The 54,825-nt window shown below is 68.1% G+C and carries 54 protein-coding genes and 1 tRNA gene (1 of these 55 only partly in view); 27 read left to right on the top strand and 28 right to left on the bottom strand.

What is annotated here, in order from left to right:
- On the top strand, positions 1-599 hold the 3' portion of the coding sequence (locus tag ACN5KJ_RS14175; RefSeq protein ID WP_418594707.1) for an ABC transporter permease. It extends 211 nt beyond the left edge of the window; 599 of the gene's 810 nt are visible here — the last part of the coding sequence; its start codon lies off the left edge, out of view; the stop codon is at positions 597-599.
- A 276-nt stretch (positions 600-875) separates the two neighbouring features.
- Positions 876-2,636 (top strand): SulP family inorganic anion transporter, encoded by a 1,761-nt coding sequence (locus ACN5KJ_RS14170; RefSeq protein WP_418594706.1) that lies wholly within the window; start codon positions 876-878, stop codon positions 2,634-2,636.
- On the opposite strand, the gene ACN5KJ_RS14165 is transcribed toward ACN5KJ_RS14170, so the two are convergent.
- Positions 2,633-3,400 carry a metallophosphoesterase gene (locus tag ACN5KJ_RS14165; RefSeq protein ID WP_418594705.1) on the bottom strand — a complete coding sequence of 256 codons (768 nt, stop codon included), beginning with the start codon at positions 3,398-3,400 and terminating at the stop codon, positions 2,633-2,635. The genes ACN5KJ_RS14170 and ACN5KJ_RS14165 overlap by 4 nt on opposite strands.
- Positions 3,401-3,519: 119 nt before the next feature.
- Between ACN5KJ_RS14165 and ACN5KJ_RS14160 the strand changes: the two genes are divergently transcribed.
- Positions 3,520-3,975: a GFA family protein gene (locus ACN5KJ_RS14160; protein ID WP_418594704.1), complete on the top strand. Its 456-nt coding sequence runs from the start codon at positions 3,520-3,522 to the stop codon at positions 3,973-3,975.
- Positions 3,976-4,197: 222 nt separating this feature from the next.
- On the opposite strand, the gene serA is transcribed toward ACN5KJ_RS14160, so the two are convergent.
- From serA to paaI, 5 genes are all read right to left on the bottom strand, one after another.
- On the bottom strand, positions 4,198-5,793 hold the full coding sequence (serA, locus tag ACN5KJ_RS14155; protein WP_418594703.1) for a phosphoglycerate dehydrogenase: 1,596 nt from the start codon (positions 5,791-5,793) through the stop codon (positions 4,198-4,200).
- A 94-nt stretch (positions 5,794-5,887) separates the two neighbouring features.
- A complete protein-coding gene (locus ACN5KJ_RS14150; RefSeq protein ID WP_418594702.1) occupies positions 5,888-7,033 on the bottom strand; it encodes a phosphoserine transaminase in 1,146 nt (381 codons plus the stop codon).
- Positions 7,034-7,354: 321 nt separating this feature from the next.
- Complete coding sequence (gene paaK / locus ACN5KJ_RS14145; protein WP_418594701.1) at positions 7,355-8,659, bottom strand: phenylacetate--CoA ligase PaaK; 1,305 nt, start codon at positions 8,657-8,659, stop codon at positions 7,355-7,357.
- Positions 8,660-8,689: 30 nt separating this feature from the next.
- On the bottom strand, positions 8,690-9,874 hold the full coding sequence (pcaF, locus tag ACN5KJ_RS14140; protein ID WP_418594700.1) for a 3-oxoadipyl-CoA thiolase: 1,185 nt from the start codon (positions 9,872-9,874) through the stop codon (positions 8,690-8,692).
- Positions 9,867-10,310 (bottom strand): hydroxyphenylacetyl-CoA thioesterase PaaI, encoded by a 444-nt coding sequence (gene paaI, locus ACN5KJ_RS14135; protein WP_418594699.1) that lies wholly within the window; start codon positions 10,308-10,310, stop codon positions 9,867-9,869. The genes pcaF and paaI overlap by 8 nt, the downstream gene beginning before the upstream one ends.
- Positions 10,311-10,423: 113 nt before the next feature.
- On the opposite strand from paaI, the gene ACN5KJ_RS14130 reads away from it, so the two are divergent.
- Positions 10,424-11,200 (top strand): PaaX family transcriptional regulator C-terminal domain-containing protein, encoded by a 777-nt coding sequence (locus ACN5KJ_RS14130; RefSeq protein ID WP_418594698.1) that lies wholly within the window; start codon positions 10,424-10,426, stop codon positions 11,198-11,200.
- A gap of 39 nt (positions 11,201-11,239) precedes the next feature.
- Complete coding sequence (locus tag ACN5KJ_RS14125; protein WP_347166042.1) at positions 11,240-11,584, top strand: DUF2794 domain-containing protein; 345 nt, start codon at positions 11,240-11,242, stop codon at positions 11,582-11,584.
- Between the two features lie 126 nt (positions 11,585-11,710).
- Here ACN5KJ_RS14125 and speB read toward each other — a convergent pair whose 3' ends face one another.
- The 4 genes from speB to ACN5KJ_RS14105 all read right to left on the bottom strand — a co-directional run bounded on the left by speB (position 11,711) and on the right by ACN5KJ_RS14105 (position 15,635).
- A complete protein-coding gene (gene speB, locus ACN5KJ_RS14120) occupies positions 11,711-12,667 on the bottom strand; it encodes an agmatinase (RefSeq protein WP_418594697.1) in 957 nt (318 codons plus the stop codon).
- A gap of 335 nt (positions 12,668-13,002) precedes the next feature.
- On the bottom strand, positions 13,003-13,863 hold the full coding sequence (locus ACN5KJ_RS14115; protein WP_418594696.1) for an NlpC/P60 family protein: 861 nt from the start codon (positions 13,861-13,863) through the stop codon (positions 13,003-13,005).
- A complete protein-coding gene (locus ACN5KJ_RS14110; RefSeq protein WP_418594695.1) occupies positions 13,860-15,239 on the bottom strand; it encodes a leucyl aminopeptidase family protein in 1,380 nt (459 codons plus the stop codon). The genes ACN5KJ_RS14115 and ACN5KJ_RS14110 overlap by 4 nt, the downstream gene beginning before the upstream one ends.
- A gap of 57 nt (positions 15,240-15,296) precedes the next feature.
- Positions 15,297-15,635, bottom strand: a complete 339-nt coding sequence (locus ACN5KJ_RS14105) for a hypothetical protein (protein WP_418594694.1) — start codon at positions 15,633-15,635, stop codon at positions 15,297-15,299.
- 186 nt (positions 15,636-15,821) lie between these two features.
- Here ACN5KJ_RS14105 and ACN5KJ_RS14100 point away from each other — a divergent pair, with 186 nt between their 5' ends.
- A complete protein-coding gene (locus tag ACN5KJ_RS14100; protein ID WP_347166046.1) occupies positions 15,822-16,463 on the top strand; it encodes a carbonic anhydrase in 642 nt (213 codons plus the stop codon).
- A gap of 75 nt (positions 16,464-16,538) precedes the next feature.
- Here the strand turns inward: ACN5KJ_RS14100 and ACN5KJ_RS14095 are convergent, their stop codons facing one another.
- On the bottom strand, positions 16,539-16,880 hold the full coding sequence (locus ACN5KJ_RS14095; RefSeq protein ID WP_347166047.1) for a hypothetical protein: 342 nt from the start codon (positions 16,878-16,880) through the stop codon (positions 16,539-16,541).
- Between the two features lie 621 nt (positions 16,881-17,501).
- A complete protein-coding gene (locus ACN5KJ_RS14090) occupies positions 17,502-18,524 on the bottom strand; it encodes an aspartate-semialdehyde dehydrogenase (protein ID WP_347166048.1) in 1,023 nt (340 codons plus the stop codon).
- Positions 18,525-18,901: 377 nt separating this feature from the next.
- Between ACN5KJ_RS14090 and ACN5KJ_RS14085 the strand changes: the two genes are divergently transcribed.
- Complete coding sequence (locus ACN5KJ_RS14085; RefSeq protein WP_418594693.1) at positions 18,902-20,797, top strand: polysaccharide biosynthesis protein; 1,896 nt, start codon at positions 18,902-18,904, stop codon at positions 20,795-20,797.
- A gap of 173 nt (positions 20,798-20,970) precedes the next feature.
- On the opposite strand, the gene ACN5KJ_RS14080 is transcribed toward ACN5KJ_RS14085, so the two are convergent.
- Positions 20,971-21,813, bottom strand: coding sequence for a TIGR00730 family Rossman fold protein (locus ACN5KJ_RS14080; RefSeq protein ID WP_418594692.1), 843 nt, complete (start codon positions 21,811-21,813; stop codon positions 20,971-20,973).
- Between the two features lie 71 nt (positions 21,814-21,884).
- Here ACN5KJ_RS14080 and ACN5KJ_RS14075 point away from each other — a divergent pair, with 71 nt between their 5' ends.
- From ACN5KJ_RS14075 to ACN5KJ_RS14055, 5 genes are all read left to right on the top strand, one after another.
- Positions 21,885-22,802, top strand: a complete 918-nt coding sequence (locus ACN5KJ_RS14075; RefSeq protein WP_418594691.1) for a threonine/serine dehydratase — start codon at positions 21,885-21,887, stop codon at positions 22,800-22,802.
- Between the two features lie 277 nt (positions 22,803-23,079).
- Entirely contained in the window at positions 23,080-23,907 is an 828-nt protein-coding gene (gene dapD, locus ACN5KJ_RS14070) for a 2,3,4,5-tetrahydropyridine-2,6-dicarboxylate N-succinyltransferase (protein WP_418594690.1), read from the top strand.
- Between the two features lie 246 nt (positions 23,908-24,153).
- On the top strand, positions 24,154-24,396 hold the full coding sequence (locus ACN5KJ_RS14065) for a GlsB/YeaQ/YmgE family stress response membrane protein (protein ID WP_347166053.1): 243 nt from the start codon (positions 24,154-24,156) through the stop codon (positions 24,394-24,396).
- Positions 24,397-24,429: 33 nt separating this feature from the next.
- Complete coding sequence (locus ACN5KJ_RS14060; protein WP_418594689.1) at positions 24,430-25,467, top strand: sodium:calcium antiporter; 1,038 nt, start codon at positions 24,430-24,432, stop codon at positions 25,465-25,467.
- 272 nt (positions 25,468-25,739) lie between these two features.
- Positions 25,740-26,063 carry a hypothetical protein gene (locus tag ACN5KJ_RS14055; RefSeq protein WP_206566416.1) on the top strand — a complete coding sequence of 108 codons (324 nt, stop codon included), beginning with the start codon at positions 25,740-25,742 and terminating at the stop codon, positions 26,061-26,063.
- Positions 26,064-26,103: 40 nt separating this feature from the next.
- Here ACN5KJ_RS14055 and ACN5KJ_RS14050 read toward each other — a convergent pair whose 3' ends face one another.
- A complete protein-coding gene (locus ACN5KJ_RS14050) occupies positions 26,104-27,177 on the bottom strand; it encodes a Hint domain-containing protein (RefSeq protein WP_418594688.1) in 1,074 nt (357 codons plus the stop codon).
- 235 nt (positions 27,178-27,412) lie between these two features.
- On the opposite strand from ACN5KJ_RS14050, the gene dapE reads away from it, so the two are divergent.
- The 5 genes from dapE to ACN5KJ_RS14025 all read left to right on the top strand — a co-directional run bounded on the left by dapE (position 27,413) and on the right by ACN5KJ_RS14025 (position 32,705).
- Positions 27,413-28,552 (top strand): succinyl-diaminopimelate desuccinylase, encoded by a 1,140-nt coding sequence (gene dapE / locus ACN5KJ_RS14045; protein ID WP_418594687.1) that lies wholly within the window; start codon positions 27,413-27,415, stop codon positions 28,550-28,552.
- On the top strand, positions 28,549-28,980 hold the full coding sequence (locus ACN5KJ_RS14040) for a GNAT family N-acetyltransferase (RefSeq protein ID WP_418594686.1): 432 nt from the start codon (positions 28,549-28,551) through the stop codon (positions 28,978-28,980). The genes dapE and ACN5KJ_RS14040 overlap by 4 nt, the downstream gene beginning before the upstream one ends.
- The gene (locus ACN5KJ_RS14035) at positions 28,965-29,549 is read left to right on the top strand and encodes a TIGR04282 family arsenosugar biosynthesis glycosyltransferase (RefSeq protein WP_418594685.1); all 585 of its coding nucleotides are present in this window, start codon (positions 28,965-28,967) and stop codon (positions 29,547-29,549) included. The genes ACN5KJ_RS14040 and ACN5KJ_RS14035 overlap by 16 nt, the downstream gene beginning before the upstream one ends.
- 56 nt (positions 29,550-29,605) lie before the next feature.
- A complete protein-coding gene (gene rnr / locus ACN5KJ_RS14030; RefSeq protein WP_418594684.1) occupies positions 29,606-31,918 on the top strand; it encodes a ribonuclease R in 2,313 nt (770 codons plus the stop codon).
- Positions 31,919-32,000: 82 nt separating this feature from the next.
- Positions 32,001-32,705: a helix-turn-helix transcriptional regulator gene (locus tag ACN5KJ_RS14025; RefSeq protein ID WP_418594683.1), complete on the top strand. Its 705-nt coding sequence runs from the start codon at positions 32,001-32,003 to the stop codon at positions 32,703-32,705.
- 13 nt (positions 32,706-32,718) lie between these two features.
- On the opposite strand, the gene ACN5KJ_RS14020 is transcribed toward ACN5KJ_RS14025, so the two are convergent.
- The 5 genes from ACN5KJ_RS14020 to gpmI form a co-directional block, all read right to left on the bottom strand.
- Complete coding sequence (locus ACN5KJ_RS14020) at positions 32,719-33,210, bottom strand: hypothetical protein (RefSeq protein ID WP_418594682.1); 492 nt, start codon at positions 33,208-33,210, stop codon at positions 32,719-32,721.
- Entirely contained in the window at positions 33,207-33,701 is a 495-nt protein-coding gene (locus ACN5KJ_RS14015) for an RNA pyrophosphohydrolase (protein ID WP_418594681.1), read from the bottom strand. The genes ACN5KJ_RS14020 and ACN5KJ_RS14015 overlap by 4 nt, the downstream gene beginning before the upstream one ends.
- A gap of 112 nt (positions 33,702-33,813) precedes the next feature.
- A complete protein-coding gene (locus ACN5KJ_RS14010; RefSeq protein ID WP_347166061.1) occupies positions 33,814-35,160 on the bottom strand; it encodes a S41 family peptidase in 1,347 nt (448 codons plus the stop codon).
- Positions 35,161-35,167: 7 nt separating this feature from the next.
- Entirely contained in the window at positions 35,168-36,286 is a 1,119-nt protein-coding gene (locus ACN5KJ_RS14005; RefSeq protein WP_347166062.1) for a murein hydrolase activator EnvC family protein, read from the bottom strand.
- Positions 36,283-37,788 carry a 2,3-bisphosphoglycerate-independent phosphoglycerate mutase gene (gene gpmI, locus ACN5KJ_RS14000; protein WP_418594680.1) on the bottom strand — a complete coding sequence of 502 codons (1,506 nt, stop codon included), beginning with the start codon at positions 37,786-37,788 and terminating at the stop codon, positions 36,283-36,285. Before gpmI ends, ACN5KJ_RS14005 begins: the two co-directional genes overlap by 4 nt.
- A 174-nt stretch (positions 37,789-37,962) precedes the next feature.
- Here gpmI and ACN5KJ_RS13995 point away from each other — a divergent pair, with 174 nt between their 5' ends.
- Entirely contained in the window at positions 37,963-38,685 is a 723-nt protein-coding gene (locus ACN5KJ_RS13995; RefSeq protein ID WP_418594679.1) for a MipA/OmpV family protein, read from the top strand.
- Positions 38,686-38,872: 187 nt separating this feature from the next.
- Here ACN5KJ_RS13995 and ACN5KJ_RS13990 read toward each other — a convergent pair whose 3' ends face one another.
- Positions 38,873-39,670, bottom strand: coding sequence for a methyltransferase domain-containing protein (locus ACN5KJ_RS13990; protein WP_418594678.1), 798 nt, complete (start codon positions 39,668-39,670; stop codon positions 38,873-38,875).
- A gap of 165 nt (positions 39,671-39,835) precedes the next feature.
- Complete coding sequence (gene carB, locus ACN5KJ_RS13985) at positions 39,836-43,183, bottom strand: carbamoyl-phosphate synthase large subunit (protein ID WP_418594677.1); 3,348 nt, start codon at positions 43,181-43,183, stop codon at positions 39,836-39,838.
- 447 nt (positions 43,184-43,630) lie between these two features.
- On the opposite strand from carB, the gene aspS reads away from it, so the two are divergent.
- The 3 genes from aspS to ACN5KJ_RS13970 are packed head-to-tail and all read left to right on the top strand — an operon-like array spanning position 43,631 to position 46,322.
- Entirely contained in the window at positions 43,631-45,412 is a 1,782-nt protein-coding gene (gene aspS, locus ACN5KJ_RS13980) for an aspartate--tRNA ligase (protein WP_418594676.1), read from the top strand.
- 4 nt (positions 45,413-45,416) lie between these two features.
- Positions 45,417-45,818 (top strand): acyl-CoA thioesterase, encoded by a 402-nt coding sequence (locus ACN5KJ_RS13975; protein WP_023848319.1) that lies wholly within the window; start codon positions 45,417-45,419, stop codon positions 45,816-45,818.
- On the top strand, positions 45,819-46,322 hold the full coding sequence (locus ACN5KJ_RS13970; protein ID WP_418594675.1) for a DUF1993 family protein: 504 nt from the start codon (positions 45,819-45,821) through the stop codon (positions 46,320-46,322).
- Between the two features lie 88 nt (positions 46,323-46,410).
- Here ACN5KJ_RS13970 and ACN5KJ_RS13965 read toward each other — a convergent pair whose 3' ends face one another.
- The 3 genes from ACN5KJ_RS13965 to ACN5KJ_RS13955 all read right to left on the bottom strand — a co-directional run bounded on the left by ACN5KJ_RS13965 (position 46,411) and on the right by ACN5KJ_RS13955 (position 48,282).
- The gene (locus tag ACN5KJ_RS13965; RefSeq protein WP_418594674.1) at positions 46,411-46,671 is read right to left on the bottom strand and encodes a hypothetical protein; all 261 of its coding nucleotides are present in this window, start codon (positions 46,669-46,671) and stop codon (positions 46,411-46,413) included.
- A 222-nt stretch (positions 46,672-46,893) separates the two neighbouring features.
- A complete protein-coding gene (locus tag ACN5KJ_RS13960; RefSeq protein WP_347166069.1) occupies positions 46,894-47,370 on the bottom strand; it encodes a hemerythrin domain-containing protein in 477 nt (158 codons plus the stop codon).
- Positions 47,371-47,565: 195 nt separating this feature from the next.
- On the bottom strand, positions 47,566-48,282 hold the full coding sequence (locus ACN5KJ_RS13955; RefSeq protein WP_418594673.1) for a response regulator: 717 nt from the start codon (positions 48,280-48,282) through the stop codon (positions 47,566-47,568).
- Between the two features lie 145 nt (positions 48,283-48,427).
- Between ACN5KJ_RS13955 and mce the strand changes: the two genes are divergently transcribed.
- Positions 48,428-48,832 (top strand): methylmalonyl-CoA epimerase, encoded by a 405-nt coding sequence (gene mce / locus ACN5KJ_RS13950; protein WP_206566396.1) that lies wholly within the window; start codon positions 48,428-48,430, stop codon positions 48,830-48,832.
- Entirely contained in the window at positions 48,832-49,116 is a 285-nt protein-coding gene (locus ACN5KJ_RS13945) for a DUF1467 family protein (RefSeq protein ID WP_347166070.1), read from the top strand. Before mce ends, ACN5KJ_RS13945 begins: the two co-directional genes overlap by 1 nt.
- 88 nt (positions 49,117-49,204) lie before the next feature.
- Here the strand turns inward: ACN5KJ_RS13945 and ACN5KJ_RS13940 are convergent, their stop codons facing one another.
- Together ACN5KJ_RS13940 and ACN5KJ_RS13935 are read right to left on the bottom strand one after the other, a co-directional pair.
- The gene (locus tag ACN5KJ_RS13940) at positions 49,205-49,903 is read right to left on the bottom strand and encodes an EI24 domain-containing protein (RefSeq protein WP_418594672.1); all 699 of its coding nucleotides are present in this window, start codon (positions 49,901-49,903) and stop codon (positions 49,205-49,207) included.
- Positions 49,900-50,478, bottom strand: coding sequence for a nitroreductase family protein (locus ACN5KJ_RS13935; protein ID WP_418594671.1), 579 nt, complete (start codon positions 50,476-50,478; stop codon positions 49,900-49,902). The genes ACN5KJ_RS13940 and ACN5KJ_RS13935 overlap by 4 nt, the downstream gene beginning before the upstream one ends.
- Before the next feature lie 97 nt (positions 50,479-50,575).
- Between ACN5KJ_RS13935 and ACN5KJ_RS13930 the strand changes: the two genes are divergently transcribed.
- Positions 50,576-50,839, top strand: a complete 264-nt coding sequence (locus tag ACN5KJ_RS13930; protein WP_418594670.1) for a DUF167 domain-containing protein — start codon at positions 50,576-50,578, stop codon at positions 50,837-50,839.
- A gap of 34 nt (positions 50,840-50,873) precedes the next feature.
- Here ACN5KJ_RS13930 and ACN5KJ_RS13925 read toward each other — a convergent pair whose 3' ends face one another.
- Positions 50,874-51,104, bottom strand: a complete 231-nt coding sequence (locus ACN5KJ_RS13925; protein WP_206566391.1) for a hypothetical protein — start codon at positions 51,102-51,104, stop codon at positions 50,874-50,876.
- 293 nt (positions 51,105-51,397) lie between these two features.
- On the opposite strand from ACN5KJ_RS13925, the gene ACN5KJ_RS13920 reads away from it, so the two are divergent.
- Both ACN5KJ_RS13920 and ACN5KJ_RS13915 read left to right on the top strand, forming a co-directional pair.
- Positions 51,398-52,120, top strand: coding sequence for a M48 family metallopeptidase (locus tag ACN5KJ_RS13920; RefSeq protein ID WP_418594669.1), 723 nt, complete (start codon positions 51,398-51,400; stop codon positions 52,118-52,120).
- A 78-nt stretch (positions 52,121-52,198) separates the two neighbouring features.
- Positions 52,199-52,462, top strand: a complete 264-nt coding sequence (locus ACN5KJ_RS13915) for a DUF6455 family protein (RefSeq protein WP_418594668.1) — start codon at positions 52,199-52,201, stop codon at positions 52,460-52,462.
- Between the two features lie 121 nt (positions 52,463-52,583).
- On the opposite strand, the gene ACN5KJ_RS13910 is transcribed toward ACN5KJ_RS13915, so the two are convergent.
- On the bottom strand, positions 52,584-53,567 hold the full coding sequence (locus tag ACN5KJ_RS13910) for a complex I NDUFA9 subunit family protein (protein ID WP_418594667.1): 984 nt from the start codon (positions 53,565-53,567) through the stop codon (positions 52,584-52,586).
- A gap of 146 nt (positions 53,568-53,713) precedes the next feature.
- Here ACN5KJ_RS13910 and ACN5KJ_RS13905 point away from each other — a divergent pair.
- A tRNA-Leu gene (locus tag ACN5KJ_RS13905) sits at positions 53,714-53,800 on the top strand.
- Positions 53,801-54,825: the final 1,025 nt, after the last annotated feature.

Below are 54,825 nucleotides of genomic sequence, written 5' to 3'. Positions count from 1 at the left end.
TCACCACCTTCATCGCGCCGGGCATCCTGATGATGACCGTGATCCAGAACGCCTTTGCCAATACCTCGAGCTCGCTGGTGATCTCGAAGGTGCAGGGCAATATCGTCGACACGCTGATGCCGCCGCTTTCCGCCGGAGAACTGGTGCTGGGCTATCTGGCGGGCGGCATCGCGCGCGGAGCCATCGTGGCGCTTTGCCTTGCGCTGGCCCTGTGGCTGGCGCTGGGGATCGTGCCGGCGCATCCCCTTGCGGCGCTGGCCTTCGTGCTCTTGGGCGCGGCCTTCCTGTCGGCGCTGGGTCTGCTGGCGGGGATCTATGCCAACAAGTTCGACCAGATGGCGGCGATCACCAACTTCATCGTCACGCCGCTGGCCTTCCTGTCGGGCACCTTCTACTCGGTCGAATCGCTGCCGCCGGGCCTCTACCAGGTGACCCATCTGAACCCGGTCTTCTACCTGATCGACGGCGCGCGCTGGGGCATGATCGGCGTCTCGGACAGCCATCCGGCCCTGGGATTCGCCGTGGCCCTTTCCGCAACGCTGGCGGTCTGCCTGCTGGCCTGGGCGATGTTCCGCAGGGGCTACCGGCTGAAGGCCTGACCGGGCGAGATCCGGGCCGCAGGCGGGCACCGCGACGCTTTGGCGCGCGGCGCCCGCCTGCCCCCCGGCGCCGGATCGATTTCCCCGTGTTGCAGCCCCACGCCCCGCTCTGTCGCCCCCTGCCGAGCCAAGGCCAGCACCCGGGCCCCGGTGAATGGCCCCGCCCGGAACGCAGGAATGCGGAAACGCCGCACCGCGGGGGTTTCAAATTCATTTTGGTGAATATATAGGGTAGGACAAAGGCCGCACGGCGGCCCCCTTACAGGATCTTCCGGAATGTCCCCTGCCCGTCCCGCCACCCGTCGGCTGACCCGATACCTTCCGATTCTCGGCTGGGCGCGCCACTACGACCGCAGCACCGCCGCCTCGGACCTCGTGGCCGCCGTGATCGTCACGATCATGCTGATACCCCAATCGCTGGCCTATGCGCTGCTGGCCGGGCTGCCCGCGCAGATGGGCCTTTATGCCTCGATCCTGCCGCTGGTGGCCTACGCGATCTTCGGCACCTCGCGCACGCTGGCCGTCGGGCCCGTGGCGGTGATCTCGCTGATGACCGCCGCGGCGGTGGCCAACCTTGGCCTGACGGACCCGGCGGCGATCGCCCTGGCAGCCGGAACGCTGGCCTTTCTCTCGGGCCTGATGCTGACCGCGCTCGGCCTTCTGCGGCTGGGCTTTCTGGCGAATTTCCTGTCCCACCCGGTGATCGCGGGCTTCATCACCGCCTCGGGTGTGCTGATCGCCGCCTCGCAGCTGAAACACATCCTTGGGGTCGAGGCAGAGGGCCATACGCTGATCGGCCTGATCGGGTCCTTGCTGGCCCAGATCGGCCAGACCAATATCCTGACGCTGGTGATCGGCAGCCTTGCCACCGCCTTCCTGTTCTGGGTCCGCAAGGGACTGAAGCCGCGCCTGCTGGCGGCGGGCCTGCCGCCGCGCCTTGCCGACATCGGCGCCAAGGCCGGGCCGGTGGCCGCCGTCTTCGTGACGACGCTGCTGACATGGGCGCTGGACCTGTCGGGCTGGGGCGGCGTGAAGGTCGTGGGCGCGGTGCCCATGGGCCTGCCGCCGCTGACCCTGCCCTCTTTCGATCCGACGCTCTGGAGCCAGCTGTTCCTGTCGGCGCTGCTGATCTCGATCATCGGCTTCGTCGAATCCGTTTCCGTGGCGCAGACGCTGGCCGCGAAACGGCGCCAGCGCATCTCGCCGGACCAGGAGCTGATCGGGCTGGGCACCTCGAACCTGGCCGCATCGCTGTCGGGGGGCTTTCCGGTGACGGGCGGTTTTTCGCGCTCTGTGGTAAACTTCGATGCCGGGGCCGAGACGCCCGCGGCGGGCGCCTATACCGCCGTCGGCATCCTCGTCGCGACGCTGGTGCTGACGCCGCTGCTGTATTTCCTGCCCAAGGCGACGCTGGCCGCGACGATCATCGTCGCCGTCCTCAGCCTTGTCGATTTCTCGATCCTCGGGCGCGCGTGGCGCTACTCTCGGGTGGACTTCGCCGCGGTCTTCGCCACCATCGCGCTGACGCTGGGCTTCGGGGTCGAGGCCGGGGTCTCTGCCGGGGTGCTGATCTCGATCCTGCTGCATCTCTACAAGACCTCGCGGCCGCATGTGGCCGAGGTCGGGCTGGTGCCCGGCACCCAGCATTTCCGCAATATCCTGCGCCACCGGGTGCTGACCCGCGCCGATATCGTGACGCTGCGCGTGGACGAAAGCCTGTACTTCGCCAACGCCCGCTTTCTCGAGGACTACGTGCTGGACCGCATCGCCCGCGACCCGGCGCCGAAACACGTCGTGCTGATGTTCGCGGCGGTGAACGAGGTCGACATGAGCGCGCTGGAAACGCTGGAAGAGCTGAACCGGCGGCTGGCCGAAGCCGGCATCACCCTGCACCTGTCAGAGGTCAAGGGGCCGGTCATGGACCGCCTCAAGCGCTCGCATTTCCTGGATGACCTGTCGGGGCAGGTCTTTCTGGCGCAATACGATGCATGGGCCGCGCTGACGGCGGCAGAGGCCGGGCAGGCGCAGGCGGGCTAAAGCCGCGCGCGCCCCCGGGCGGTCAGGGCAAAGATGCCGTCGCCGTCGAAGACCACCGGCACCAGCTCGCGCCCGTAACCCGCGCCGGTATCGAGGTTGAGCCGGTTGAGGTGCAATTCCGGCCAGTCCACCGGCGTATGCCCGTGCACGATCAGGGCGCCGTGATCGCGGGTGTCGCGGTGGAACTCATGCCGGATCCACAAGAGGTCGTCCTCTTGCTGGTAGCCCATCGGCAGGCCCGGGCGGATGCCCGCATGCACGAAGATCTGCGGCCCCCGGTCCAGCCAGAGCGGCAGGTCGCGAAGGAAGGCCCTGTGGCTTTCGGGCACCGCCGCGCGCGCCGCAGCGATGAGATCGGGCAGGATGTCGCCCGGCACGCCCTCGACGCCGAAGCGGGCGGCGGTCGCGTCGTCGATGCCGAAGGCCCCCGCGAGGTCGAAATAGGATTGCAGCGTCGCCGCCCCGCCGAGGTTCGGATGCAGGTAGAGCTTGCCCGACTTGATCTGCGCGTCGGACAGGATGCCCTCGGTCAGGAAGCGTTCGAACATGCGGTCGTGGTTGCCCTTGACGAAGGACCAGTCGCGGCCCCCGGCCAGACCGGCCAGGAAGGTCTCGATCACCGCGCGGCTGTCGGCGCCCCGGTCGACGAAATCCCCCAGGAAGACCACCGGCGCATCCGCGCCCCCGTCCCGGGCGATCCGGTCGAGCGCCTGTTCCAGCTGGCCAAGCTGTCCGTGAATGTCGCCGATGGCGTAAAGCGGCATGGGGGCGTCCTTTCCTGGGGCGCACTCAACCGGCAACGGCAGCGGGATACAAGGCGAAAGGCTGGCCTGCGCCGATGGGGCCGCTATGCTGCGCCCGAAGCCGACTGAGGAGACCCTTGATGCCGAAACCCGACCTGCCGATGGAAGGAAGCTGCCGTTGTGGCGCGACCCGCATCCGCATCACCGCGCCGCCCCTGATGACCGCCGCCTGCCACTGCCGGGGCTGCCAGAAGATGGCGGCGAGCGCCTTTTCCCTGACCGCCATGGTCCCGACCGAGGGCTTCGAGGTCATCGCCGGAGAACCCGTGCGGGGCGGCGCGGCAGGCGACCAGCTGAGCCACATGTGCTGCCCGGACTGCATGACCTGGATGTTCACGCGGATCACCGGGTTGGACATGTTCCTGAACGTCCGGCCCACGATGCTGGACGACCCCTCGTGGTTCACCCCCTTCATAGAGACGATGACGGCGGAGAAGCTGCCCTGGGCACAAACACCTGCGCGGCACAGCTTCGAGGGGTTTCCCCCGATGGAGGCCCTGGAGACGCTCATGGCAGAATTTGCCGCCGAAGCCTGAAAGGGCCTGGCAAGAGCGCCGGTCGCGGATTGCGACGGGGGTGGACAAGGCGGCGGCAGAGGGGGCTCTGCCCCCGTCCCTGCGGGCCACCCCCGAGGGTATTTACGGGACCAAAGAAGCCGGGTGGGAGTCCTGCCCTTCTCTGGTCTTCCAAATACCTTCCCCGGTTGCGGGCTGCGCAGGTCCCGCGGAGGGGCGCCCGGCGGGCGCCCCTTGCATGGGTCAGCGGACGTCGAATTCCAGCGTCTTGACCTGCTGGAACAGGCCCGTGGCCTTGAGCGCCTCGACGGCATCGGCGGGCGCCGGTTCGTCGATGTAGAGCAGCGCGATGGCCTCGGCCTTGGCGCTGCGGCGGCCAAGGGTGAAGTTCGCGATGTTCACGCCATGGGTCCCCATGGTCTGCCCGAGGGCGCCGATGATGCCGGGGACGTCCTCGTTGGTGGTGTAGATCATGTGGCGGCCGACCTCGGCGTCGATGTTGATGCCCTTGATCTGGATGAAGCGCGGCTTGCCGTCGCTGAAGACGGTGCCCGCGATCGACCGCTCGCGCTTTTCGGTGGTCACGGTGACCTTGATGTAGCCTTCGAAGATGCCCGACTGCGCCTGGTTGGTGGTGGCGATCTGGATGCCGCGTTCCTTGGCGATCAGCGGCGCCGAGACCATGTTCACGTCCGGGTTGACCGAGGTCATGATGCCCGCGATCAGCGAACAGTTCAGCGCTTCGAGGTTCATCTCGGCGGCGTAGCCGTCATAGAGGATGTTGATCGCCTTGATCGGTTCATCGGTCATCTGGCCGATGAAGTTGCCGAGGTGCCCGGCAAGGTCGATCCACGGCCCCATGACCTTCGCCTCTTCGGCGGTGACCGAGGGCATGTTCAGCGCGTTCTGCACGGCACCGGTCAGCAGGTAGTCGGCCATCTGCTCGGCCACCTGCAGGGCGACGTTCTCCTGCGCCTCGGTGGTCGAGGCGCCGAGGTGCGGCGTGCAGACCACGTTGGGCAGGTTGAAGAGCACGTTTTCCTTCGCCGGCTCCTCGGCGAAGACGTCGAAGGCGGCGCCGGCGACATGGCCCGATTTCAGCAGCTCGGCCAGCGCCTCTTCGTCCACCAGTCCGCCACGGGCGCAGTTGATGATGCGCACGCCCTTCTTCGTCTTGGCGAGGTTCTCCTTCGACAGGATGTTGCGGGTCTGATCGGTCAGCGGCACGTGCAGGGTGATGAAATCGGCGCGCTTGAGCAGCGTGTCGAGGTCGACCTTCTCGACCTGCATCCGCTCGGCCTTCTCGTCCGAGAGGAAGGGATCGTAGGCCACGACCTTCATCTTGAGGCCCCGGGCCCGGTCGCAGACGATGCCGCCGATATTGCCCGCGCCGATCACGCCCAGCGTCTTGCCGGTCAGTTCGACGCCCATGAACTTGGATTTCTCCCACTTGCCCGCATGGGTCGAGGCAGAGGCCTCGGGGATCTGGCGGGCGACGGCGAACATCATCGCGATGGCGTGTTCGGCGGTGGTGATCATGTTGCCGAAGGGCGTGTTCATGACGATCACGCCTTTCTTCGAGGCCGCTTCCTTGTCGACGTTGTCGGTGCCGATACCGGCGCGGCCCACGACCTTCAGCTTGTCCGCATGTTCCAGCAGCGAGGGTGTGACCTTGGTGGCCGAGCGGATGGCGAGGCCGTCGTACTGGCCGATGATCTCGGCCAGCTTGTCCTTGTCCTTGCCCAGTTCGGGCATGAAGTCGACGTCGATGCCGCGATCGCGGAAGATCTGCACGGCGGCGTCGGAGAGCTTGTCGGAGATGAGTACCTTGGGAGCCATGGGTCGGGTCCTTTACGGAAGATATGGGGGGAGAGGCCGGATCCTTTCAAAGGATCCGGCACGATTTCTTTGCAAGAAATCGAGGTCGCGCGGGTTACGCCTGTTCCTCGATGCAGGCCTCGAAGGCCCAGGTCAGCCAGGGCGTCAGGGCCTCGACATCCGAGGATTCGACCGTGGCGCCGCACCAGATGCGCAGACCCGCCGGGGCGTCGCGGTAGGCGCCCACGTCCAGCGCCACGTTGTGGTCCGCAAGCTTCTTCGCGACCGCCTTGGCGAAAGCCGCGCCGTCCTGGATGCGCTCGTCGGTGAACTTCAGGCAGACCGAGGTGTTCGAGCGCGTCGCCGGGTCGGTGGCGAGGTTGGCGATCCAGTCGTTGCGGTCGCAGAAGTCCCAGAGCACGCGGGCATTGGTGTCGGCCCGGTTCATCAGCTTCGGCAGGCCGCCGATCTCGCGGGCCCAGTCCAGCGCGACGAGGTAATCCTCTACCGCCAGCATCGACGGCGTGTTGATGGTCTCGCCGACGAAGATGCCCTCGATCAGCTTGCCGCCCTTGGTCATGCGGAAGATCTTCGGCAGCGGCCATGCAGGCGTGTAGCTTTCCAGCCGCGCGACGGCGCGGGGGCTGAGGACGATCATGCCATGTGCGGCCTCGCCGCCCATGACCTTCTGCCAGGAGAAGGTGGTCACATCCAGCTTGTCCCAGGGCAGGTCCTGCGCGAAGGCGGCGCTGGTGGCGTCGCAGATGGTCAGGCCCTGACGCGCTGCCGGGATGGCCTCGCCGTTCGGCAGGCGCACGCCCGAGGTGGTGCCGTTCCATGTGAAGACGACGTCGGTGTCGAAGTCGATCTCGGCGAAGTCGACGATCTCGCCGTAGTCGGCGGTCTTGACCTCTGCGTCGATCTTCAGCTGCTTGACCACATCGGTGACCCAGCCCGCGCCGAAGCTTTCCCAGGCCACCATGGTGGCCTTGCGTTCGCCCAGCAGCGACCACATGGCCATTTCCACGGCGCCGGTGTCGGATGCGGGCACGATGCCGATGCGGTAGTCGGCGGGGATGCCCAGGATCTCGCGCGTGCCCTCGATGGCGGCCTTGAGCTTGTCCTTGCCCACGGCGGCACGGTGCGACCGGCCCAGCGCGGCGTCAGACAGCTTGTCGAGCGAGAATGTGGGGATCTTGGCACAGGGGCCGGAGGAAAAACGCGGGTTTGCCGGCCGGTGAGCCGGGTGTTTCGTCGTCATATCTGCTAACCTTCCAGATAGATGCCTCTCGTTGGGGAGAGGTGTCCCAAGAGCGCAAATACGGCAGGGCGCGCGCTCCGGCAAGTCGGATTCGCGGGTGGATCGGTCGGAAACGGCGTTTTGTCGGGACGCCCTGGCGCAGATCGGAAACCTGCATGCCCCGCTGGGGTGGCGCGGCGCGGAACGGGAGCCCCGCCGACCGGGCGCCCCGGGGCTGGCCGGGTTCGGGGTATTTGGACCAAGAAGAAGACAGGGGCGCGCGTGCGGTCGCGGGACGGTGGGCGGGGCGATGTCCGAAGGACGAGCGGCGGCCCGCCGGGCTCAGGTCTTCGGGCGGTTGTCGAGGATGCGCACCGCCTTGCCCTGGCTGCGCTGGACGCCGCCCGGGTCGGCGACAGAGACGCGCACCGTCACGCCGACCACCTGCTTGATCCGCGCGGACAGGTCCCGCGCGGCGGCTTCTCGGGCGGCGGCGGTTTCGGGCAGGCATTCGCAGAGCACCGTCATCTCGTCCCTGTGGCCCACGCGGTTCAGTTCCAGCTGGAAATGCGGCGCCAGGGCCGCGACCGTCATCAGTTGTTCCTCGATCTGGGTCGGGAAGACATTCACCCCGCGCAGGATGATCATATCGTCGGACCGGCCCGTGACCTTTTCCATCCGGCGCATCGACCGCGCCGTGCCGGGCAAGAGCCGCGTCAGGTCGCGGGTGCGGTAGCGGACGATCGGGAAGGCCTCTTTCGTCAGTGAGGTAAAAACCAGCTCGCCCAGTTCGCCATCCGGCAGCACCGCGCCCGTTTCCGGGTCGATGACCTCGGGGTAGAAGTGGTCCTCCCAGATGTGCAGCCCGTCCTTGGTCTCGACGCATTCATTGGCGACGCCCGGCCCCATGACCTCGGACAGGCCGTAGATGTCCACGGCGTGCATGTCGAAGGCCTCTTCGATCTCGCGCCGCATGGCATTGGTCCAGGGCTCGGCGCCGAAGATGCCCACCTGCAGCGGCGACCTGCGCGGGTCCAGCCCCTGCGCCGCGTATTCGTCGATGATCGACAGCGCGTAGGAGGGCGTGACGGTGATGCCCTTGGCGCCGAAGTCCTCGATCAGCCGCACCTGCCGCTGGGTCATCCCGCCGGAGATCGGCACCGTCGACAGCCCCAGCCTGTCGGCGCCCAGGTGGATGCCCAGCCCGCCGGTGAACAGCCCGTAGCCATAGGCGTTGTGCAGGATGTCGCCGGGGCGCAACCCGCTTGCCCGCAAGGACCGCGCCACCACGGTGGCCCAGGTGTCGAGGTCGCGTTCGGTATAGCCGACCACGGTCGGCTGCCCGGTGGTGCCCGAGGAGGCATGGATGCGTTTCACCTGTTCGCGCGGCACGGCGAACATGCCGAAGGGGTAGTTGGCGCGCAGGTCCGACTTCACCGTGAAGGGAAACTTCGCAAGGTCTTCGAGGCTGCGCAGGTCGTCCGGATGCACGCCCGCCGCGTCGAAGCTGGCCCTGTAGTGCGGCACGTTCTCGTAGGCGTGGCGCAGCGACCATGTCATGCGGTCCAGTTGCAGGGCCGAGATCTGGTCGCGCGAGGCGATCTCGATGGGGTCGAGGCTGTCGCGCTCCGGTGTCAGATCCTTCATGGCGTCCTCCCTGTCCTCCCCAAAACGCGCTCAGAGGCGTTCCATGACCAGCGCGATCCCCTGCCCCACGCCGATACACATGGTGCAAAGCGCGTAACGCCCGCCCCCGGCCAGCGAATGCGCCGCCGTCAGGGCGAGGCGGGCGCCGGACATGCCCAGCGGGTGACCCAGAGCGATGGCGCCGCCATTGGGGTTCACGTGACCCGCATCGTCCGGCAGGCCGAGGTGGCGCGTCACGGCAAGGGCCTGCGCGGCGAAGGCCTCGTTCAGCTCGATCACGTCCATCTCGGCGATGCCCAGCCCAAGACGGGCCAGCAGCTTGTCCGTCGCGGGCGCGGGACCGAAGCCCATGATGCGCGGCGCCACCCCCGCCGTCGCGGCCCCGATCAGCCGCGCCATGGGGGTCAGCCCGTGCTTTTCCGCGGCTTGCGGAGAGGCGACGATCAGCGCGCAGGCCCCGTCGTTGACCCCCGAGGCATTGCCCGCCGTCACGCTGCCGCCCTCGCGGAAGGGTGTCGACAGGCTGGCGAGCCTGTCGAGGGTCGTGGCGCGCGGGTGTTCGTCGGTGTCGACCACCCGCGCATCCCCCCTGCGCTGCGGGATCGTGACCGGGGTGATTTCCCGCGCCATACGCCCCGAGGCGATGGCGGCGGCGGCGCGTTCCTGCGAGCGCAGCGCAAAGGCATCCTGATCGGCGCGGGAAATGCCGAAGTCGGCGGCGAGGTTCTCGGCGGTCTCGGGCATCGAATCGACGCCGAACTGCGCCTTCATCTGCCGGTTGACGAAGCGCCAGCCGATGGTGGTGTCGAAGACCTCGTTGGCGCGGGTGAAGGCCTGCGTCGCCTTGGGCATGACGAAGGGCGCGCGCGACATGGATTCGACGCCGCCCGCCACGATCACCTCGGCCTCGCCGCATTTCACCTGCCGCATGGCCATGGCCAGCGCGTCGAGGCCGGAGCCGCAAAGCCGGTTCACCGTGACGCCCGGCACCTCTTCGCCCAGCCCGGCCAGCAGCGCCGACATGCGGGCGACGTTGCGGTTGTCCTCGCCCGCCTGGTTGGCGCAGCCCATGATGACCTCGTCGACCTTCAGGCCTGCGGGAACCACGGCGCGCATCACGCCCGCCAGCAGGTCATCGGGGCGGACGCCGGAAAGCGCGCCGCCGTAGCGCCCGATGGGGGTGCGGGTGCCCGCACAAAGCCATGCCTCACGCATCGCCGGTCTCCTCTTCGTCGAAATGCCGGCCAGTCACCTGCCGCGAGAGGCCCCGCATCAGGGCCACGGTGCGCCCGTCCTCGCCGGTCACGCGCACGTCGTAGATGCCCGAACGCCCCTGCCGCGCCTGCTCTTCGCAGGTGGCGGTCAGGCGCTCGCCGTCCCGGCCCGGGGACAGGAAGGTGATCTGGTTCTCCTGCGCCACCGTCAGGGCGTTGTAGCTGTTGCAGGCAAAGGCGAAGGCGCTGTCGGCGAGGGTGAAGATGAAGCCGCCGTGACAGATGCCATGCCCGTTCAGGTGGTGGGGCCGGACCGTCATCGTCAGCGTGGCGCGACCGGGCGCGATGGCCTCGATCACCATGCCCATGCCCTGGCTTGCGGCGTCCTGCGCCCACATCGCCCGGGCCGAGCGGCTTGCGCGCTCTTCCGGTGTCATGCCCTATCCTCCCTGCCCGTGACGATGCCTAAAACCGACCGGTCGGTCAAGGAATAACAGAGGGCAGGCTTGCGCCGCAGCGGAAAGCGCGTCTAATCAGGGGTATGGACCGCTTGTCGCCCCTGATCGAAAGCCTGAACGCGGATGGTCGCCCGCGGGTCTGGTCCATCGTGATCACGATTTTCGGGGACTGCGTGCAGCATCGCGGCGGGCATGTGGCAACGCAGCGGCTGAGCCGCCTGCTGGGGCGCATCGGCATCGAGACCGGCGCCCTGCGGACCGCGCTCTCGCGGCTGTCCTCGGACGGCTGGGTGCAGAGCACGCGCAGCGGGCGCACCAGCAGCTACAGCCTGACCCCGCGCGGGCTGGAAGACTTCGGCCCCGCCACCGCGCGAATCTATGCCGCGCCCGGGGGCCGGGCCAGGGAATGGGTCTTCGACACCCGCGAGCCGCCGCGCGGGCTGCGCCTGGCCGGCGGATGGCTGCGGCCGGGGCCGGTGGCCAACACTGCGCAGGGGTTTCGGCTGACCGGCCGGCTGGCGCCCGAAAGCGCGCGCGAGATCTGGCAGGCACTGGAGCCGGGGCACCGCGCGGCGCTGGAACGCCTGGGCAAGGACCTGACGGCGCTGCAGGGGTTTGCAGGCCCTCCGCTGGACTGCGCGGCGGCCCGTGTCCTGCTGATCCACCGGTGGCGGCGGCTGATCCTGCTCTGGCCCGAGGTGCCGCCCGGCGTGCTGCCCGAGGATATCCCGGCGGGCGATCTGCACAGCGCCGTCGCCGCTGCCTATGCCCGCCTGACCCCCGATGCCGAGGCCTGGCTGGACAGCGGCGACGCCGATATGCCCGCCCTGCCCGCCCCGGCCCCCGGGTCTCGCACCCGGTTCGCCTGACCCCTTGATTTGCCTCTGAAAGAGCGCAACTCTGGTGGCATGAACAGCCTGACGCCCTTCCCCGGTCGCGGCGCGCCCCCAGACGAGGTGGTCGCCTTTCAGCGCAACGAGCTCAACGTGATCCTGTCGCTGTACGGGCGCATGGTGGCCGCCGGAGAGTGGCGCGACTACGGCATCTCCTCGCTGCGCGAGGTTGCGGTCTTCTCGGTCTTCCGGCGGACCGCCGAGACGCCGCTTTACCGGATCGAGAAACGGCCCAAGCTGCGCGGGCGGCAGGGGCAATATGCGGTTTTCGGCATGGACGGGCAGGCGCTGAAGCGCGGGTCCGACCTGCGCACGGTCCTGCGGGTGCTGGAGCGCAAGCTGATCCGCGCGGTGGAGTAGACGGAAACTTTCAAAGTTTCCGGATCGGAATTTTTGGAAAATTCCGGGCGCGGGCCGCGGGCGGGCGCCTTTGCGTCTTTGGTCCCGGGGCTGGCCCGCCGGGCAGGCGGTGCGCGGGAGAGGCGCTTATTGCGCCAGCATCGCGCAGAGCAGTTCGAACATCACCGACACGCCGAGGAAGGCAGTGCCGCCGCTGGCGTCGAAGGGCGGCGAGACCTCGACCAGGTCCGCGCCGACGATATCCAGCCCCGCCAGTTCGCGGCAGACCTGCAGCGCCTGAAAGCTGTTCGGTCCGCCGACCTCGGGTGTGCCGGTGCCGGGCGCGAAGGCCGGGTCGACGAAGTCGATGTCGTAGCTGACATAGCAGGGCCGGGTGCCCACGACCTCTCGGGCCTCCTGCATGACCTCGGGGATGCCGCGCTGGAAAAGCTCTTCGATGGTCACGATCCGGATGCCGTTGGCCCTGGCGAAGTCGCGGTCCTCGGTGTCGTACATGGTGCCGCGGATGCCGATCTGGATCACCCGCTTCGGATCCAGAAGGCGTTCCTCGACCGCACGGCGGAAGGGGGTGCCATGGGTGTAGAGCGTGCCGCCGAAGTAGGATTTGAAGAGGTCCGTATGGCTGTCGAAGTGGATCATGCCAAGCGGGCCCGGTTTGGCCAGCGCGCGCAGGACCGGGAGCGAGGTCAGGTGGTCGCCACCCGCCGTCAGCGGACGGATACCCTTGGCCACCAGCCCGTCGTAGAAGGCGGTGATGCGGGTCATCGTGTCGGCGATATCCGCCGGGTTCGGGCCGACATCGCCGAGGTCGGCACAATGCGCCGCCTCGAAGGGGCGCATTCCGGTGGTCGCGTGCTGGGCGCGGATCATGGTCGAGGCATCGCGCAGCTGCCGCGGCCCATGGCGCGGACCGGGGCGGTTCGTCGTCCCGCTGTCCCAGGGCACGCCGACGAGGCCGATCTCGACCTCCGCGAAGCGCGGGTGATCCGGCGTGACCTGCGGCAGGCGCATAAAGGTCGGCACCCCGGCGAAGCGCGGCAGGTCGAAGCCCGAAACCGGGTGGAAGAAGGGATCGGAGGGCATGGCGGCTCCTTGCTGGCTCTGGGCGGAGCGTGGCAGGTCGCGGGCGGCGGCTCAAGGGCGCGGTTGAAGCTCGACGTCCGGGTCGTCGCGCGGCGGGCGGCGTCGGAGGGGGCTCTGCCCCCGCCCCTGCGGGGCGCCCCCGCGGTATTTGCGGGACCAGAGAAGCGGGGGGAGGATGGAGAGACAGGCGCGGCCTGGCCGGGGCGATGGACCGGAGGCGGCCTGCGGCCCGTGCCACGCAGACGGCGTGACGGGCGGTCGGCCCGCCTGCGGAGGGCTGCGGTCTCTGCGGGGGGCAGGCAGGCATCTGTGGCAGGTGACCTAGCCCTTGCCGCTCAGGTCAGGCGGGCGTGGCGGGTGACGGGGCCGTCGCCCTGTTCGGCGATGCGCCGGAGGGCTTCCGCGATTGGCTCGGAGGCCACGGCCATGTGGAAGGCATTGGCGTGCAGGAGGGTGTCGCGGTCCGCGACCCAGGCGACATGGCCTTTCCAGAACATCAGGTCACCGCGTTGCGGCGGCGTGCCGGGAGGCAGGGTGTCGCCCAGCCCCTTCTCCTGCAGGTCGCTGTCGCCGGGGCACGGGATGCCGCAGGCCAGGAGCGCGGCCTGAACCAGCCCCGAGCAGTCGATGCCGAAGGCCGAGTTGCCGCCCCAGAGGTAGGGTGTGTGGATCAGGCGTTCCGCGACCCGGACCGGCTCCGTCTCGGGGCTGTCCAGCGGCGCCAGATGGCCGGAGGGCACGAAGAGATCTTGCGGAGCCGCGCCGCGCGACCACGCGATCCGGGACCAGCCCTCCGCCGTCTCCAGAACCGGCAGCCGCATGCCGAGCGACAGCGGCGTGACGCTGCCGAATGCCTTGAGACCGGGCGTCGACTTGCCGTAGCTGCGGGCGACCTTGACGCGGTGCGTGGGTGCCTCGGGCGGCGCACCGGTCAGGTCGGCGGCGGCGATCCAGCCGCAGTAGCCGTCCTTCTCGGCGTAGCCGAAGACCATCTGGTCGCGTGCCTCCAGCGTCAGAAAGGTCTCGCCCCTCAGAAGCTGGCGCTCGCGCGGGCCATCGGGCGCGGCGCGCAGGTCGGAGAGGGGTGCCACCACGCGATGCGCTTCCGGCTCTGCGAAGCGCTCCGCCGCGACGGTGCCTTTCAGGTGCAGCGCCGCGACGCGCCCGTTGAACGGCGTCAGGCGGCGGTCCGTCACAGGCCCAGCACCTCTGGCAGCGCCGCGAGGATGGCGCGCGGGCCCTGCATCAGGCCGCCCTTGGCGCGGCCCGGGGCCGCCGTGGGTTGCCAGGAATAGATGTCGAAATGGGCGTAGCGCGCCGCCTGCCCGGTGAAGCGCCGCAGGAAGAGCGCGGCGGTGATCGAGCCGCCGAAGCCGCCAGAGGGCGCGTTGTCGAGGTCCGCGATGCCGGGTTCGATCATCGCCTCGTAGGGTTCGTGGAAGGGCATGCGCCAGACCGGGTCCGCCTGCGGCCCCGAGGCGGCAGTCAGCGCGGCGTTGAAGTCTTCGGCGTCGGTGTAGAAGGGCGCGAGGTCCGGGCCGACGGCGACACGCGCCGCGCCGGTCAGCGTGGCCATCGAGATCATCAGCTCGGGCGCCTCTTCGTCGCCCAGGGCCAGCGCATCGGCCAGCACCAGCCGCCCCTCGGCATCGGTGTTGTTGATTTCCACCGTCAGCCCCTTGCGCGAGGTCAGGATGTCGCCGGGGCGGAAGCTGTTGCCCGCGACGCTGTTTTCCACCGCCGGGATCAGCAGGCGCAGGCGCACCTTCAGCCCCAGCGCCATGATCGCCCGGGCGAGACCGATGGTATTGGCGGCGCCGCCCATGTCCTTCTTCATCAGCCCCATGGACGACCCCGGCTTCAGGTTCAGCCCGCCGGTGTCGAAGCACACGCCCTTGCCGACCAGCGTCAGGCGCGGGCCTTCGTCGCCCCAGCGCAGGTCGATCAGGCGCGGCGCCTGCGCAGCGGCGCGGCCCACCGCGTGGATCATCGGGAAACCGCTTTCCAACGCCGCGCCCGTGGTCACCTCGATGGCGGCGTCGAACTCGGACGCGAGGGCGCGCACCGCCTGTTCCAGCGCTTCGGGGCCCATGTCAGCGGCGGGGGTGTTGACCAGATCGCGGGTCAGGCATTCGCTGGCCGCCAGCACTTCGAGCCGGGCGGCATCCACGCCCTCGGGGGCGACGAGCTGCTGTTCCTGCGGCGCATTCGCGCGGTAGCGGTCGAAGCGGTAGGACGAGAGCAGCCAGCCCAGCGCCTCTGTCGGCGCGGCAGCGTCAGGCAGGCCCGCAAGCCGGTAGGACCCCGGCGCCAGAGACGGAATGGCCCCGGCCAGAGCGAAGCGCAGCCGCGCGCGGGCCGAGGCGGTGCCGTAGCCCGCAACCGCGCCCGCGGGCCTGCCACCCGCGCCCGGCAGCATCAGCGCCTGCCCCAGGGCGCCCTTGAAGCCGCTTGCCTCGACCCAGGCGCGGGTCTGCGCCTCCTGCCCGTCGAGCCAGCCGGACAGGGCGTCGGCCTCGATCACATGCAGGGTCAGGGTTGCGGCATCGGGTTCGGCGAAACGGGGGGGCATGGCGGCTCCTGTCTGGTTGGCGCGCAGCCTATCCCCGCCGCCGACAGCCGCAAGGGGTCACAGAGAAAAGGCGCTGATGTCCCAGAGTTCGGTCAATGAGCGTTCGCCGGTGCGGGCCAGCCGCGCCAGGGTCGCCGCCTCTGCCACGCGGTCTCCGTATTCGATGCAGGCCATGACGTCATGCGCGACCCGGCTGAGCGTGGACAGGCCGATCTGGTCGGCGATGGCGGCCAGCGCCTTCAGGCCCTTGTGCATATCCCTGCGCGGGCCGGCGTCGGCCTGCTGTTCAATGATGCAGAGCCGCAGGGCCAGTTCCTCCATCGCGCGGCAGACCACGTCCTCGGCGGCATTCGGGCCAAGATCGCAGCACAGCGTTTCGATCTGCGCAGTATTCATGGCCGGTCTTTCGACCGGCGCGATGAAGGTTACCTCTGTCACAACGCACCCCATTCATGGCCCCCACGGCAGGCGCACCTTGCAGGGGCGGCCTTGTCAAAAGGTTAGCCGCCAAGATGGTTTTCGCTCGAATTTCCCGCGAATCCTGCGTAATTCAAGGCGAACATGACATGACTGGAGCAAGCCATGGAGTTCGTCCGCCCCCTGCCCACCTTCCTCGTCCAGCGTTTTCAGGGCTGGAAAGCAACGGCCTACGCCGAGAACAGCGCCTGGTATCGGCGCCTCGCGACCGAAGGGCAGCGGCCCCGCGCCATGATCATCGCCTGTTGCGATTCGCGGGTTCACGTCACGTCGATCTTCGGCGCCGATCAGGGCGAATTCTTCATCCACCGCAATATCGCGAACCTCGTGCCGCCCTATGAGCCCGACGGCAACCAGCACGGCACCTCAGCGGCGGTGGAATACGCGGTCACCGCGCTGAAGGTCGCGCATATCGTGGTGGTCGGCCATTCGCGCTGCGGCGGTGTGCAGGGCTGTCTGGACATGTGCGAAGGCCGCGCCCCCGAGCTGGAGGACCAGACCTCTTTCGTCGGGCGCTGGATGGATATCCTGCGGCCCGGCTACGAGGCGATCAAGGACGCCGAGAACAAGCCCGAAGCCTTCGAGAAGGAAGCCATCCGCACCTCGCTACGCAACCTGATGACCTTCCCCTTCGTCGAAAAGGCCGTGGCCGCGCGGCAGCTGTCGCTGCACGGTGTCTGGAACGAGATCGCCGAGGGCGGGCTGGAACATCTGGACCCCGCCACCGACGAATTCGCCGCGATCTGACGGGATTGGCCTTCGCGCCCCGGGCCGACGGCGCGGGGCGCGGGTCGGCGCGGGCACTTCTGTCGCGCGCCCGGGTCAGGCCTGCCAGAGCCTGCCCGAGTGTCCGTCGCGATGCGCACGCACGCAGGGCCGCCCAATGCGCCCTGCAATCCGCGCCATGGGCACACCGATGTCGCTGCCGGTGCACAGCGCCTCACCGAGATCGTTCAGGATCACCAGATGGCCCTCGCGGAAGCACAGGTCATAGCCCTTTTCGCCAAGCGCCTCGGCAAGGCTTGCCCAATCGGGCGCGGTTTCGAGGATGGGGGCAAGGAAAAGCCGCAACAGCGCGTTGGTTTCACAATCCAGCGGGGCCGGTAGGCCACCCAAAGACTGAAGGACGGTCCGGTCGAGCCTGAATTCGGTCTGATGGCGCATGATAGGCTCCTTGCCTGCTTTCCTGCTGCCCCTGAATCGAGGGTCGCAACAGATTGCGGCAAAAATTGGACAGGCCATGGCCCGGACGGCGACAGTCGCCCCGCATTTTCACGATTGTGGCAAGGATGCCTTAACCATCCGCGCGAAGGTCGGAGCACCTGAGCGAAACGCTGTCCACGTCATCTGGCGCCGGGTCGCATCGACCGCCGCCATGCCGGGCAAAGCGGCAAGGCCGTTTCTGGCTGTTGGACTTGGTTCCGGGGGCCGATCCGCACAACACGTCAGTGCGGTTCGGGCAAGGGCTGCGCGCGGTTCGACCGCGCCGGGCGCAGGCGCCCGGAGCCGCGGCATGCCGGATTGTGTGAGAGAGTAGGAGAGAGATCCGGCACGCCGTGGCGCTGCGTCATCGCGACCGGGGCGCTGCAAACCGCGCTCTGGCCTGACACGATTCCTAGCAGGGCTTGCGGGCAATTGCGACAAGTTTCGGGCATAGTTGGGGCACCCCAAGGCACAGGGCGCCCTATCCGAAAGAGGTATCCGCCCACCGCCTCCCGGCCCCGAAACGCAAACCGGCCGGTTCGGGGATCCGAACCGGCCGGTCGCAACAGGCTGGAAGAGCCGTCAGCCCTTTTTCAGGCAGCGCTGGCCCAGAACCTCGGCGATCTGCACCGCGTTCAGCGCGGCGCCCTTGCGCAGGTTGTCCGACACGCACCAGAGGTTCAGGCCGTTGTCGATCGTCGCGTCCTGCCGGATCCGGCTGATGAAGGTCGCGAAATCGCCCACGCATTCCTTGGGCGTGACGTAGCCGCCGTCCTCGCGCTTGTCGATCACCATGAGGCCCGGCGCCTCGCGCAGGATGTCGCGCGCCTCGTCCTCGTCGAGGAACTCCTCGAACTCGATGTTGATCGCCTCGGAGTGGCCAACGAAGACCGGCACGCGCACGCAGGTCGCGGTCAGCTTGATCGAAGGGTCGATGATCTTCTTCGTCTCCGCGACCATCTTCCACTCTTCCTTGGTCGAGCCGTCCTCCATGAAGACGTCGATGTGCGGGATCACGTTGAAGGCGATGTCCTTCGGGTAGACCTTGCGCTGGTAGTCGTCGGTCGGGTTGTAATGCGCCTTGGTCTGGTCCCAGAGCTCGTCGATGGCTTCTTTGCCCGAGCCCGAGACCGACTGGTAGGTCGACACCACGACGCGCTTGATCTTGGCGCGGTCATGCAGCGGCTTCAGCGCCACCACCATCTGCGCGGTCGAGCAGTTGGGGTTCGCGATGATGTTCTTCTTGGTGTAGCCGTCGACGGCCTCGGCGTTCACTTCCGGCACCACCAGCGGCACGTCCGGGTCGTAGCGGTAGAGCGACGAGTTGTCGATCACCACGCAGCCGGCCTTTGCCGCCTTGGGCGCGAATTCCTTCGTCGGACCGGAGCCCACGGCAAAGAGCGCGATATCCCAGCCGGTGAAGTCGAAAGTGGCAAGGTCCTGGGTCTTCAGAGTCTTGTCGCCAAAGCTGACCTCTGTCCCCAGCGACCGGCGGGATGCCAGCACGGCGATCTCGTCGACGGGAAACCCCCGCTCGGCAAGGATGTTCAGCATTTCGCGGCCCACGTTGCCCGTGGCGCCCGCAACGACAATACGGTAGCCCATACGGCCCTCCTATCGGTTTCGGTGCCCGCGGACAGGGGTCCGCGCGGCTGGCGCGGTGCATACCGCAGCCACGGTACGGGTGAAAGGGCGATTCGCTGCCCGTTGCGTGCAGGAAATTGGCCTGCGCGGGAAACTCTGGCCTCTCCTGAGGCAAATTCCGAGTCCACCGGCGGCTTTTGCGCCGATTCTCGCAAGCGCAGAAATTCCAGACTTGCCGGATTTGTGTACGATACACTAGAAGTCGAAGGAGTTTGGCAGTTTTTTGGCGCCAACAAACCTGCAGCGGACGGTCAAGATCCGCAAAGCCGGTCGCGGCACGCATCCGGGTCCAAGAACGAATACAGATCTGGTGGAACGGGCAGAGGGACTCAATACGGATGCTTTATAACGTCGTGATTGGTATGAGCCGGGCTCAGAAACAAGCGGTTTTCGTGCTTGTCGACGCGATCGTTATCCCCCTGTGCCTGTTCGCCGCGCTTGTCCTTGCGGCCGATGCCACCGCCAATCTCGAAACGCTTCGGGCCGTGCTTCCGCTTGCCGCGATCCTGAGCATTGCCGGGACCGTCTTCGGGTGGCGGATCGGCCTGACCCGCTGCCGGCTGAACGACTACGAGCTGCGCGGCGTGATCCGCACGGCGACCTATGCCGCCACGCTCGGCCTGCTGGGCGCCTCCATCGATCAGCTTACGCTGGGGCTGTTGCCTGCCAGTGTCTTCGTGATCTTCTCGCTTCTGCTGCTGGTTGTCTCGGCCAGCTGGCGGGTGCTTCTGCGTCAGGCAACCGTACAGATCTACCGCAGCCGGCGGGACGTGTCGCGTGTCCTGATCTACGGCGCCGGCCAGACCGGCCAGCAGCTTGTCGCGGCGCTGCGCACCGACGACGCCGTGCAGCCCGTCGCCTTCATCGACGACAACCCGACCCTGCAAAGCCTGATGATCGCCAACCTGCGGGTCTATTCGCCCTCGGCCATCAAGTCCCTGGTCGACAAGAAGGACATCGACCGCGTGGTGCTCGCGATGCCCTCGCTCAGCGCCCCCAAGATCGCCCGCATCGCCCACCGCCTGCGCCACATCGGCTGCGAGGTCCACGCCGTGCCCTCCTTCGCGGCGCTGGTGGGCGAAGCCGAACTGCGTCAGAAGGTGACCCCGGTCTCGCTGCACGATCTTCTGGGCCGCAACCGGCTGGAAAAGGAATTGCCCGGTGTCAGCCACGCCTATACCGGCCGCCGCATCCTGGTGACCGGCGCGGGCGGGTCGATCGGGTCGGAACTCTGCCGCCAGCTGCTGGACTGCAAACCCGACTGCCTCGTGCTGGTCGATCACTCGGAACATGCGCTCTACAGCATCGACAAGGAACTGCGCGAGCTGGGCGACGGGCTGACCGTGGTGCCGGTTCTGGGCTCGGTCCTCGACGAGCCGCTGATGTGCGAGACCATGGCCCGGCACCGGGTCGAGGTGGTCCTGCACGCCGCCGCCTACAAGCACCTGCCGATGGTCGAGCAAAGCCAGAACGTCATCAGCGGCCTGCGCAACAATGTCCTTGGCACGAAGGTCATGGCGGATGCCGCGCGCACCAGCGGCGTCGAGCGGTTCATCCTCGTCTCGACGGACAAGGCCGTGCGGCCGACAAACGTCATGGGCGCCTCGAAGCGGCTGGCCGAACTCAGCGTGCAGGATCTTGCCGCGCGCAGCCCCGGCACCCGCTTTTCCATGGTGCGCTTCGGCAACGTTCTGGGCTCTTCCGGCTCTGTCATCCCGCTGTTCCAGGAGCAGATCCTGAACGGCGGCCCGGTCACGCTGACCGATCCGAACGTGACGCGCTATTTCATGACCATTTCCGAAGCCGCCCGGCTGGTGCTGCTGGCCGGATCCTTCGCGCGCGGCGGCGATGTCTTCGTGCTGGACATGGGCGACCCGGTGCCGATCAAGAAACTGGCGCGCCAGATGATCGAGGGCGCGGGCTACGAGGTCCGCGACCGCGACAACCCCGAGGGCGACATCGAAATCCGCATCACCGGCCTGCGCCCGGGTGAGAAACTGCACGAGGAACTGCTGATCTCGGCGGATATGCTGACGACGCCGCACCCCAAGATCCTGCGCGCGCAGGAAAGCTTCCTGTCCGAATTCGAGGTCGCCACGGCCCTGAAGGACCTGCGGCAGGCCATCGATGCGCGCGACGAGGCCGCCGCGCGTTCTGTCATCGCCCGCTGGGTGGAACCGGCGGCGTCGGTTGCCCCTGTCGAGGCGAAGAAGGTCGCCGAAGAGGCCCTCTAGACCCGACGCGGCCTTCGGACAGGCCGCGTCCCCACCGAAAGCGCCATCGGCAAAGCAAGGCCGAAGACGCAGGCGGAGCGCGGCCGCAGGGCGGCGCGGCACAAGGAAGGGCTGCCCCCCGCGCTCAGGCCCTCCCTCTTCAGGCCCCCTGCATTGCCCCCCCGAAGACGGAGTTACCGGTCCGGGATATCGCCGCGACGCGGCTGCGGCTCCCATGCCTCGATGATCTCCAGCGCCTCTTCGGCGGTCTCGACAAGCTGGAACAGGCCAAGGTCCTGCTGGGAAATCGTTCCGGCCTCGGCCAGCGCCTGCCAGTTGACGATGCTTTCCCAGAAGTCCCGGCCAAAGAGCAGGAAGGGCACCGGGCGCATGCGGCCGGTCTGGATCAGGGTCAGGGCCTCGAACAGCTCGTCCAGCGTGCCGAAGCCGCCCGGAAAGACGCAGACGGCGCGGGCGCGCATCAGGAAATGCATCTTGCGAATGGCAAAGTAATGGAAGTTGAAGGCGAGATGCGGCGTCACGTAGGGGTTCGGCGCCTGCTCGTGCGGCAGCACGATGTTCAGCCCGATGGAGACGCCGCCCTCGTCCGCGGCGCCGCGGTTGCCCGCCTCCATCACGCCGGGGCCGCCGCCGGTGACGATCACCCAGTCGCGGTTCTCCGCCGCGATGGACTTGCGCGTGATCAGCCGGGCAAAGCTGCGGGCCTCGTCGTAGAAGCGCGTCAGCTCTGCCAGCGTCTCGGTGCGCGCGGTGTCCTTCTTCGCCGGTTCCGGGATGCGCGCGCCGCCGAACAGAACCACCGTGCCCTCGATGCCGTGTTCGTCCATCAGCATCTCGTACTTCAGCAGCTCCAGCTGCAGGCGCACGGGCCGCAACTCGTCCCGACAAAGGAAATCCTCGTCCGCAAAGGCGAGGCGATAGCTGGGAGAGCGTGACTGCGGCGTGTCCGGGATATGCTTTGCCGTTGCGCGGTCGAGATGCGCGTCGCGCAGCGGATTGCGGCGGTCTTCGGTCATGCGGGCGCTCCTTGTTGGCCTTGGTCCACAGGTATAGCGTGGCGCTTCGGATGACCAGAAGGAGAGCAGGCATGGACTGGCAGAGCGCGATCGAGGCGGCAGCGGGGCGCATTTCGGGGCATGTCGTGCGCACCCCGGTGATGGAGAGCGCGGCGCTGTGGGAACGCCCGGTGGCGCTGAAGCTGGAGCAGATGCAGCACACCGGCAGCTTCAAGGCGCGCGGGGCCTTCAACACCCTGCTGGCGGCGGAGGTGCCCGAGGGCGGGGTCGTCGCGGCCTCGGGCGGCAATCACGGCGCGGCGGTGGCCTTTGCGGCGGCACGGCTGGGCATCCCGGCGCAGATCTTCGTGCCCGAGATCGCCGGTCCCTCGAAGATCGCCCTGATCAAGCGCACCGGCGCCGGGCTGACGGTGGTGCCGGGAGAATACGCCGACGCGATGGCCATGGCGCAACGCTGGGAAACAGAGCGCGGCGCCATGCAGGTCCATGCCTACGACGCGCCGGGAACGGTGGCCGGACAGGGCACCTGCCTGCGCGAATGGGAGGAGCAGGGGCTGGAGGCCGACACGGTGCTGATCGCCGTCGGCGGCGGCGGGCTGATCGGCGGGTCGCTGGCGTGGAACGACGGGCGGCGCAAGATCGTCGCGGTCGAGCCGATCGGCTGCAACACGCTGGCCTCGGCGCTGAAGAACGGCGGGCCGGTGGACATCGGCGTCTCGGGCGTGGCGGCCAATGCGCTGGGGGCGCGGCGGATCGGGTCGATCTGCCACGACCTGGTGCGCCGGGACGGCACGCCGGTGCTGGAGGTGCCCGACGGCGCCATCCTTGCGGCGCAGACGGCGCTTTGGCAGGCGCACCGCATCCTGGTCGAACCGGCCGGCGCCTGCGCCCTGGCCGCGCTGCGCTGGGGCATCTACCAGCCCGAGCCGGACGAGCGTGTGGCGGTTCTGGTCTGCGGCGGCAACGTCGCGCCCGACCCGCTGGCCTAGCGGCGACCGGTGGGGGCGGTTGCCTCCGGCGGAGGTATTGGGACCAAGAAGAAACCCTGGGCGCGCGCGTGTCGGGGAGGATGGCGCCTGCGGCGACGCGGGATGCCTCCGGCGGGGATACTTCCGGACAGAAGAAGGGGCGGGCGGGCGTGGTCTTTCGGCTCTGTGGCATCCCTGCCGGAGGCTGCGGGGCCACGTTGGCGGGGCGCGCGGCATTGCCGGTATCGCCCGCGCCCGCTATAGGGCGTTGAAACCTGATCCGGACCGGGAGGGACAGATGTCCAACGCTCAGCTTGAAACCGCCATCGAAGCCGCCTGGGAGGCGCGCGACACCATCACCCCCGCCACCACGGGCGAGGCGCGCGACGCCATCGAAGAGACGCTGAACGCGCTGGACAGCGGCAAGCTGCGCGTGGCCGAAAAGCAGGCAAGCGGCGACTGGCACGTCAACCAGTGGGCCAAGAAGGCGGTGCTTCTGGGCTTCCGGATCAAGGACATGGAAGAGCAGTCCGGCGGGCCGCAGGGCTCTGGCTGGTGGGACAAGGTCGACAGCAAGTTCAAGGGCTGGGGCGCGGAGGACTGGAAGACCGCCGGCTTCCGCGCGGTGCCGAACTGCGTCGTGCGGCGCTCGGCCTATATCGCGCCGGGTGCGGTGCTGATGCCCTCTTTCGTGAACCTCGGCGCCTATGTCGGCGAGGGCACCATGGTCGACACCTGGGCCACGGTCGGATCCTGCGCGCAGATCGGCAAGGGCGTGCACCTCTCCGGCGGCGTCGGCATCGGCGGCGTGCTGGAGCCGATGCAGGCCGGTCCGACGATCATCGAGGACAACTGCTTCATCGGCGCGCGGTCCGAGGTGGTCGAGGGCTGCATCGTGCGCGAGGGCTCTGTGCTGGGCATGGGCGTCTACATCGGCAAGTCCACCAAGATCGTCGACCGCGAGACCGGCGAGGTCACCTATGGCGAGGTGCCGCCCTATTCGGTGGTCGTCTCCGGTTCCATGCCGACGAAGAACAACCTGAACCTCTACTGCGCGGTGATCGTCAAGCGCGTGGACGAGAAGACGCGCTCGAAGACCGGCATCAACGAGCTGCTGCGCGACTGATCGGCAATCCGCAGGGGCGGGGTGGGGGCTGTCCCCCGGCCCGGTCCTGTGCGCCGCCCCCCCCCTGCGCGCGCAGGCCCGCGAGGGTCTTGGGGGCGGCCTTTCCGGCCCCATCTTCGGCGCCCGCCCGCAGGCCGTCGGGACCGGGACAGCCCTGCCGGGGCCCCTCCCCCAAACCTTTCGGGAACCAGACCCCCGCTTCCGCGTTGCAGCTGTGATAGCGCAACACCTTCAGGGGGATATTTCATGGGTCTCGGATTTATCGGATCGATCATTGTCGGCGGGCTGGCGGGCTGGATCGCCAGCATGATCATGAAGGCCGACACCGGCCTGTTTCTCAACATCCTGCTCGGGATCATCGGCGCGGTTGTGCTGAACCTCATCCTGTCGCTGATCGGCATCTACGCCGCCGACGCATGGATCCCGCAGCTGATCGTCGGCATCATCGGGGCCAGCCTGCTGATCTGGGGCTACCGCAAGATCGGCTGACCGGTTGAGCCACGCATCCGAAGGGTCCGCGGCATGATCGCGGACCTGACGACCCCCGCCCTTTTCATCCTCTTCATCGCCACCGCCGCCATCGTCGTCGCGGCCTCGATCCGGGCCACCGGCCTTGCGGACGTCATTGCCGACCGCACCCGCATGGGAGAGGCCATGGCGGGCGGGATCGTGCTGGGCGCCGCCACCTCTTTGTCCGGCATTGTCGTCTCGGTGACCGCCGCCTCTCAGGGCGATGCGAGTTTCGCCGTCTCGAATGCCGTCGGCGGCATCGCGGCGCAGACCCTGTTCCTTGCGCTGGCCGACCTGTTCTATCGCGGGCCGAACCTCGAGCATGCGGCGGCGGAGCCCGCGAACCTGTTCCAGACGGTGCTGCTGATCGGCTTTCTCAGCCTGCCAGTGGCCGCCATGGCCGGGCCGGATGTCTCGGCCTGGGGGGTGCACCCGGTGTCGGTGGTGCTGGCCGTGGCCTATGTCGGCGGCGTGCGGCTGACGGCCTGGATGCGGGACCAGCCGATGTGGCGCCCGGTCAGGACCTCGGACACCCGAGCCGACGAACCCGAGGACGAGGACGAGGCCGGCAGGCCCTGGCACCGGCAGGCCGCCGCATTCGCCGGGCTGGTCGCGATCATGGGAACGGCGGGCTGGGTGATCAGCCAGATCGGCACCACCGTGATTGGCCGGTTCGGGTTGTCCTCCAGCATGGTCGGCGCCCTGGGAACGGCGGTGGTGACCTCGCTGCCGGAACTGGTGACGACGCTGACCGCGGTCCGGCGGGGCGCGCTGCAACTGGCGGTTGGCGGGATCATCGGCGGCAACACCTTCGACACGCTTTTCCTGGTGTTCTCGGACGTGGCTTACCGCGACGGGTCGATCTATCACGCCGCCGGAAGGGAAGACCTGTTCTGGCTTGCCACCGGGCTGGTGATGACGGTGATCCTGCTGGCCGGGCTGATCCTGCGCCAGCGCGAGGGGCCGGCGCGGATCGGCGTGGAATCGGTGTTGATGATGGTGGTCTACGCCATCGCCGTGACGGTGGAGATCACCTTTCGCGGGGCGTGATGGCCTGGTGGGGGCGCCGGAGCCGCGCCAACCGCCGACAGGACCGGGCACTGCCGGAGGCGCCTGTCCTTGTCCCCCGCACCGCGCGCGGCGTCCTGCCACCGGGCGCCAAGGCTGTCTTGGATGGCGCGCCTCCGGGACGCCCCCCACCCTGCGCCTTGGCAACAAACCGGGACACCGGGGGCATGACGCCCCTGCCCCGGCGACCTCGCGGCAAGCCGGATGCCGCTGTCGCGCTTGACAAGCGGGGCCGCGCGGCGCACTCCCGCGGCATGACAAAGGAAAAGCGCATCCAGCAGGTCTTTACCCTGCTAGTCGAGGTCGGTCGCAAGGCCGGGGACGGTCTGCCGGACAAGGCGACCGGCGCGGCGCTGATGTGCTACGCCTCGGGCGTGGACGAGGCCGAGGCCGTGCGCGAGACCGTCGCGATCCTGAAACAGGCGGATATGGCGCCGCTGGACGTGACCGGCTACGGCACGCCCGAGGAACGCGAGGCCGCCGGGCAGGAGATCGAGGACGACGAGCGCGAACTGATGGCGCGCGCGCTGGCCGAGAACGCGGTGATCGTGGCGCAGGTCTCTCCGTTCTTCGACTGACGGGAAGGGCCACGCGCCCCGGGCATCCGTCAAAGGCCGGTCAGGCGGCGCGCGCCTCGGCAAGGGTGATCGCCTCGAAGGGCCGCAGGATCTTCAGCCCCGCGCGGGCATGTTCAGGGATCAGCCCCGGCGGCACATCCGCAAGAAGCGTCCTTTGCAGGAATTCCCGGCGGCGGCGCAGGCGCCCGACATAAAGCGTTTCCAGTTCCGCCTCGGCGGAGATCACCGGCTCGTGCCCCGGCAGCAGAAGCTGGTGGTAGCGGACGAGGTCATGACCTTCCTCGTAGACGGCGGCAAAGCCGTTCACCAGCGCCAGCGCCGGGATCAGCACCGCCTGCCGCCCGAAGATGTATTCGACCTCTGACCCGCCGATCACCATGCGCTGGTAGGGTGCGACCACCAGATCGCGCGTCAGGCCGAAATAGGGCGCCCGCAGCCGCACCGGCCGGAACGAGCCAAGCGCGGGCATCCGCCGGGTCACCCGCGCCAGAACCGGCACCACGCCTGCATTGCGGGTGGTCACCGTATCGCCCAGACGCAGGTCGCCGGCGCGGCGGTAGCCCTGCGGGGTCAGCACCGGCACCTGCGCCACGAGCCCCGGCATCGGGCCGACCGGCTCGACCGCCTCGGAAACGGCGTGGAAGATCACGTCCGGGTCCCGCGTCACCAGCTGCGGGCGGTGGCACAGGGTAAAGACATCCTCCATCAGGAAGGGCGGCGGCGGCGGCGTCTCGGTCGTGTCGACGGTGTCGGTGCCCGGCTGCTCGACCGTCAGCCAGCCGCGCCGCGCCTCGCTGTCCCATGAAAAGGTCACGCGCAGCAGGTCGACGCGGCTGTCGTTGCGGCGTTCGAGCACGGTGTGGAAGACCTCGCCACCCTGATCCAGCACGAGAATGATGCCGCCCCCCGGCATGGCCTGCACAGAGATGGTGCCGGGCCAGGGATGTTCGCGGCGGTAATAAAGCAGCGTCTGCGGGCGCTCCTCGGGCGGGACGCGGGTCTCGATCATGATCGAGCCGCGCGGCATCAGGACATGCCGCTCTGGCGCGGTGGCCGCGACGCGGCGGGGGCAGGTCCATGCGCGGCCCTGTCCGCAAAGCCCGATCCAGCTCATCGCGGTAGGATCCCGGCGCGGGGGGAATGCGGGGTCATGGCCTGTCGTCCTGCTCTGCGGGCCGGTCGGTGCCGGGCCTCGTCGTCTGTTTTGCCCAGCCTAGCACGCCCCGCCCCCGCCCCGCCATGGCGCGGCGCGCCCTGCCCTTCCGCCGCGCCCGCTGGTGCAGTTGCGCCACATTTGCCAAGACCGCGGGCAGCGGGTAGCCAAGGGGTGACCCGCCGAAGGAGCCCCCATGACCGATCCCGTCGCCCTGACCGCCCGCCTTGTGCGCTGCCCCTCTGTCACGCCCGAGGAAGGCGGCGCGCTGGTTGCCCTGCAAGAGCTGCTGGAGGGGGCGGGCTTTGCCTGCACGCGGGTCGACCGCAACGGCACGCCGAACCTCTTCGCGCGCTGGGGCCAGAAGGGCCATGTCCGGACCTTCGGCTTCAACGGGCATACCGACGTGGTGCCGATCGGCCGCCGCGAGGACTGGACGCAGGACCCCTTCGGCGCCGAGATCGTGGACGGCTTCCTCTATGGGCGCGGGTCGACGGACATGAAGTCCGGCGTGGCCGCCTTTGCCGCCGCCGCCGTGGATTTCGTGACGCAGACGCCGCCCGACGGCGCGGTGATCCTTGCCATCACCGGCGACGAAGAGGGCGATGCCACCGACGGCACCACCGCCCTGCTGGACTGGATGTCGCATGAGCAGGAGCGCATGGCCGTCTGCCTTGTCGGAGAGCCGACCAGCCCCGACCACATGGGCCAGATGATGAAGATCGGGCGGCGCGGGTCGATGTCGGCCTGGTTCGAGGTGGAAGGCGTGCAGGGCCATTCCGCCTATCCGCACCGCGCGGTGAACCCTCTGTCGGCCATGGCCCGGCTGATGGACCGGCTGGCCTCGCACAAGCTGGACGAGGGCACCGAGCATTTCGACCCCTCGACGCTGGCGGTGGTGACCATCGACACCGGCAACCCGGCGACCAACGTGATCCCCGGCAAGGTCACGAGCTGCGTCAACATCCGCTTCAACGACACGCATACCGGCGCCGCGCTGTCCGAGTGGCTGCGCACAGAGGCGGCGGCGGTGGATCAGGCCTTCGGCACGCGCACCGGCCTGCGGATCAGCATCTCGGGCGAAAGCTTTCTGACGCCCCCGGGGCCGCTGTCGGATCTGGTGGCCCGCGCCGTCGAGGCCGAGACCGGCGTCACGCCGGAGCTGTCCACCACGGGCGGCACCTCGGACGCGCGCTTCGTCAAGGATCACTGCCCGGTGGTGGAATTCGGCCTCGTGGGCAAGACCATGCACGCGGTGGACGAACGGGTCGAGGTCGCCCAGATCGGCCAGCTGAAGGCGATCTACAGCCGCATCCTGACCGAGTATTTCGCGTGACCGCGACGGTCCGGGCCACGGAGGACCTTGCGGCCTGCCACGCGCTGCGCCGGGCGGTCTTCATCGACGAACAGGGCATCCCCGAGGCCGAGGAATGGGACGACCTCGACGCCGCCGCCCTGCACCTGCTGGCTCTGGACGGTGGCACGCCGGTGGGCACCGCGCGGCTGCTGGTCGCGAAGGGCACGGGCCGGATCGGGCGCATCTGCGTCCTGCCCTCGCACCGGGGCACCGGGCTTGGCGCGGCGCTGGTGCGCGAGGGCATCGCGCGGCTGACTGCCGATCCCCGTGTCCGGGGCATTGCGCTCAGCGCCCAGGAATACGCCATCCCCTTCTACGAGCGGCTGGGCTTCGTGCCGCGCGGGGACAGCTACGACGACGCCGGCATCCCGCATCGCGACATGGTTCTGGAATGCGCGGCACCCTGATCGTCATGGTCAAGGAGCCGCGCCCCGGCCGGGTCAAGACCCGGCTGGCGCGGGATATCGGCTTGATCGCCGCCGCCTGGTGGTTCCGCCACCGGGTCCGGCGACTGTTGCGCGACATCCGCGACCCGCGCTGGCGCGTGGTGCTGGCGGTGGCCCCCGACCGCGCCGTCGCGACACGCGCCCTGCCCGCCCTGCCGCGCATCGCGCAGGGCACCGGCACGCTGGGGGACCGCATGGCGCGCGCCCTGCGCGCCGCCGGGCCCGGCCCGGTCTGCCTGATCGGCGCCGATATTCCCGACGTCAGCCGCGCCGCGCTCTGGCGGGCCTTCCGCGCCCTGGGCGACCACGATGTGGTCTTCGGCCCCGCGACGGATGGCGGCTACTGGCTGGTCGGGGTGCGGGGCGGCGCCCGCCTGCCCGCGACCCTCTTCGACAACGTGCGCTGGTCCACGCCACATGCGCTGGCCGACAGCATCGCCTCTGTCCCCGGCGCCCGCATCGCCCTTGTCGACGAACTGGCCGACGTGGACGAGGCTGCCGACCTTCCGGGCAACGCGTCCGGACCCTAGCCTTCCCCGGCGCGAGGCATCTTCGCATTGTCACGCGCCCGTGCTACCTGAGGGCCATGACAAAGCTGCCCACCAAGCCGGAAATCCTCGACTGGATCGCCGCGAACCCAACGCTGACCTCGAAGCGCGACATCGCCAAGGCCTTTGGCATCAAGGGCGCGGATCGCATCGACCTCAAGCGCCTGCTGAAGGAGCTGGAGGCCGAGGGCCATCTGGAGAAGCGCAAGAAGACCTACCGCGACCCGGACCGGCTGCCGCCGGTCAGCGTCCTGCAGGTCAAGGCGCCCGACGACAACGGCGATCTCTACGCGCAGCCGCTGGAGTGGCACGGCGAAGGGGTAGAGCCGGTGGTGCTGATCGTGCCGCGCGCCAGCGACCCCGCGCTGGGGGAAGGCGACCGCATCCTTGCCCGCCTTCAGGTGGTCCACGAAGAGGACCACAATTACGAGGCCCGGCTGATCCGCCGCATCGGCGCCAGTCCGCGCAAGATCGTCGGCATCTTCCGCAAGAGCGCCGAGGGTGGGCGAATCATGCCCATCGACAAGGGCAGCGACAAGGAATGGACCGTCGGCCCCGACGCCGCCCTTGGCGCAAAGGACGGCGAACTGGTCGAGGCGGAACAGGCCGGACCGGGCGGGCGCATGGGCCTGCCGCGGGCGCGCATCACCCTGCGGCTGGGCGACCCGTCAGAGCCGCGCGCGGTCTCGCTGATCGCGATCCACCAGCACGGCATCCCCGACGACTTCCCCGCCGACGTGCTGGAAGAGGCCGACAGCATGAAGCCCGCCGGGCTGAGCGGTCGCACGGATCTGCGCGACATGCCGCTGGTGACGATCGACCCCTCGGACGCGCGCGACCACGACGACGCGGTCTTTGCAGAGGCCGACGACGACCCGAAGAACCCGGGCGGCTGGCGCCTGTGGGTGGCCATCGCGGATGTGGCGCATTACGTGACGCCGGGGTCCAGGATCGACCGCGAGGCGCGAAAGCGCGGCAACTCCAGCTACTTCCCCGACCGCGTCGTGCCGATGCTGCCGGACCGGCTGTCGGGCGACCTGTGTTCGCTGCACGAAGGTGTGCCGCGCGCCTGCATCGCGGTCTGCATGACCGTGGACCGCGACGGCAACAAGCTGCGGCAGACGTTCCTGCGCGGGCTGATGCGCTCGCCCGCATCGCTGACCTACCAGCAGGTTCAGGCGGCCATCGACGGCCAGCCAGACGAGGCCACCGGCCCGCTTCTGGAGCCGGTCCTGAAGCCGCTCTACGCGGGCTATGCCGCGCTGAAGGCCGCCCGCGAAAGGCGCCAGCCGCTCGATCTGGACCTGCCCGAACGCCGGGTCCAGCTGGGCGAGGACGGCAAGGTGACCTCGGTCGATTTCGTCGACCGGCTGGAGGCGCACAGGCTGATCGAGGAATACATGGTGCTGGCCAATGTCGCCGCCGCCGAGACCCTGATCGCCAAGAAGACCCCGCTTTTGTTCCGCGTCCACGAGGAACCGCCGCAGGACAAGCTGGAATCCTTGCGCGACACGGCGCAGGCCGCCGGGCTGACGCTGGCCAAGGGGCAGGTGCTGAAGACCGAACACCTCAACCGGCTGCTGCATCAGGCGGCGGGCACCGACGAGGCCGAGCTGATCAACCTGTCGACCCTGCGCAGCATGACGCAGGCCTACTATACGCCGAAGAACTTCGGCCATTTCGGGCTGGCGCTGCAGAACTACGCGCATTTCACCTCTCCGATCCGGCGCTATTCCGACCTGATCGTGCACCGCGCGCTGATTACCGCGCATGGCTGGGGCGACGACGGGCTGACGGCGGAAGAGATCGACGGGCTGGAAAAGACCGGGCAGCACATCAGCGACACGGAACGCCGCTCGATGATGGCCGAGCGCGACACCACCGACCGCTACCTTGCCGCCTACCTGTCGGACCGGCTGGGCGCCGAGTTCACCGGCCGCGTGTCGGGCATCGCCAAGTTCGGCCTCTTCGTGAAGCTGGACGAGACCGGGGCCGACGGGCTGGTGCCAATCTCGACGCTAGGCAACGAGTATTTCCACTTCGACCGCGAGAGCGGCACGCTGATGGGCGCCGACAGCGGGCGCGAGATCGGGCTGGGCATGCGTGCGCGCGTCAAGCTGGTCGAGGCGGCGCCGGTCACGGGCGGCATCGCCTTCGAGCTGCTGGAGCTTGACGGCGAGGAATACGAAAGCGGGCGCGGCGGCGGCTCGTTCCGGCGCGGGCGCCACCGGGGCGGCGGCGCGGGCCGGTCTCGCGGCGGCGCCTCGCCCAAGCGCAAGCTGGCCAAGGCCAAGGCCAAGGACGCCAAGACCAAGCGCAAGGTCAGCCGGCAGCGCCGCGCCAAGACCTGAGGGCGGCAGGCGCCGGGGGCGGTCATCAGCCTTTCGCACCCTCTTGCCAGTTTCTGGCAAGAGGGTAGAGGATACCGCAGCCATGTCCCGCACCCACCGCCTTTTCCAGCTGATGACCGCCCTGCGCTGCCTGCCCGCGCCGGTGACGGGGCAGCAGCTTGCCCGGGAAACCGGTGTATCCACCCGCACGCTGTACCGCGACATCGACACGCTGCGCAGCCTTGGCGCCGTCATCGACGGCGAACCGGGCTTCGGCTACCGGCTGATAGAAAGCGCGCATCTGCCGCCTCTGGGCTTCGACGACGACGAGTTGGAGGCGCTGATCGTTGGGCTGCGCGAGGTCACCGCGGTGGGCGATCCGGCACTGGCGCAGGCCGCCGGAACGGCGCTGGCCAAGCTGCGCGCCCGCCTGCCCGAGGCGCAGGCCCACCGGCTGCGCCACGCGGTGCTGACGGCGCATCGGTTCAACCTGCCGCCCGCGCCGACCATCGACGCCAAGGCCCTGCGCAAGGCCTGCTGGGAAGAGGAACAGGTGGTCTTCGACTACGCCGACAAGGCAGGCGCGGCGACCCGGCGCGAGGTCATGCCGCTGTCCATCGTCTTCTTCGAACAAAGCCACTGCCTGATGGCATGGTGCCTGCTGCGGCAGGACTTTCGCATGTTCCGGCTGGACCGCATGACCGGGCTGGAGCGGTCGGGCCGGTCCTTCCGGCCACGGCGCGTGTCGCTGTTGCGGGACTACATGGCGCGGATGCAGGGCGACTGCGGGCCAGACATCGGGACCTGACGTCCGGGTGTGATCAGAACTGGCCGCCCTCTGCGCAGGGGCCACCGGCAAAGCAGGCATGCACCGCGTCCAGAAGTGCGGGCGCGGGATCGCGGTACAGCCACTGCCCGCAGGGCTCTACCTGCACGATGCGCTTGCCATCCTCGTGCCGGAGGAAGGCAAGGTATCGGCCACCGCTCTGCGCCCCGCCGCACCATGCCAGGTAGCAGGAGACGCGCAGCGTGACATTGCCCTGAAACGGCTGGACAAAGCCCTCGGGGCCAAGGAAGCGGCCCACCATCTGCGCGCGCAGCTCTGTCGGGGCCTTCGGCTCTGCCTGCTGGTCCAGAGGCACCACGGGCAGGCGGCTTTCGTCGAAATCAAGACGTCCGACCACGGCGCTCCAGCGGTCCTCGCTTGCGTGGGCTTCCTTGAAGTCGCGGATCGGATCGGGGGCGATGCAGGACAGGGCCTGCGCCTGAGAGCCCAGCGTGAGCGTCAGCAGAAGCGCCAGCGCGCGTTTCACAGGTGGTCCCGGAAGGCGTCGATCACCTGCTCGTAGACCGCGCGCTTGAAGGGCACGATCTGCGACAGCACCTGATCGGCGGACAGCCAGCGCCATTCGGTGAATTCCTGATGATCGTCCGCGTCCAGGCGGATCTGGTCGTCGCGGCCGTGGAAGCGCAGCAGGAACCACTTCTGTTCCTGCCCCCTGAAACGGCCCTTCCAGATGCGCGGCACGATGTCATGCGGCAGGTCGTAGGCGATCCAGTCCTCGGTCTCGGCCTCGACGGTCACGAGGTCCGGCGTCACGCCGGTTTCCTCGGTCAGTTCGCGCAGGGCGGCGGCGCGCGGGTCCTCGCCCTTGTCGATGCCGCCCTGGGGCATCTGCCAGGCGGGCGGCTCGTGCGGCTGCCGGTCGGCGCGCTGGCCGACAAAGGCCTCGCCCGCGGCGTTCACCAGCATGACGCCGACGTTGCGGCGATAGGGCAGTTTCGCGATGTCGTCGGGGGTCATGGGCGCGGGCCTCTGCCTGTCTTGCACGGGGACGGCGGGCCGCTGCCCGCCCTGTGGGCCGCCGGCATGGGCCGGCGCCGGACAGGGGCGGACCAGGGCCCGCCCCGACCGATCAGTTCTTCGGACCGAGGGCCGAGAGGCCCTTGAGGATGTCGATGGCATAGGCCAGCTGGTAATCCTCTTCGCGCAGCGCGGCAGCCTGCTCGGCCTTTTCGCGGTCGGCCTCGATCTGCTTGATCTCGTCCTCGGTCAGCGAGTCGTTGTCCAGAGAGCCGCGCAGGTCCGCCTCGGAGCGCGAGAACAGGCCGGTGTCTTCCTCTTCCTCCTCTGCGTTCCGGTCACGGCGCGGCTGCGCCACGACGATGTCGGGCGACACGCCAAGCGCCTGGATCGAGCGGCCCGAGGGCGTGTAATAGCGCGCCGTGGTCAGGCGCATGGCCCCGTCCCCGCGCAGCGGCATGACGGTCTGGACCGACCCCTTGCCGAAGCTCTTGGTGCCCACGACGATGGCGCGGCGGTGGTCCTGAAGCGCACCGGCGACGATTTCCGACGCCGAGGCAGAGCCGCCGTTGATCAGCACCACGATGGGCTTGCCCTCGACCAGATCGCCCGGCACCAGCGTTTCCGAGTTGTAGCGGTCGCCGTCCGCCGGGTCGCGGCCCCGGGTCGACACGATTTCGCCCGCCTCCAGGAAGGCATCGGAGACCATGATCGCCTGGTTCAGCAACCCGCCCGGGTTGTTGCGCAGGTCCAGCACCACGCCGTTGACGTTCTCCAGGCCGCCCAGCGCCTCGATCTGTTCTTCCAGCCCGTCGCGCATGTTGGGATAGGTCTGTTCGTTGAAGGTGGTGACCCGCAGGACCACGGTGTCGCCCTCTGTCCGGGTGCGCACGGCGGTCAGCTTGATGGTGTCGCGGATGATCGAGACGTCGAAGGGCTCGTCCTCGCCTTCGCGCACGACGGTGATGACAATCTCGGAACCGACCGGCCCGCGCATCATGTCGACCGCCTGATCGAGCGTCAGGCCCAGCACGCTTTCGCCGTCGACATGGGTGATGAAATCGCCCGACTCGATGCCCGCATCCTCTGCCGGGGTGCCGTCGATCGGAGAAACGACCTTGACGAAACCCTCTTCCTGCGTGACCTCGATACCAAGGCCGCCGAATTCGCCGCGGGTCTGGACACGCATGTCGGCGGCGTCATCGGGGGGCAGATAGCTGGAATGCGGGTCGAGAGAGGTGAGCATGCCGTTGATGGCGGCCTCGATCAGGTCCGAGTCGTCAACCTCTTCGACATATTGCGCCCGGATCCGTTCGAAGATGTCACCGAACAGGTCAAGCTGTTCGTAGACACTGGGCGCGCGGGACGTCTCCTGCGCCAGCAGCGGTCCGACGAATTGCGTGGTCGCGACGACAGAGGCCACTGCCCCGCCCGCCGCTGCCATCAGAAATTTCTTCATACTCGAGTCATCCCTTGTCGGTTGCGAACCACCTCAGCGGATCGTCGGGCACGTCGCCCTCTCTGACCTCTATATAGAGCGTTTCCGAACGCCCGGCGCCAGCCCCCTCACCCGAAGGTGACAGGACATCCGCCGCTTCTCCACCCATCAGGCCGATGGGGCTGCCCGCGGGCAGAACCTGCCCGGCTTCTCCATAGATCACATCGAGACCGGCGAAGACAAACAGAAGATCGGCCTGCGGTTCGAGGATCATCACCAGCCCGTAATCCAGCAGCGGCCCGGCATAGCGCACGGTCGCGGCGGTGGGCGTGGTGACCAGCGCGCCGGGGCGGGTGGCGATGACCACGCCGGGGCGGCTGACCCCGGCGGCGTCGCGGTCGCCCGCCTGCCGCAGAACGGTGCCACGCACCGGCAGCGGGATCGTGCCCCGCAACCCCTCGATGGCATCGGTCGGCGCGGCGCCCTCGCCCTCGGCTATCTGGCTGAGGCCCGAAGCGAAGCCCTGAAGCGTTTCCGTGGAGGAGATCAGGATGGCGGTCTTGATCGGGTCTTCGGAGAAGCGTTTCGGCAGATCCACGCGGTCGGCGATGGCCTGCGACAGCTCTGTACGCGCCTGCTGCACGCCCGACAGGCCCTCTTCCAGCGTTTCGGCGGCATTCTCCTGAAGCGCGCGCAGGGCCGAGACCTCTTCGAGGTCGGCCCGCAGCTCGGCGGCCCGCCCCGCCAGCGCAGGGGTCACTGCGGCCACCAGCATGCCCGCGCGCGCGCTGCCCAGCGGCCCCTGCGGATGCAGCAGCGTCTGCGGCGCGGCGCGACCGCCGACCGAGGACAACACCCCCAGCAGCTGCGCCACCTCTGCCTCTTGCGAGGCCAGCTTGCGGCTGAGTTCGGTTTCGCGCACCGCCGCCGCGCGCAGGCCCTCGCGCATCGCGGCCAGCCCGTCCTCGTAGGCGCGGATCGTGTCGGTCAGCGCCGCGACCCGGTCATTGCCCGAGTCGGCGGACTGCAGCAGGACCGAGGCCGCCTCGAGCGCCTCGGCGGCCTTTTGCGCGGCATCGCCGGCGGTTTGCGCCTGCACCTGCGCGGCCCCGGCGGCCAGCGCAAGGATCAGCGCAAGGCGCTTCATGCGATCAGGCTTTCGCCCGTCATCTCTTCGGGCTGGTCCAGCTCCATCAGCTGCAGAAGCGTCGGCGCCACATCCGCCAGCCGCCCGTCGCGCAGGCGCGCGCCTTCGGGGCCGCCATACAGGATCACCGGCACGAGGTTCGTGGTATGGGCCGTATGCGGGCCGCCGGTTTCCGGGTCCACCATGGTCTCGCAATTGCCGTGGTCGGCGATCACCAGCAGCGCGCCGCCGGTCTTTTCCAGCGTGGCAACCACCTGCGCCAGCCCGGCATCCACCGCCTCGCAGGCCTTGATGGCGGCCTCCAGATCGCCGGTATGGCCGACCATGTCGGGGTTGGCATAGTTCACCACGATCAGGTCGTAGCCGTGCTCGATCGCCTCGACGAACTTGCCGGTCACCTCGCCCGCGCTCATCTCGGGCTGCATGTCGTAGGTCGCCACCTTGGGCGACTTGGGCATGAAACGGTCCTCATGCGGCTCGGGCAGTTCCTTGCCGCCGTTGAGGAAGAAGGTCACATGCGGATACTTCTCTGTCTCGGCAAGGCGGAACTGGGTCTTGCCCGCCTTTGCGACCCATTCGCCCAGCGTGTTGACGATCTTCCGCTTGGGATAGGCCGTGGTCATGTAGCCGTTATGCGCGTCGGAATATTCGACCATGCCCAGCAGCGCCGAAAGCGCGGGCTTGTCGCGTTCGAACCCGTCGAAATCGGGCGCCCCGATGGCGGCGAGGATCTCGCGCGCGCGGTCGGCGCGGAAGTTGACGAAGAACAGCCCGTCGCCCTTGGCGAAGCCGCCATAGCCGCCGACGGTGAAGGGTTCGACGAATTCATCTGTCTTGCCCGCCTCGTAAGAGGCCTCGATCCCCGCGACAGCCGAGTCCCGGTCGGGCGCCCTGCCCTCGCAGACCGCGCGCCAGGCCTTTTCGACCCGCTCCCATCGTGTATCGCGGTCCATGGCGAAATAGCGCCCCGACACGGTGGCCACAAAGGCGCCCTCGGGCAGGGCCCTTTCAAAGGCGGCGACCTGCGCGGCGGCGCTTTGCGGCGCGACGTCGCGGCCGTCGGTGATGACATGGACGGCGACGCGCAGCCCCTGTCCGGTCAGCACCTTGACCGCCGCCAGCATGTGATCGGTATGGGCATGCACGCCCCCGTCCGAGGTCAGCCCCATGACATGGGCGGTGCCGCCCGCTTCCTTCACCCTGGCCGCGAAGCCGAGGATCGCCTCGTTCTCGAAAAAGCTGCCGTCCTCGATGGCAAGGTCGATCTGGCCGAGGTCCATGGCCACGACGCGCCCGGCGCCGATATTGGTATGCCCGACCTCGGAGTTGCCCATCTGCCCGGTCGGCAGGCCGACATCCGGGCCATGGGTGATCAGGGTGGCATGCGGGCAGGTCTGCATCAGCCGGTCGATGGTCGGCGTCTTCGCCAGCACCGGTGCGTTGTTCGCCGGGTCCTCGCGCAGGCCCCAGCCGTCGAGAATGGTCAGGATGACGGGTTTCAAGTGCGGCTCTCCGTGCTGTCTGGCCCGGGGTTTAGCAGGCGCGCGCCGGGATGTGGAGAGCCTGCAACAGCGCAGCACGGGGGCACGCCCCGCAGGGTTTTCCGAATCTTCGCATGGGCTATGGTTAAAGGCAGCCACCCCGGGCGCCCCGCCCGGCGCCCAGGAGTCTGCCCCATGCGTACCGCTGCCCTCACCGCCCTTGCGCTTGCCCTGCCGCTGGCCGCGCAGGCCGAACAGCTGACCTTCGAGATCGGCGCAGGCGTCGGCGCCGCGCCCGCCTACGAGGGCTCGGACGACTACAAGGCCGGGCCAAGCCTGTCGGGCAGCGTCAGCCGTCTGGATTTCCTGTTCTTCAACATCGACCGCGGCGACGGTCTGGGCCTCGGCTTCGGCCCGTCCTTCCGCCTGCTGTCAGAGCGCACCGAGGACGACTACTCCCGCCTTGCCGGGATCGACGATGTCGACACGGCGCTGGAACTGGGGCTGAAGCTGTCCTACCGCTGGCAACAGGCCGAGATCTTCGGCGCGCTGCGCAAGGGCGTCACGGGACACGACGGGCTGGTTCTGGACCTTGGCGGCGACGCGATCCTTGCCGCCGCCCCGCGCACCGAGGTCCGCGTCGGCCCGCGCCTGAGCTTTGCCAACGACGCCTATGCCGACACCTATTTCGACGTCCCCACCGGGGCCGCGCTGGCGGCATATGACGCCGACGCCGGGCTTTACGCTTACGGGCTGGAGATGTCGGTCCGCCACGATTTCAACGAAAGCTGGGCGGTGCAGGGCACTGTGGGCTGGACCCACCTGACCGGCTCCATGGCGGATTCTCCTGTGGTGCAGGAACGCGACTCCGGCCGCGTCAGCGTGCAGGTGATCCGGACCTTCGACTGGCGCTGGTGAGGCTGCCAGTTGAAGGCCCTGCGGGGGCTGCCCCTTGGCGGACAGGGCGCACAGCCGCTCTGAGACCCGTTCAGCACAACCGGATCATAAGAAACCGGCGCCCGGAAGTTTGGTCGGGACGCGGTGCGGCGACGGTCGGCTCAGCGGACTATGCTACCGTTCGGGTGAGGCCGGGTCCCACCTTGTCTCAAGCCGTCGCAACTATAACATTCGATACGTGCGGGAAGCGCAGTGAGCGGCCATCGAGACAATCTCCCAAGCCGTCGAGGAAAGCCTCCACCGCGCGGTCAATGTCACCGTCTGCAAGGCCGGAGAGCTTGTCACCGGTATGCATGCCACCCATCGCCCCGGCGGCGAACACAGCAGCATCAGGATGCTGAAGGTCAAGGGTCACCGACGTCACTTCGATATCCCGGAATCCGGCTTTCTCGAAAAGCATTTGAATTTCTGTGCCATCGGGCAGGCTGCAAATGGCTTCTACGGCGGTGGCGGCTTCTGCGCCAACATAAGCTTCGAGCGTCGCCGCCTGCGCCTTGAGCATTGGATTGACATCCAGTTCTCGCTGAACACAGAAAACTGCTCTCCCCCCGGGTTTCAGCACCCGTCGCAGTTCCCGAAGCGCTGCCAACTTGTTGGGGAAGAACTGCAGGGCTTGCTGGCAGATGGCGAGATTGAACCGATTGTCGGCAAAAGGAAGTGTGGCGGCATCGGCCTCCACCCATTCGACATCCAATCCAGCTTCTTTGGCGAGAGATCGAGCCACGCCAAGCATCTCGGCACTATGATCTGCTGCCGCGAGATTACGGGAACCGGGCAACCGTTTTGCAAGCTCCCTTGTCACGACACCGGTGCCGCAGGCGAGATCCAAGATATCGTCACCCGCCTGTGGGTCGGCGCGCCGGACCAGCTCTTTTGCCCATGGCTCGAAAATGACCGGGACCAGCACAGTCTGATACCTGTCGGCAAAAGTGATCGCTTGCGTCACGGTCCCCTCCCGATTTGAGGAATGATACTACATCCCCTGCCGCGAGTCTGCTCCGGACGCAAAGCGGACGGTACGCAGCGATGCCAACAGGCGCATAAACGGCAAAGGGGCAGACCTGCCGGTCCGCCCCATTGACGTTCATGCGATTTTCCGAGTTTCCGGCCCTCAGCCCTGAAGCGACTTCACCACCAGCTCGCCCTCGTCCCGCGACTTGATCGCCTGTACGGCGGCATGGGCGCCGGCGGCGGTCGTGAAGTAGGGGATCTTGTCGTATAGCGCGACAGAGCGGATCTCGCGGCTGTCCTCGACGGCGGCGGCGCCCTCGGTGGTGTTCAGCACCAGCTGGATGCCGCCGTCCTTCATCAGGTCGACGATGTTCGGACGGCCCTCGTAGACCTTCTTGACCGTCTCGCAGGCGATGTCGTGGTCCTTGAGGAAACCCGCGGTGCCGCTGGTGGCGACCAGGGTGAAGCCCAGATCCGACAGGATCTGCGCGGCCTCGACCATCTGCGGGGTCTTGTCGTCGTCCTTGATCGAGAAGAAGACCGCGCCCCCGGTCGGCAGGTGGGTGCCCGCGCCCAGCTGCGCCTTGAGGAAGGCGCGCGGGAAGGACTTGTCCCAGCCCATGACCTCGCCGGTCGAGCGCATTTCCGGCCCGAGGATCGTGTCCACGCCGGGGAAGCGGGCGAAGGGCAGCACCGCCTCTTTGACGCTGAACCACGGCATGTTCGGATCGGCCAGCGTCATCTGGTCGGCGATGGGCAGGTCGGTGTCATAGTCGATATCCGCCTCGTGGGGCGGACGCTTCGGGAAGGCGGACAGCTTTTCGCCCGCCATCAGCCGCGCGGCAATCGAGGCGATGGCACTGTCGGTCGCCTTGGCCACGAAGGGCACGGTGCGCGAGGCGCGCGGGTTGACCTCGATCAGGTAGATCTCTTCGCCCTTGATCGCGAACTGCACGTTCATCAGGCCGACCACGTTCAGCGCCTTGGCGAGCGCGCGGGTCTGGCGCTCGATCTCGGCCAGCGTGTCCTTGGACAGCGAATAGGGCGGCAGCGAACAGGCGCTGTCGCCCGAGTGCACACCCGCCTCTTCGATGTGCTGCATGATGCCCGCCACATGCACGTCGGTGCCGTCGCAAAGCGCGTCGACGTCCAGTTCGGTGGCGCCCGAGAGGTAGCTGTCGAGCAGGACCGGGCTGTCGCCCGACACCACCACGGCGTCGCGGATGTAGCGCTTCAGCCCCTCCATGTCGCGCACGATTTCCATGGCGCGGCCACCCAGCACGTAGGAGGGGCGGATCACCAGCGGGAAGCCGATCTTCTCGGCGATGGCAAAGGCTTCCTCATCGGTCGAGGCGATGCCGTTGTTCGGCTGCTTCAGGCCCAGATCGTTCACCAGGTTCAGGAAGCGGTCGCGGTCTTCGGCAAGGTCGATGCTGTCCGGCGTGGTGCCGAGGATCGGGATGCCCGCCTCTTCCAGCGCATTGGCCAGCTTCAGCGGCGTCTGGCCGCCGAACTGGACGATGACGCCGTGCAGCGTGCCGTTCTGCTGCTCGACGCGCAGGATCTCCATCACGTGCTCGAAGGTCAGCGGTTCGAAATACAGCCGGTCCGAGGTGTCGTAGTCGGTCGACACGGTTTCCGGGTTGCAGTTGATCATGATGGTCTCGTAGCCCTGCGCGGTCAGCGCAAAGCAGGCGTGACAGCAGCAGTAGTCGAACTCGATGCCCTGCCCGATCCGGTTGGGGCCGCCGCCCAGGATCACCACCTTCTTCTGGTCGCTGGGGCGCGCCTCGCATTCGACCTCGCCCATCATGGGCATCTCGTAGGTCGAATACATGTAGGGGGTCTGGGCCTCGAATTCCGCCGCGCAGGTGTCGATGCGCTTGAAGACGGCGGTGACACCGGCCTCGTGGCGGGCCGCGCGCACGGCGTTTTCGGACTGGCCGGTCAGCGTGGCAAGGCGGGCGTCGGTAAAGCCCAGCATCTTCAGCTCGCGCAGGCCCTCGGCATCCACGGGCAGACCCTGCGCGCGGACCTGTTCCTCGGCGTCGACGATCTCGCGGATGCGGGCAAGGAACCACGGGTCGAACATGGTGGTGCCGTGGATCTCGTCGTCGGTCAGCCCGTGGCGCATGGCCTGTGCGATGGTGCGCATCCGGTCCGGCGTCGCTTCGGAGATCGCCTTGATCACGGCGGCCTTGTCGGAGGCGGCATTGCCGGTCAGGCCGGGGATCTCGACCTCGTCAAAGCCGGTCAGGCCGGATTCCATGGACGCGAGCGCCTTTTGCAGCGACTCGTGGATGGTGCGGCCGATGGCCATGGCCTCGCCGACCGACTTCATCGCGGTGGTCAGATGCGGCTGCGAGCCGGGGAATTTCTCGAAGGCGAACTTCGGGATCTTGGTGACGACATAGTCGATGGTCGGCTCGAAGGAGGCGGGCGTGACCTTGGTGATGTCGTTGTCCAGCTCGTCCAGCGTGTAGCCCACGGCCAGCTTGGCGGCGATCTTGGCGATGGGGAAGCCGGTGGCCTTCGACGCCAGCGCCGAAGAGCGCGACACGCGCGGGTTCATCTCGATCACGACCATGCGGCCGTTTTCCGGGTTCACCGCCCATTGCACGTTCGATCCGCCGGTTTCCACGCCGATCTCGCGCAGCACGGCGATCGAGCCGTTGCGCATGATCTGGTATTCCTTGTCGGTCAGCGTCAGCGCCGGGGCCACGGTGATCGAATCGCCGGTGTGCACGCCCATCGGGTCGACGTTCTCGATGGCGCAGACGATGATCGCGTTGTCCGCCTTGTCGCGGACGACCTCCATCTCGAATTCCTTCCAGCCCAGAAGCGATTCATCGACGAGGATCTGCCCCACCGGAGAGGCGTCCATGCCCGAGCGGCAATAGTGGACATAATCCTCGCGGTTGTAGGCCACGCCGCCGCCGGTGCCGCCAAGGGTAAAGGCGGGGCGGATGATCGCGGGCAGGCCGATGTGCTCCAGCGTTTCCAGGGCCAGCTTCACGCCCTCTTCGAGGTCGCGCTTGCCGTTCTCTTTCTTCGGCGCGGTGATGATCTCGGCCTTCGGGTTCTCCAGCCCGATGCGGTCCATCGCCTCGCGGAACAGCTTGCGGTCCTCGGCCATCTCGATGGCCTCGCGCTTGGCGCCGATCATCTCGACGCCGAATTTCTCCAGCACGCCCATCTCTTCGAGCGCCAGAGAGGTGTTCAGGCCGGTCTGGCCGCCCATCGTCGGCAGAAGCGCGTCGGGACGTTCCTTCTCGATGATCTTGGCGACCACTTCCGGGGTGATCGGCTCGATATAGGTGGCATCGGCCAGCCCCGGGTCGGTCATGATCGTCGCCGGGTTGGAGTTCACCAGAATGACCCGGTAACCTTCTTCGCGCAGGGCCTTGCAGGCCTGTGCGCCGGAATAATCGAACTCGCAGGCCTGACCGATGACGATGGGACCTGCGCCGATGATCATGATGGATTTGATATCGGTACGTTTGGGCATGGGGTGACCTCGTCTGACGGCGCGTTTCGGGCAGGGGGCAGCAGGGCCGCGACAGCCCGGCCCGCAAATTGTTGCGGGTTATAGACATGCACCCTGCCGGTGCAAGCCCTCGTCCCGGCCCTGACACGGGAATTTCACGGAAACCGGGTCGATATCTGCGGGACCGGGCCAGGGCACGAGGCCGCCCCTGACCGAAAACCGGCCCGAAACGGTCGCGGCGCGGCTGCGCGTCCTTGCGGTGGGGATCGGGGTCTGTTTCTATCCGGGCAATGGGGTGCGGCCGTTCCAAGCCCCGGCGCCGAGGCGAAAACCGGGACGCCGCAGGCTGCGAATCGCCGGAAACGGGGCGTCCGGAACAGGCTGCAAACGGCCCGTCCGGGCACGCACAGCTTGACTTTGCCGCCGCGCCTTGGTTGACCGGCCCGGAATTCTCTCGGGGACACTGATATGCACGCTTACCGCAGCCACACCTGCGCCGCACTGACCAAGTCGAACGTGGGCGAGACCGTCCGCCTTGCAGGATGGGTGCATCGCATCCGCGACCACGGGGGCATCCTTTTCGTCGATCTGCGCGACCATTACGGCACGACGCAGGTGCTGTGCGACCCCGACAGCCCGGTCTTCGCCCAGATGGAGAAGGTCCGCTCGGAGTGGTGTATCCGCATCGACGGCACCGTGAAGGCGCGCGACGCCGATCGGGTGAACCCCAAGCTGCCCACCGGCGAGGTCGAGGTCTTCGTCCGCGACATCGAAGTGCTGGGCGAGGCGCAGGAACTGCCGCTGATCGTCTTCGGCGATCAGGAATACCCGGAAGAGACGCGCCTGAAGTACCGCTTCCTCGACCTGCGCCGCGAGGCGATGCAGAAGAACATGACCCTGCGCTCGGACGTGGTGTCCTCGATCCGCAAGCGCATGTGGGACAAGGGCTTCCGCGAGTTCCAGACGCCGATCATCACGGCCTCTTCCCCCGAGGGCGCGCGCGACTTCCTCGTGCCGTCGCGTCTGCACCCGGGCAAGTTCTACGCGCTGCCGCAGGCGCCGCAGCAGTTCAAGCAGCTGATCATGGTTTCGGGCTTCGACAAGTATTTCCAGATTGCGCCCTGCTTCCGCGACGAGGATCCGCGCGCCGACCGCTCGCCCACCGACTTCTACCAGCTCGACCTCGAGATGAGCTTTGTCGAGCAGCAGGACGTCTTTGACACCGTGTCCCCGGTGATCGCGGGCGTCTTCGAGGAATTCGGCGGCGGCGCCAAGGTCGACGCGCCGGAAAGCTGGCCGCAGATCCCCTACAAGGAAGCGGCGCTGAAATACGGCACCGACAAGCCCGACCTGCGCAACCCGATCGAGATGCAGGACGTGTCCGAGCACTTCCGCGGTTCCGGCTTCGCGATCTTCGCCAAGCTGCTGGAGCAGGACGGCACGCAGATCCGCGCCATTCCCGCGCCCACCGGCGGCAGCCGCAAGTTCTGCGACCGGATGAACGCCTTCGCGCAGAAAGAGGGCCTGCCGGGGATGGGCTATATCTTCTGGCGCGATCAGGGCGAGGGCATGGAAGCCGCCGGTCCGCTGGCCAAGAACATCGGCCCCGAGCGCACCGAGGCGATCCGCCAACAGCTGGGCCTTGGCGTCGGCGACGCGGCCTTCTTCCTTGGCGGCAAGCCCGCGGCCTTCGAGCGCGTGGCCGGCAAGGCCCGCGACGTGATCGGCGAGGAACTGGGCCTGACCGAGAAGGACCGCTTTGCCTTTGCCTGGATCGTCGACTTCCCGATCTACGAGCGCGACGAGGAAACCGGCGCCATCGACTTCGAGCACAACCCCTTCTCGATGCCGCAGGGCGGCATGGAGGCGCTGAACGGCGACCCGATGGCGGTGCGCGGCTACCAGTACGACCTTGCCTGCAACGGCTACGAACTGGTCAGCGGCGCGATCCGGAACCACAAGCCCGACGTCATGCTGAAGGCCTTCGAAATCGCGGGCTACGGCGCCGACGAGGTGAAGAACCGCTTTGGCGCGCTCTTCAACGCCTTCCACTACGGCGCCCCGCCGCACGGCGGCTGTGCTGCGGGCATCGACCGGATCGTCATGCTGCTGGCGGGCACCTCGAACATCCGCGAGGTCATCATGTTCCCGATGAACCAGCGCGCCGAAGACCTGATGATGCAGGCGCCCTCCGACCCCACCAGCGACCAGCTGATGGAGCTGTCGCTGCGCGTCATTCCGCAGGACTGAGGCGATGGACGAATCGCGGCCCGTCACCGACCCGGAGGACGGCTCGGTCCTTGCGATCCGCACCATCGCCATGCCCGCCGACACGAACCCGTCGGGCGATATCTTCGGCGGCTGGCTGATGAGCCAGATGGACCTCGCGGCGGGCAACGTCGCGGGGCGCGTGTCGCGCGGGCGCGCGGCCACCGTCGCGGTCGAGGGCATGAAATTCCACCAGCCGGTCAAGGTCGGGGACGAGGTGACGATCTTCGCGCGGCTGGTCTCGCGCGGGCGGACCTCGATGCGGATCGCGGTCGAGGCCCACGCGCGGCGGCGCTTTGCCGAGGATGCCGTGGTGGTGACGGCGGCGGATTTCTACTTTGTCGCGCTGGACGACCACGGCAGCAAGCGCGCCCTGCCCGAGGCCTGAATGTCCGCGCTCTACGACGCCTCTGTGCCGGTCTTCCTGCACTACCTCGACCGGTCGCGCCTGATTCTGGACCGCACCGGGGGCCGGGCCGAGTTTCTGGAGGCGCGGCTGGCGCCCGACATGTTCAGCGCCGCGCAGCAGTTCGCCAGTGCGGCGGGCTTTGCCCTGAGGGGCAGTTTTCCCTTGATCGGTCTGCCCGTGCCCGGGTTCCCCTCTGCCGCCATGGACCTGGACGGGCTGATGGCGCGGATCGGCTTTGCCGAAGCGCGTCTGCGCGGGCTGGACCGGGCGGATTTCGAGGGCTGCGAGGACAGAACGGTGAGCCATATCGCGGGTTTCGCCGACCTGAACCAGAGCGCGTCGGACTACCTGCACCGCTTCGCGGCGCCGAATTTCTTCTTCCACATGTCCATGGGCTTTGCGGTGCTCAGGCAGGCCGGGCTGGAGATCGGCAAGGCCGATTTCGACGGTCAGCACGACTACCCGCCGGGGTTCCGGTTCTAGGGCATCGGTTCCGTCACCCGGGTCGGAAGGGTCCTGCCGCTCTTCGTTCGATTTGCCCGCAGCGCGTCGACAGCCGGCGCCCGCTCGCTCACCGCGCCTCGGCGATGACAGTGGCCGGGACCGGCCCGGGGGCCGGGGCGATCATGTCCGGCGCGATGGTTCCCGGCCCAAGCATCAGCACGGCGCCCAGCATGAAGGCCGCGGTGCAGGACACGATGACCAGGCGCCCGGCCTCGAAACGGTTCTGCGCCACCGCGTCGCCATACCTGTGACGCAGGATCCGCCGCATCATGTGCTTGATCACCACCAGTGGCAGCAAGAGCGAAACCGTCGTTACCGACATCAACAAGGCTGCGTCTGTTCCCATTGTCCCAAGCTCCATCCATGGCCACACTCAACGTAAGGCTGTATTTGGATTGTGGCAGCCACGGGTCGGCAATCGGATTTTTTAACGAAATGTTAAGCCCTGCCGCGCACAATCCCTGGTTGTGACGCGGATTGGTGACGGCAGAAAATGGGGCCGAGGCATCCGCCCCGACCCCGCCCTGTCTTGTCAGGGTTTTCCAATGCTTCAGTCTTCCAGCGCGTCGGCCTTTTTCTCCTCGATCAGACCGGCCTCTTTCCGCTTCCGTTCAAGGAAACGCTCGCCGTAGCCCTCAAGCTCTGCGCTGTCGATTATCTCCTTGGCACGGCTGAAAACTTCGTCCTCTTCCTCTTCGATGTGATGCGCGTAGTCGTGCTGGAGGGTCTTGAACCTGTTGAGCCAGCCCGAGGACGCCATGTCCATTTCGTTCAGCTCTTCCATGAGATCGTCGAGCTGCTGATGCTCGTGCACGGAATGGCGCGCGGCGTCCTGACCCCAGGTCTTGGAAATCAACTTCGAGTAGAAGGTCTCTTCCTCTGCCGCAGCATGGCTTTTCACGTCATGGTAGAATTCATCCCAGGCGGCCTTACGCTCTTCCGATGCGCCGGAGGTATCGGCGATCCGTTCCATGAGGGCGCGGTGACGGTCGTGGTCGGATTTGATGGCGCTGTAGATATCGGGCATGGCTTTCCCCTGTGCGAGACAGAATGGCTGTTCGCCCGAAAACGCGCGGACGCGCCGCCGGTTCCGCGCCACCTGCAATTCGACAGCCCGACGCCCCCTGAAGCCATGACGGTTCGGAGGGCGGCGGGGCGCGCGGAGCGATGGCCCGCCCGCGCGGCCCTGTGGCGGGGGCCGGTCCCACCCGGCCCGGGCCGTTCAGATCGCGATGCGGGCGGAAAGCCTGTCCTGCACCAGCCCCGCCACCCGGGCGAGGGTCGATTGCACCGGCGTGCCGCGCGCCCGCGCATCGGCCAGATCCTCTGCCGCGCGTTGCAGCACCGTGTCCCCGGCACTGCCCGCGACACCGCGCAGGAACTGCGTGACATAGGCCAGCATGCGTTCGTCGTCGCGGTCGTCGAGCACATCGGCGGCATGGGCCAGATCGTCGCGATAGGCCAGCGGGTCCGGGTGGATCGGATCGTCCGACACCAGGCGCGGGCCGTTGGGCTGCCGTTCTGGCGGGAGGGCGGAGAGGATCGCGGTCTGGAAGGCCAGGACCGAATGGACTGGCTTGGCCAGGAAACCGTCCGCGCCCGCGGCCAGCGCCACCTCTTCGCCGAAACTGTCGCCCGAGGTTCCCAGGATCACGTCGACACGCGGCACGGTCACCGCCAGTTCCGAGATCAGTTCCGCGCCGGACCCGTCGGGCAGGCCCAGATCGACGACAACCGCGCTGGGGCGGTAGACCTGAAGATGGCGGCGCGCCGATTTCAGGCAGTCCGCCCGGCGGATGCGCGCGCCCGAGCGCAGGCACAGAAGCCGCATGGCATCGCAGGAAAACCGGCTGTCCTCGACCACGAGGATCGTCAGCCCCAGCAGGGGGCGGGTGGCGGTCGGGCGCAGCTGCGCGGCAAGCAGTGAGTGGTCGTCCATGATCATCCCCTCTGGTGCGATGGCGGTCTTCCACCAGAGTGACCGCTTGTGGTGAACAAGCGGTTAAAGGCCGCACCCGCTTGTTCCGGGGCACCGCGGACGCCATAACCCATGGCAGCCAGAGCCCGAGCCCAAGGAGACCCCGATGATCGGCCGCCTCAACCACGTCGCCATTGCCGTTCCCGACCTGGACGCCGCCGCCGAGCAGTACCGCTCTGCCCTTGGCGCATCGGTCGGTGCCCCGCAGGACGAACCCGATCACGGCGTCACCGTGATCTTCATCGAACTGCCCAACACCAAGATCGAACTGCTGTATCCGCTGGGCGAGAACTCTCCGATCCAGGGTTTCCTGGACAAGAACCCCTCGGGCGGCATCCATCACGTCTGCTACGAGGTCGACGACATTCTCGCCGCCCGCGACCACCTGAAGGCGACCGGTGCGCGCGTGCTGGGGACCGGAGAGCCGAAGATCGGCGCCCATGGCAAGCCGGTGCTGTTCCTGCACCCCAAGGATTTCAACGGCTGCCTCGTGGAACTGGAGCAGGTCTGATGGGTCTTACATCCGGCATCGTGCTGTTCGCGGTCATCTGGTTCATGACCTTCCTCGTGGTGATCCCGATTCGCCTGAAAACGCAGGGCGACCTCGGCGAGATCGTGCCCGGCACCCATGCCGGCAGCCCCGAGGTTCACAACCTCAGGCGCAAGGCCTGGATCACGACGCTGGTCTCTGCCGTCTTGTGGGCGATCATCGCCGGAACCATCCTGTCGGGCGCCATCACCGTGCGCGATATCGACGGATGGATGTTCAACCGGATGGAGCCGCGGTCCGAGTGACCGGCACCGGGTTCGGGGGCCGGGCGCCAGGGGGCTCTGCCCCCCGGCCTTCGGCCTCCCCCCGGGATATTTCGGGACAGAAGAAGCGTCAGCCCCTGCGCGGGTCGTAAAGCCTGTGGAAGACATGGGTGAAGGTGGCCGCGCCCAGCACCGGGACAATCAGGTTCACCAGCGGGACGGTCAGGGGGACGGCCATCAGCACGCCCCCGGCCCAGATCGTCAGCAGGTGACGGCGGCGCAGGCGGTAGGCCTCTGTCCGGCCGACCCGGCGCATGGCGGCGAGGGTGAAGTATTCGCGGCCCAGCAGGAAGCCGTTCAGCGCCCAGAAGATGAAGGGCGCGAGAGGCGCGAAGATCAGGTAGAGCACCAGCGCCACCATATTCGCCAGCACCAGCGTGCCGAGGAACCCCAGCGAGTCGCGCAACCCATCCGCGAACGAGACCGGTGCGGCGGGACCGAGGTGCGGATAATGCGCCTCCTCGACCGCCTGTGCCACGTCATCGAGGAAGAGCGAGGTGATCGCCGAGGCGACCGGCACCATCAGGAAGACCGAGAGCAGCAGCATGACCGGCAGCGCGGCGAGGCTGGCGGCATTGTCGAGCCATGTCAGCGTGCCGACCCATGGCAGGGTGATCGAATCGCCGACCAGCCAGCCCGCCGCCCACATCACCAGCCAGATGACGGCAACCAGCAGCGCCACGGTCAGGCCGATGCCGCGCAGGAGCACCCCCTGAAAGCGGCGGTCGCCCATCTGGCCGATGGCGCGAAAGGCTGCGTCGAGGATCATGCCTCGACCCAGGTGGTCTTGGCCGAGAGATCGGGGCGCGGGCGGTCCGGCGGGGTGCTTTTCTCCGTCCCGATGTGGAGGAAGCCCGCGATGCGTTCCTGCGGGGCGAGGTCCAGCGCCTCGGCGCGGAAGCCGGCATCGTGGCTGGCCCAGCCCGAGAGCCAGTTCGCCCCCCAGCCTGCCGCCAGCGCCGCGTTCAGCAGCGCGAGGCAGACGGCGCCCGCCGAATAGGTCTGTTCGATGGCGGGCACCTTCTCGGAGTCCACCGGCGATTCGATCACCGCCACGCAGAGCGGGCTGTCGGCAAAGGCCGAACGCGCCTTGGCCACGGCATCCGCATCCTTGCCCAGCCGCGCACCGCAGGCCTCGACCGCCCCGGCGATGCGGTGCAGCGCGGCGCCTTCGAGAACGATGAAACGCCAGGGCTCCAGCTTGCCGTGGTCGGGGCTGCGCGCGGCGGCGGTCAGCAGGGTCAGCAGCGCCGCGCGGTCGGGCGCCGGCCGGGCCAGCGTCTTGGCGGGGCGCGAGCGGCGGGACAGCAGGAAGTCGAGGGCGGCCTGGTTCAGTGCGGGCATGGGGTCTCCGGCGTTGTTCGGTCCTTATGTCAGACCTTGCGGGCCGGGATTCAACCGCGATCTTGTGCGCGGCCCGGCAGGCTGGTAGCCGCGAGCCATGGCAGAGCCGCTTCCAGACCTCTCGGACCTTGCGGTGCCGGGCACCCGCCTGGCGGTGCGCGTCACGCCCCGGGCCGCGCGCAACCGCATCGCGCGGGAGGGTGACACCGTGAAGGTCTGGGTGACGACGGTGCCGGAGGACGGCAAGGCCAATGCCGCGGTCCAGAAGCTGCTGGCCAAGGCCCTGGGCATCCCGAAATCCCGGCTGAGCCTCGATTCCGGGGCCACCGCGCGGGACAAGGTTTTCCGGATCGAAGGCTGAGCCCCGGTCGTGGCGCGGCAGCTGGCAGGCCGGTCTAGGCCTTGCGGCGGTAGACCCCCTCGGGCAGGTTCACGGCGGTCACGAGATCGCCCATCTGGGACAGCGACAGGGTGATCCGCTGCAGCGTATCGCTGCGTGGATCGTATTGTTCGACCGTGACGCAATCCTCGAAGCTCGAGATCACCACGTCCTCCTGAAGATGCCGCGCGCCCTCGTCGACAAGCGTGACCACGGTGGCGTCGAAATCGTGCTCGATGCTGAACATGTCGGTCCTTTCCCGGTCCTATCTCGGGGCCGCTGCCGCGGCCCGGCACCAGCGTCCGGGCGCGGGGGCCCTGCCCCGGAGCCTAGCCCAGTTTCCCCGCGATTTGAATCGAAAGACACGTCCCCTGGCCGCCGTCAAACGCCTGTTGCGGTCGGGCGGATGCGGATGAAGCGCAAAAGGCCGCAGGGCCGCCGAAACGGTCGGCGCAACACCGCCTCGTGACCTCTGCGGACTGGCACAACGATGCCGGGCGCCCTATCCTTCGCCGACACCACTCCGGAACCCGCCCCATCATGCTTCGCCTCTTTCCCTTCGTCCTCGTGCTTCTGTCGGCCTGCGCGCCTGTCATGCTGCCGGACCCCGCCCCCTCGGAGGCGCCCGGCCTCGGGATCTCTGCCGGGGCCCAGGCCAAGGCCAACCGGATGGCGCGGCAGTTCGTCGAAGTGGTGGCCACCGTCGAGCCGGTGGCCGAAGAGGAATGCCGCGCCCGCACCAGCGGCATGAACTGCAATTTCCAGATCGTGGTGGACGACCGGCCCGGGCAGGCACCCAATGCCTTCCAGACCGAAGACCGCTTCGGCCGCCCGATCCTTGCCTTCAACCTGGGCCTGATCAACTCTGTCCGCAATGCCGACGAACTGGCCTTCATCATGAGCCACGAGGCCGCGCACCACGTCATGAACCACCTCGCCAAGACGCGGGAAAGCGCCACCTACGGCGCGGTGATCTTCGCGGGCATTGCCGCCATCGGGGGCGCCGAGGCCGAGGCCGTGCGCAGCGCCGAACAGCTGGGCGCGGCGGTGGGCGCGCGCGCCTACTCGAAGGAATTCGAGCTGGAGGCCGACCAGCTGGGCACCATCATCGCCCTGCAGGCCGGCTACGACCCGGTGCGCGGCGCGGCCTTCTTCACGCGCATCCCCGACCCGGGCAACCGCTTCCTGGGCTCTCACCCGCCCAACGCCGCGCGCGTCGACATCGTGCGCCGGACGGCGGCGCGGATGACCGGCGGGTCCTGAGGCGCTTGACCTGAGTCAAGGCACAGGCGCCGATTCGCCCGCAGTCTGTTCCAAGGTTAGCCCGAGGGAGAGACTGCCATGCAAAGCCCGTCCACGCTGAAGCGCCACGCCGCCCTGGTCGATGACATGGCCAGCCTGCAGGGGCTGGACCTCGAAGAACAGATGCTGCGCGGCACCCTGTCGTTCGGCGCGCTGGAGGACGCCGTGCTGCGCTGCACCGGCTGCACCGCGCCGGACCGCTGCGCACAGTGGCAGGCCGCGCATCAGGGCACCCGGGCGGCTCCGCCGGACTATTGCCGCAACGCCCCGCTCTTCGCCAGTCTTCAGGCCGACAAGCCCTGACCGGCGCGTTCAGGGCGATGCGCCCGGGCCGAACAGCGCATGTGAATGCCTGACGCGGCCCGGGTGCGGCACTCTCCGCCCCTCGGGCGGGAAGAGTGTCCCGGCCCCGCTTAATCCGCGCTTAATCCGCGCGCAGGTTCCGCGCCGATTCCTTGATCGCGTCGTATTGGCCGGAGGGCCGGAAGCGCCACAGGTACTCGGGCAGCACCGCCTCCGGGGCCGTCGGCTGGATGCCCAGATCGGCAAATCCCTTCGCCCCTGCGGCAACCACGTTGTCATGTCGCAGCGTACGCACCTGGTCACGGGTGACCTGCGCGGGAACAAGGCCAAGTGTCGCCGTCTGCACAAGATCCATGACCCAGCTCATGGGCGCCGCCAGCCAGAACGGGATGTTCACGATGGCACGACGCCGACGGATCACCCCCAGCATCCCCCGCATCAACTCGCGGAAGCTGTGCACATCCGGGCCGCCAAGCTCGTAGACACCCGGCGCGGCGGCCCCCGTGACCCCCATGACTGCGGCACGGGCCACGTCGTCGACATAGACGGTCTGGAACCGCGTGTCGCCGCCGACCACCGGCAGCACCGGAGACAGCCGCGTCATGCCCGCGAAGCGGTTGAAGAAGGCGTCCTCGGGGCCGAAGATCACCGAGGGGCGCAGGATCACCGCGTCCGGCATATGGGCCAGAACCGCCGCCTCTCCGCGTCCCTTGCTTTGCGCATAAAGGCTGTCGCTTTCGGCATCCGCGCCGATGGCCGAAAGGTGGACCATGCGGGCGACGCCCAGCTCTGCCGCGACCCGGGCGATTCGACCCGCCCCTTCGGCCTGCACGGCGTCGAAGTTGTTCTTGCCGGATTTGTCGAAGGTGCCGACGCAATTCACAACCGCATCCGCGCCCTTCAGCACCGCGCGCACGCTGTCGTCGTCGCGGATATTGGCAAAGACCGGCTCGACCTGGCCGACAACACCGTAGGGCCGGACAAAGATCGCCTCGTTCGGGCGGCGGCAGGCGACGCGCACGCGCCAACCCTCCTGCGCCATGCGCCGGGCAATGTAGCGACCGACGAAGCCCGATCCTCCGAAGATGGTGACGAGTTTGGACATGCGCTGCCTTTTCTCCACGAGGTATGGTCCCGGGATACAGGCCCGGGGCATCTCCGGCAAGGCGCCCGATTGCCGCGTGAAAAACTTTGCGGAAGGGCGTTGACACCCCCGCGGACAACCCGTAAATGCATGCCTCACCAACCCGTGCCCAGATGGCGGAATTGGTAGACGCGCTGGCTTCAGGTGCCAGTGGCCGCAAGGCCGTGGAGGTTCGAGTCCTCTTCTGGGCACCATTATCCCCCTTGAAAATCATCCGTCGGATCATTGGGTTATGCAGTCTCTGGACCAGCGCCTGACCCTCGGCATGGGCCATGCCGATAGCGGCCCCTCACCACATCCCAGACGCGGGCGACACTGGCTTTGAGGACAGACCTCGGGGGTGCCTGCCCCTCTCCCTCGCCCAATCCCGGCGCGGCAAGCCGCTGGCCATCCTGCCCCGCCAGAGGATCCGTGCAGCCCTGCGTCGCAGGCCGTGGAACAGTCCGGTTCGGCCTGCCGATGTGGCCGCGACTTGCGTCACCTGTGTCGGCGGATGACAGCCATGCTGGCAGCCGGATACCGGCCCGACGCATGGACACCCGGCGCCCCAGAACGGCACCTCAGCGCCGCCATGGCCTCTGCCCTGACCTCCCCGGCTGCGTCGCAGAGATGCCCCCTCCCTGCGGCCCGAAAAGCGCACCGGGGCAACCAGTCCGACCGCCACGATCACGGCGACCAAACGGCCATATCCCACGGTCGGCCTCAAGCCGCCGAGCGAGACACGAGGCGCCCCTGTCGCCCTTTTGCCGGCGCACCTGAGGCTCTCCCGAAAGGCCGCCTCCCCAGGCGATCGATATCGAGCGCGCTACGCGGGGAATCGTCGGTCCTGATACAGTCTGGTCGGCGCCAGCGGGTCATGGCGCAGGGGTCAGCGCCCACCCTCAAGGGACGTCCGGCTGCGGCCCCGATCCGGTCCCGGCAGCCCCCCAGGGATTCGCGGGTTGCCATAGACCTTCCTGGCCGGACCTGTCCGGTGCATGTCCCGGGCGTTCATTTTCAGCGCTGTGGCTGACGGCGTTGGGGCAGGCGTCGAGGCCGGGTTGCCCTGGCCTGGCAGTTTTTTTCGGGAATTTTTTGGATTTTGGACGCAAGAACGCCCCGGCTGAAGGGATCAGTCGGGGCGTTCTGGTGTTTTTTGTATTGAGAGTTTTGGTTTTTACTAGGTTTGGCGGCGACCTACTCTCCCACGTCTTGAGACGCAGTACCATCGGCGCGGAGG

This window comes from Ponticoccus sp. (in: a-proteobacteria), assembly GCF_048381735.1.
Note: the sequence above shows the minus strand (reverse complement) of the source record. Positions and strands in the feature narration are given on the sequence as shown.

Coding starts and splice junctions, on each gene's coding strand:
- ACN5KJ_RS14050 (WP_418594688.1), bottom strand. CDS start 27,177: ATGAGCTGGATCGGGCTTTGCGGACAGGGCCGCGCATGGACCTGCCCC.
- ACN5KJ_RS14085 (WP_418594693.1), top strand. CDS start 18,902: ATGCTTTATAACGTCGTGATTGGTATGAGCCGGGCTCAGAAACAAGCG.
- ACN5KJ_RS14080 (WP_418594692.1), bottom strand. CDS start 21,813: ATGACCGAAGACCGCCGCAATCCGCTGCGCGACGCGCATCTCGACCGC.
- ACN5KJ_RS14005 (WP_347166062.1), bottom strand. CDS start 36,286: ATGAAGCGCCTTGCGCTGATCCTTGCGCTGGCCGCCGGGGCCGCGCAG.
- ACN5KJ_RS14060 (WP_418594689.1), top strand. CDS start 24,430: ATGATCGCGGACCTGACGACCCCCGCCCTTTTCATCCTCTTCATCGCC.
- ACN5KJ_RS13910 (WP_418594667.1), bottom strand. CDS start 53,567: ATGTCCAAACTCGTCACCATCTTCGGAGGATCGGGCTTCGTCGGTCGC.
- ACN5KJ_RS13930 (WP_418594670.1), top strand. CDS start 50,576: ATGGCAGAGCCGCTTCCAGACCTCTCGGACCTTGCGGTGCCGGGCACC.
- speB (WP_418594697.1), bottom strand. CDS start 12,667: ATGCCCTCCGATCCCTTCTTCCACCCGGTTTCGGGCTTCGACCTGCCG.
- paaI (WP_418594699.1), bottom strand. CDS start 10,310: ATGACACCGGAAGAGCGCGCAAGCCGCTCGGCCCGGGCGATGTGGGCG.
- ACN5KJ_RS13995 (WP_418594679.1), top strand. CDS start 37,963: ATGCGTACCGCTGCCCTCACCGCCCTTGCGCTTGCCCTGCCGCTGGCC.
- ACN5KJ_RS14150 (WP_418594702.1), bottom strand. CDS start 7,033: ATGACGACGAAACACCCGGCTCACCGGCCGGCAAACCCGCGTTTTTCC.
- ACN5KJ_RS14165 (WP_418594705.1), bottom strand. CDS start 3,400: ATGCCGCTTTACGCCATCGGCGACATTCACGGACAGCTTGGCCAGCTG.
- ACN5KJ_RS14125 (WP_347166042.1), top strand. CDS start 11,240: ATGAACAGCCTGACGCCCTTCCCCGGTCGCGGCGCGCCCCCAGACGAG.
- ACN5KJ_RS14065 (WP_347166053.1), top strand. CDS start 24,154: ATGGGTCTCGGATTTATCGGATCGATCATTGTCGGCGGGCTGGCGGGC.
- ACN5KJ_RS13925 (WP_206566391.1), bottom strand. CDS start 51,104: ATGTTCAGCATCGAGCACGATTTCGACGCCACCGTGGTCACGCTTGTC.
- ACN5KJ_RS14055 (WP_206566416.1), top strand. CDS start 25,740: ATGACAAAGGAAAAGCGCATCCAGCAGGTCTTTACCCTGCTAGTCGAG.
- ACN5KJ_RS14105 (WP_418594694.1), bottom strand. CDS start 15,635: ATGAATACTGCGCAGATCGAAACGCTGTGCTGCGATCTTGGCCCGAAT.
- rnr (WP_418594684.1), top strand. CDS start 29,606: ATGACAAAGCTGCCCACCAAGCCGGAAATCCTCGACTGGATCGCCGCG.
- ACN5KJ_RS14035 (WP_418594685.1), top strand. CDS start 28,965: ATGCGCGGCACCCTGATCGTCATGGTCAAGGAGCCGCGCCCCGGCCGG.
- carB (WP_418594677.1), bottom strand. CDS start 43,183: ATGCCCAAACGTACCGATATCAAATCCATCATGATCATCGGCGCAGGT.
- ACN5KJ_RS14090 (WP_347166048.1), bottom strand. CDS start 18,524: ATGGGCTACCGTATTGTCGTTGCGGGCGCCACGGGCAACGTGGGCCGC.
- serA (WP_418594703.1), bottom strand. CDS start 5,793: ATGGCTCCCAAGGTACTCATCTCCGACAAGCTCTCCGACGCCGCCGTG.
- ACN5KJ_RS14025 (WP_418594683.1), top strand. CDS start 32,001: ATGTCCCGCACCCACCGCCTTTTCCAGCTGATGACCGCCCTGCGCTGC.
- pcaF (WP_418594700.1), bottom strand. CDS start 9,874: ATGCGTGAGGCATGGCTTTGTGCGGGCACCCGCACCCCCATCGGGCGC.
- ACN5KJ_RS13960 (WP_347166069.1), bottom strand. CDS start 47,370: ATGCCCGATATCTACAGCGCCATCAAATCCGACCACGACCGTCACCGC.
- ACN5KJ_RS13975 (WP_023848319.1), top strand. CDS start 45,417: ATGGACGAATCGCGGCCCGTCACCGACCCGGAGGACGGCTCGGTCCTT.
- paaK (WP_418594701.1), bottom strand. CDS start 8,659: ATGAAGGATCTGACACCGGAGCGCGACAGCCTCGACCCCATCGAGATC.
- ACN5KJ_RS14100 (WP_347166046.1), top strand. CDS start 15,822: ATGGAGTTCGTCCGCCCCCTGCCCACCTTCCTCGTCCAGCGTTTTCAG.
- ACN5KJ_RS14170 (WP_418594706.1), top strand. CDS start 876: ATGTCCCCTGCCCGTCCCGCCACCCGTCGGCTGACCCGATACCTTCCG.
- mce (WP_206566396.1), top strand. CDS start 48,428: ATGATCGGCCGCCTCAACCACGTCGCCATTGCCGTTCCCGACCTGGAC.
- ACN5KJ_RS13915 (WP_418594668.1), top strand. CDS start 52,199: ATGCAAAGCCCGTCCACGCTGAAGCGCCACGCCGCCCTGGTCGATGAC.
- ACN5KJ_RS14010 (WP_347166061.1), bottom strand. CDS start 35,160: ATGAAGAAATTTCTGATGGCAGCGGCGGGCGGGGCAGTGGCCTCTGTC.
- ACN5KJ_RS14110 (WP_418594695.1), bottom strand. CDS start 15,239: ATGCCCCCCCGTTTCGCCGAACCCGATGCCGCAACCCTGACCCTGCAT.
- ACN5KJ_RS14015 (WP_418594681.1), bottom strand. CDS start 33,701: ATGACCCCCGACGACATCGCGAAACTGCCCTATCGCCGCAACGTCGGC.
- ACN5KJ_RS14160 (WP_418594704.1), top strand. CDS start 3,520: ATGCCGAAACCCGACCTGCCGATGGAAGGAAGCTGCCGTTGTGGCGCG.
- ACN5KJ_RS14075 (WP_418594691.1), top strand. CDS start 21,885: ATGGACTGGCAGAGCGCGATCGAGGCGGCAGCGGGGCGCATTTCGGGG.
- dapE (WP_418594687.1), top strand. CDS start 27,413: ATGACCGATCCCGTCGCCCTGACCGCCCGCCTTGTGCGCTGCCCCTCT.
- ACN5KJ_RS13945 (WP_347166070.1), top strand. CDS start 48,832: ATGGGTCTTACATCCGGCATCGTGCTGTTCGCGGTCATCTGGTTCATG.
- ACN5KJ_RS14095 (WP_347166047.1), bottom strand. CDS start 16,880: ATGCGCCATCAGACCGAATTCAGGCTCGACCGGACCGTCCTTCAGTCT.
- aspS (WP_418594676.1), top strand. CDS start 43,631: ATGCACGCTTACCGCAGCCACACCTGCGCCGCACTGACCAAGTCGAAC.
- ACN5KJ_RS13935 (WP_418594671.1), bottom strand. CDS start 50,478: ATGCCCGCACTGAACCAGGCCGCCCTCGACTTCCTGCTGTCCCGCCGC.
- ACN5KJ_RS13940 (WP_418594672.1), bottom strand. CDS start 49,903: ATGATCCTCGACGCAGCCTTTCGCGCCATCGGCCAGATGGGCGACCGC.
- dapD (WP_418594690.1), top strand. CDS start 23,080: ATGTCCAACGCTCAGCTTGAAACCGCCATCGAAGCCGCCTGGGAGGCG.
- ACN5KJ_RS13955 (WP_418594673.1), bottom strand. CDS start 48,282: ATGGACGACCACTCACTGCTTGCCGCGCAGCTGCGCCCGACCGCCACC.
- ACN5KJ_RS13920 (WP_418594669.1), top strand. CDS start 51,398: ATGCTTCGCCTCTTTCCCTTCGTCCTCGTGCTTCTGTCGGCCTGCGCG.
- ACN5KJ_RS13970 (WP_418594675.1), top strand. CDS start 45,819: ATGTCCGCGCTCTACGACGCCTCTGTGCCGGTCTTCCTGCACTACCTC.